Origin of the sequence: Brevibacillus nigriterrae (assembly GCF_049846925.1) — a bacterium.
Lineage (GTDB): Bacteria > Bacillota > Bacilli > Brevibacillales > Brevibacillaceae > Brevibacillus_H.
Map to the genome: position 1 here is coordinate 56,871 of NZ_JBNCMT010000019.1, position 48,525 is coordinate 105,395.

At 45.0% G+C, this 48,525-nt stretch carries 49 protein-coding genes and 2 tRNA genes; 49 read left to right on the forward strand and 2 right to left on the reverse strand.

The features are described from left to right. Positions 1–161 precede the first annotated feature (161 nt). From veg to nadA, 33 genes are all read left to right on the forward strand, one after another. On the forward strand, positions 162–434 hold the full coding sequence (gene veg, locus ACPW7N_RS15100; protein WP_425651932.1) for a biofilm formation stimulator Veg: 273 nt from the start codon (positions 162–164) through the stop codon (positions 432–434). Between the two features lie 79 nt (positions 435–513). Continuing rightward, positions 514–705, forward strand: a complete 192-nt coding sequence (locus tag ACPW7N_RS15105; protein ID WP_425651933.1) for a small, acid-soluble spore protein, alpha/beta type — start codon at positions 514–516, stop codon at positions 703–705. A gap of 153 nt (positions 706–858) precedes the next feature. Then, a complete protein-coding gene (locus ACPW7N_RS15110; RefSeq protein WP_425651934.1) occupies positions 859–1,371 on the forward strand; it encodes a hypothetical protein in 513 nt (170 codons plus the stop codon). Positions 1,372–1,573: 202 nt separating this feature from the next. Then, the gene (ispE, locus tag ACPW7N_RS15115) at positions 1,574–2,452 is read left to right on the forward strand and encodes a 4-(cytidine 5'-diphospho)-2-C-methyl-D-erythritol kinase (protein WP_425651935.1); all 879 of its coding nucleotides are present in this window, start codon (positions 1,574–1,576) and stop codon (positions 2,450–2,452) included. Between the two features lie 61 nt (positions 2,453–2,513). Continuing rightward, on the forward strand, positions 2,514–3,335 hold the full coding sequence (gene purR / locus ACPW7N_RS15120) for a pur operon repressor (RefSeq protein ID WP_425651936.1): 822 nt from the start codon (positions 2,514–2,516) through the stop codon (positions 3,333–3,335). Between the two features lie 39 nt (positions 3,336–3,374). Next, complete coding sequence (locus tag ACPW7N_RS15125; RefSeq protein ID WP_425651978.1) at positions 3,375–3,758, forward strand: RidA family protein; 384 nt, start codon at positions 3,375–3,377, stop codon at positions 3,756–3,758. 115 nt (positions 3,759–3,873) lie between these two features. Continuing rightward, a complete protein-coding gene (gene spoVG, locus ACPW7N_RS15130; protein WP_425651979.1) occupies positions 3,874–4,161 on the forward strand; it encodes a septation regulator SpoVG in 288 nt (95 codons plus the stop codon). Between the two features lie 294 nt (positions 4,162–4,455). Further along, positions 4,456–5,841, forward strand: coding sequence for a bifunctional UDP-N-acetylglucosamine diphosphorylase/glucosamine-1-phosphate N-acetyltransferase GlmU (gene glmU, locus ACPW7N_RS15135; protein ID WP_425651937.1), 1,386 nt, complete (start codon positions 4,456–4,458; stop codon positions 5,839–5,841). A gap of 19 nt (positions 5,842–5,860) precedes the next feature. Then, positions 5,861–6,811 carry a ribose-phosphate diphosphokinase gene (locus ACPW7N_RS15140; protein ID WP_425651938.1) on the forward strand — a complete coding sequence of 317 codons (951 nt, stop codon included), beginning with the start codon at positions 5,861–5,863 and terminating at the stop codon, positions 6,809–6,811. A gap of 95 nt (positions 6,812–6,906) precedes the next feature. After that, positions 6,907–7,530 (forward strand): 50S ribosomal protein L25, encoded by a 624-nt coding sequence (locus ACPW7N_RS15145; protein ID WP_425651939.1) that lies wholly within the window; start codon positions 6,907–6,909, stop codon positions 7,528–7,530. Between the two features lie 151 nt (positions 7,531–7,681). Beyond that, a complete protein-coding gene (gene pth / locus ACPW7N_RS15150; RefSeq protein WP_425651940.1) occupies positions 7,682–8,245 on the forward strand; it encodes an aminoacyl-tRNA hydrolase in 564 nt (187 codons plus the stop codon). An 84-nt stretch (positions 8,246–8,329) separates the two neighbouring features. Next, positions 8,330–8,560, forward strand: a complete 231-nt coding sequence (locus tag ACPW7N_RS15155) for an anti-sigma-F factor Fin (RefSeq protein WP_425651941.1) — start codon at positions 8,330–8,332, stop codon at positions 8,558–8,560. Between the two features lie 91 nt (positions 8,561–8,651). Further along, positions 8,652–12,206 (forward strand): transcription-repair coupling factor, encoded by a 3,555-nt coding sequence (gene mfd, locus ACPW7N_RS15160; RefSeq protein ID WP_425651942.1) that lies wholly within the window; start codon positions 8,652–8,654, stop codon positions 12,204–12,206. 40 nt (positions 12,207–12,246) lie between these two features. Beyond that, a complete protein-coding gene (locus ACPW7N_RS15165; protein ID WP_425651943.1) occupies positions 12,247–13,323 on the forward strand; it encodes a peptidylprolyl isomerase in 1,077 nt (358 codons plus the stop codon). A gap of 228 nt (positions 13,324–13,551) precedes the next feature. Then, the gene (spoVT, locus tag ACPW7N_RS15170) at positions 13,552–14,094 is read left to right on the forward strand and encodes a stage V sporulation protein T (protein WP_425651980.1); all 543 of its coding nucleotides are present in this window, start codon (positions 13,552–13,554) and stop codon (positions 14,092–14,094) included. Positions 14,095–14,462: 368 nt separating this feature from the next. Beyond that, complete coding sequence (locus tag ACPW7N_RS15175) at positions 14,463–16,097, forward strand: putative polysaccharide biosynthesis protein (protein WP_425651981.1); 1,635 nt, start codon at positions 14,463–14,465, stop codon at positions 16,095–16,097. A 31-nt stretch (positions 16,098–16,128) separates the two neighbouring features. Next, entirely contained in the window at positions 16,129–17,595 is a 1,467-nt protein-coding gene (gene yabN / locus ACPW7N_RS15180; protein WP_425651944.1) for a bifunctional methyltransferase/pyrophosphohydrolase YabN, read from the forward strand. 37 nt (positions 17,596–17,632) lie between these two features. After that, on the forward strand, positions 17,633–17,923 hold the full coding sequence (locus ACPW7N_RS15185) for an RNA-binding S4 domain-containing protein (RefSeq protein ID WP_425651945.1): 291 nt from the start codon (positions 17,633–17,635) through the stop codon (positions 17,921–17,923). A 94-nt stretch (positions 17,924–18,017) separates the two neighbouring features. Further along, complete coding sequence (yabP, locus tag ACPW7N_RS15190) at positions 18,018–18,302, forward strand: sporulation protein YabP (RefSeq protein ID WP_425651946.1); 285 nt, start codon at positions 18,018–18,020, stop codon at positions 18,300–18,302. Further along, positions 18,299–18,886 (forward strand): spore cortex biosynthesis protein YabQ, encoded by a 588-nt coding sequence (yabQ, locus tag ACPW7N_RS15195; RefSeq protein ID WP_425651947.1) that lies wholly within the window; start codon positions 18,299–18,301, stop codon positions 18,884–18,886. The genes yabP and yabQ overlap by 4 nt, the downstream gene beginning before the upstream one ends. Positions 18,887–18,926: 40 nt before the next feature. Next, positions 18,927–19,235 (forward strand): FtsB family cell division protein, encoded by a 309-nt coding sequence (locus ACPW7N_RS15200; RefSeq protein WP_425651948.1) that lies wholly within the window; start codon positions 18,927–18,929, stop codon positions 19,233–19,235. Positions 19,236–19,327: 92 nt separating this feature from the next. Next, positions 19,328–19,404 (forward strand) — tRNA-Met (locus ACPW7N_RS15205). Between the two features lie 20 nt (positions 19,405–19,424). Then, a tRNA-Glu gene (locus ACPW7N_RS15210) sits at positions 19,425–19,501 on the forward strand. Between the two features lie 369 nt (positions 19,502–19,870). Next, entirely contained in the window at positions 19,871–22,348 is a 2,478-nt protein-coding gene (gene spoIIE / locus ACPW7N_RS15215; RefSeq protein WP_425651949.1) for a stage II sporulation protein E, read from the forward strand. Positions 22,349–22,579: 231 nt separating this feature from the next. Beyond that, positions 22,580–23,347 (forward strand): VWA domain-containing protein, encoded by a 768-nt coding sequence (locus ACPW7N_RS15220; RefSeq protein ID WP_425651950.1) that lies wholly within the window; start codon positions 22,580–22,582, stop codon positions 23,345–23,347. Then, positions 23,337–24,254: a serine/threonine protein kinase gene (locus tag ACPW7N_RS15225; RefSeq protein ID WP_425651951.1), complete on the forward strand. Its 918-nt coding sequence runs from the start codon at positions 23,337–23,339 to the stop codon at positions 24,252–24,254. Before ACPW7N_RS15220 ends, ACPW7N_RS15225 begins: the two co-directional genes overlap by 11 nt. A 9-nt stretch (positions 24,255–24,263) precedes the next feature. Beyond that, a complete protein-coding gene (locus ACPW7N_RS15230) occupies positions 24,264–25,019 on the forward strand; it encodes a threonine/serine exporter family protein (protein WP_425651952.1) in 756 nt (251 codons plus the stop codon). Between the two features lie 6 nt (positions 25,020–25,025). Beyond that, positions 25,026–25,490: a threonine/serine exporter family protein gene (locus tag ACPW7N_RS15235; protein WP_425651953.1), complete on the forward strand. Its 465-nt coding sequence runs from the start codon at positions 25,026–25,028 to the stop codon at positions 25,488–25,490. Further along, positions 25,459–26,892, forward strand: a complete 1,434-nt coding sequence (gene tilS, locus ACPW7N_RS15240; protein WP_425651954.1) for a tRNA lysidine(34) synthetase TilS — start codon at positions 25,459–25,461, stop codon at positions 26,890–26,892. Before ACPW7N_RS15235 ends, tilS begins: the two co-directional genes overlap by 32 nt. Then, on the forward strand, positions 26,885–27,424 hold the full coding sequence (gene hpt, locus ACPW7N_RS15245) for a hypoxanthine phosphoribosyltransferase (protein ID WP_425651955.1): 540 nt from the start codon (positions 26,885–26,887) through the stop codon (positions 27,422–27,424). The genes tilS and hpt overlap by 8 nt, the downstream gene beginning before the upstream one ends. A 69-nt stretch (positions 27,425–27,493) precedes the next feature. After that, positions 27,494–29,425, forward strand: a complete 1,932-nt coding sequence (gene ftsH, locus ACPW7N_RS15250) for an ATP-dependent zinc metalloprotease FtsH (protein ID WP_425651956.1) — start codon at positions 27,494–27,496, stop codon at positions 29,423–29,425. 84 nt (positions 29,426–29,509) lie between these two features. Further along, complete coding sequence (locus ACPW7N_RS15255; RefSeq protein ID WP_425651957.1) at positions 29,510–30,376, forward strand: HAD family hydrolase; 867 nt, start codon at positions 29,510–29,512, stop codon at positions 30,374–30,376. Between the two features lie 104 nt (positions 30,377–30,480). Next, complete coding sequence (gene nadA, locus ACPW7N_RS15260; protein ID WP_425651958.1) at positions 30,481–31,425, forward strand: quinolinate synthase NadA; 945 nt, start codon at positions 30,481–30,483, stop codon at positions 31,423–31,425. A gap of 88 nt (positions 31,426–31,513) precedes the next feature. Here the strand turns inward: nadA and ACPW7N_RS15265 are convergent, their stop codons facing one another. Further along, complete coding sequence (locus tag ACPW7N_RS15265; RefSeq protein ID WP_425651959.1) at positions 31,514–32,035, reverse strand: PCYCGC motif-containing (lipo)protein; 522 nt, start codon at positions 32,033–32,035, stop codon at positions 31,514–31,516. A gap of 226 nt (positions 32,036–32,261) precedes the next feature. Here ACPW7N_RS15265 and ACPW7N_RS15270 point away from each other — a divergent pair, with 226 nt between their 5' ends. The 15 genes from ACPW7N_RS15270 (at position 32,262) to ACPW7N_RS15340 (ending at position 46,974) form a co-directional block, all read left to right on the forward strand. Further along, a complete protein-coding gene (locus ACPW7N_RS15270) occupies positions 32,262–33,266 on the forward strand; it encodes a metal ABC transporter substrate-binding protein (RefSeq protein WP_425651960.1) in 1,005 nt (334 codons plus the stop codon). 30 nt (positions 33,267–33,296) lie between these two features. Next, positions 33,297–34,067, forward strand: a complete 771-nt coding sequence (locus ACPW7N_RS15275; RefSeq protein ID WP_425651961.1) for a metal ABC transporter ATP-binding protein — start codon at positions 33,297–33,299, stop codon at positions 34,065–34,067. Positions 34,068–34,107: 40 nt separating this feature from the next. After that, positions 34,108–34,947 carry a metal ABC transporter permease gene (locus ACPW7N_RS15280; RefSeq protein WP_425651962.1) on the forward strand — a complete coding sequence of 280 codons (840 nt, stop codon included), beginning with the start codon at positions 34,108–34,110 and terminating at the stop codon, positions 34,945–34,947. A gap of 24 nt (positions 34,948–34,971) precedes the next feature. Beyond that, the gene (locus ACPW7N_RS15285; RefSeq protein WP_425651963.1) at positions 34,972–35,379 is read left to right on the forward strand and encodes a Fur family transcriptional regulator; all 408 of its coding nucleotides are present in this window, start codon (positions 34,972–34,974) and stop codon (positions 35,377–35,379) included. Between the two features lie 218 nt (positions 35,380–35,597). Beyond that, complete coding sequence (glcT, locus tag ACPW7N_RS15290) at positions 35,598–36,458, forward strand: glucose PTS transporter transcription antiterminator GlcT (protein ID WP_425651964.1); 861 nt, start codon at positions 35,598–35,600, stop codon at positions 36,456–36,458. Positions 36,459–36,624: 166 nt separating this feature from the next. After that, entirely contained in the window at positions 36,625–37,122 is a 498-nt protein-coding gene (locus ACPW7N_RS15295; protein ID WP_425651965.1) for a PTS sugar transporter subunit IIA, read from the forward strand. A 9-nt stretch (positions 37,123–37,131) separates the two neighbouring features. After that, the gene (nagA, locus tag ACPW7N_RS15300) at positions 37,132–38,304 is read left to right on the forward strand and encodes an N-acetylglucosamine-6-phosphate deacetylase (RefSeq protein WP_425651966.1); all 1,173 of its coding nucleotides are present in this window, start codon (positions 37,132–37,134) and stop codon (positions 38,302–38,304) included. Then, positions 38,301–39,050 (forward strand): glucosamine-6-phosphate deaminase, encoded by a 750-nt coding sequence (nagB, locus tag ACPW7N_RS15305; protein ID WP_425651967.1) that lies wholly within the window; start codon positions 38,301–38,303, stop codon positions 39,048–39,050. Before nagA ends, nagB begins: the two co-directional genes overlap by 4 nt. 20 nt (positions 39,051–39,070) lie before the next feature. Then, a complete protein-coding gene (locus tag ACPW7N_RS15310; protein WP_425651968.1) occupies positions 39,071–39,331 on the forward strand; it encodes an HPr family phosphocarrier protein in 261 nt (86 codons plus the stop codon). A gap of 16 nt (positions 39,332–39,347) precedes the next feature. Continuing rightward, positions 39,348–41,072, forward strand: a complete 1,725-nt coding sequence (ptsP, locus tag ACPW7N_RS15315) for a phosphoenolpyruvate--protein phosphotransferase (protein ID WP_425651969.1) — start codon at positions 39,348–39,350, stop codon at positions 41,070–41,072. Between the two features lie 62 nt (positions 41,073–41,134). After that, positions 41,135–42,583 carry an N-acetylglucosamine-specific PTS transporter subunit IIBC gene (gene nagE, locus ACPW7N_RS15320; protein WP_425651970.1) on the forward strand — a complete coding sequence of 483 codons (1,449 nt, stop codon included), beginning with the start codon at positions 41,135–41,137 and terminating at the stop codon, positions 42,581–42,583. 103 nt (positions 42,584–42,686) lie between these two features. Next, on the forward strand, positions 42,687–43,601 hold the full coding sequence (locus tag ACPW7N_RS15325; RefSeq protein WP_425651982.1) for a DUF7916 family protein: 915 nt from the start codon (positions 42,687–42,689) through the stop codon (positions 43,599–43,601). A gap of 138 nt (positions 43,602–43,739) precedes the next feature. After that, positions 43,740–45,359 (forward strand): L-aspartate oxidase, encoded by a 1,620-nt coding sequence (gene nadB / locus ACPW7N_RS15330; protein WP_425651971.1) that lies wholly within the window; start codon positions 43,740–43,742, stop codon positions 45,357–45,359. After that, positions 45,349–46,194: a carboxylating nicotinate-nucleotide diphosphorylase gene (gene nadC, locus ACPW7N_RS15335; RefSeq protein WP_425651972.1), complete on the forward strand. Its 846-nt coding sequence runs from the start codon at positions 45,349–45,351 to the stop codon at positions 46,192–46,194. Before nadB ends, nadC begins: the two co-directional genes overlap by 11 nt. Positions 46,195–46,209: 15 nt before the next feature. Then, complete coding sequence (locus tag ACPW7N_RS15340; protein WP_425651973.1) at positions 46,210–46,974, forward strand: type III pantothenate kinase; 765 nt, start codon at positions 46,210–46,212, stop codon at positions 46,972–46,974. A gap of 52 nt (positions 46,975–47,026) precedes the next feature. Here ACPW7N_RS15340 and ACPW7N_RS15345 read toward each other — a convergent pair whose 3' ends face one another. Further along, positions 47,027–47,581: a superoxide dismutase family protein gene (locus tag ACPW7N_RS15345; protein ID WP_425651974.1), complete on the reverse strand. Its 555-nt coding sequence runs from the start codon at positions 47,579–47,581 to the stop codon at positions 47,027–47,029. Positions 47,582–47,845: 264 nt separating this feature from the next. Between ACPW7N_RS15345 and ACPW7N_RS15350 the strand changes: the two genes are divergently transcribed. Continuing rightward, the gene (locus ACPW7N_RS15350) at positions 47,846–48,094 is read left to right on the forward strand and encodes a hypothetical protein (protein WP_425651975.1); all 249 of its coding nucleotides are present in this window, start codon (positions 47,846–47,848) and stop codon (positions 48,092–48,094) included. Positions 48,095–48,525: the final 431 nt, after the last annotated feature.

A 48,525-nucleotide genomic window follows, 5' to 3' on the forward strand; every position in this document is an offset into this window, starting at 1 on the left:
AAAGAAAGGTGTGTTTTTGCCTTATTATAGGCATATTTCAACAAAATCACTGAAAAAATAGTCGTTGACAAAAAGTGAATTTGGTTGCTATAATTTTAAATTTATTTGACACACTAACAGTAGACTGTTATAATAGAAACAAGCGAGGTGGATAATACAAGATGGCCAGAAACGCGTTACTAGATATTAAACGCAGTTTAGACCTTCACATTGGTGAACGCATCCTGTTGAAAGCCAATGGTGGTCGCCGTAAGACCGTCGAGCGGACGGGCATCCTCGAAGAAACTTACCCTTCTGTATTTGTTGTCAAGCTTGATGACGATCAACTGTTTGAGCGTGTCTCTTATAGCTATGCTGATATTTTGACGGAGACAGTAGAGTTGACAGTTTGTCGTGACGAAGAACACATCAGGATTACCTTCATTCAACAGTAGAGCCAATTGGCTCTACTGTTTTTGTTTTGCCAAGTTGGCGCATACTATTCTTGTCAACGAGGAAGGGGGCTGTGAAGCAATGGGTCGCAGACGCGGTATTATGTCGGATCAGTTCAAAATGGAGCTCGCCAAGGATCTAGGAATTTACGAGACGGTCAAACAGGACGGGTGGGGAGGTATCACCACTCGTGATGCAGGTAATCTCGTGAAAAGGGCAATCCAGATAGCCGAAGAAGCGTTAGCCAAGCAAAACACCAATGGAACTCGTTGACAGACAAGGAAGCCGGGGAAAAGTCTCCCTGGCTTTTTTATTTTCTGCTGTATCCGTCTTAAGCAGGAGGCGTTCTCCTTCTTCGGGACAATTGAGGTGCGATGATACATGAAGTACGATGAAATAATAAGATGGTGCATACAGGAGGTTATCATGGACAGGAATGTTGTTGGGGGATTTTTGCTTATTTTGCTGGGAGCATTTCTTTTAACAAGCAAAAGCGATTTCATCGACCCGGGAGTTGTATTTACTTATTTTTGGCCAACACTGTTTATGATACCACTCGGCCTTTTATTTCATTGGTTGTACTTTGTTGTCACCAAGCGAAAGAGTGCAGGGTTGTTAATTCCAGGGGGGATATTGCTTGTAGCGGGGGTTGTATGCCAATTTTCCATGCTGTTTGACCTTTGGGCGTACTTGTGGCCAGGCTTTCCTTTGGCAGTAGCTTTTGGATTGCTTGAATTCTATTGGTTTGGCGGACGCAACAAGTGGTTGCTTATTCCAGTATTCATCCTCGGCAGTTCATCGTTACTTTTCTTTGCCATATTTACTCTGGAGTCTATCCTCCGATTTAATTTTTTGGGACAATCTACTATTGCCATCATTCTCATTGCAGCCGGTTATCTGTACATTAGTAGTAAGAAAAGCAGGGACTTTCACGTTTGATCGGACAGTTACGCATTACGATCCTGAAAAGGGTCGTTTTTTGCATTTATAGCGGGGAAAACCACGGTGAGAATTTCCAGATTGTCTGGGTAAATGATCTCGTAATTTCCTTAACGAAATGTGGTTGATGTAATAACTGGCATGGATGATTCTGCCTATGATAGAATAGGGAATTAGAATTGTTAAGACAGAGGTGAAGACGGTGCGGATCTCAGTCAAAGCGCCAGCCAAAATTAACTTAACGTTGGACGTACTCTCCAAGCGGCCCGACGGTTATCATGAGGTGGAGATGATCATGACTACTGTTGATCTAGCTGATCGGGTGGATCTAACATTGCTTGAACATGATGAGATCACACTTGATTGCTCTGCCAGTTTTGTGCCGGACGACATTCGTAACCATGCATACAAAGCCGCCAAGCTTCTCAAAGAGCTGTATAACGTTCAAAAGGGTGTGCGGATTCATATCGATAAACAAATCCCTGTAGCGGCAGGTTTGGCAGGAGGAAGCAGCGATGCAGCTGCGACGTTGCGAGGATTAAATAAATTGTGGGACCTTAATCTGTCATTGGATGAATTGGCAGAGATAGGCGCTCAGATCGGTTCAGATGTTCCGTTTTGTGTGTACGGCGGAACAGCTTTAGCCAAAGGGAGGGGAGAGCTAATTACGCATTTATCATCTCCTGCACCTTGCTGGGTTGTTTTAGCCAAACCGCCTATCGGAGTGTCAACAGTAGATGTGTACGGCAATCTTCGCGTTCAGGAAATAACAAATCATCCCAATACGAAAGCGATGCTACGTGCGATTGAAGAACAAAATTTCTGGGCAATGGCTTATTCATTAGGAAATGTATTGGAGAATGTCACACTGCAAAAGTATCCGCAAGTGAGGCAGATCAAGCAATTGATGCTGGAATCAGGTGCGGATGGAGTATTGATGTCCGGAAGTGGCCCAACCGTTTATGCCCTGGTTCAAAAAGAGGCAAAAGTTCACCGGATTTATAATGCCTTGCGTGGTTTTGTAAAAGATGTATACGTTGTGCGAATGTTAGGCATGGCAGAAGCAGAAATACTTGCGTAAATCCGTACATAAATGATAAATTAACAACATAATATTCGGATTTTGTTTGGAGGATTCTAGGATGAAGAAAATGCGCAGAAGCGCACGTTTGGTGGATATGACGCAGTACCTGCTTGCACACCCTCATACCTTAATCCCGCTTACGATGTTTTCGGAAGAGTACGGTTCAGCGAAGTCATCCATCAGTGAAGACTTGTCGATCATCAAAGAGGCATTTGAAAGCGAAGGCGTAGGGATTTTGAAGACGGTGGCAGGCGCTGCCGGCGGGGTGAAGTTTATCCCTCGAACAAGTGCAGAGCAGGCAAGCCAATTTATGAAAGAGTTGATTACCCAACTCGAGAAACCAGAGCGATTGTTACCAGGAGGATATCTGTATATGTCAGACATTCTCGGTAATCCAAAGACGCTCGGAAAGATCGGGAAGTTGTTTGCATCGGCATTTGCTGACAAGGATGTCGAAGTCGTCATGACTGTGGAAACAAAAGGTATTCCACTTGCTTATGCAACTGCTACGTACCTTAATGTACCTGTCGTCATTGTTCGTCGGGACAACAAGGTCACAGAAGGATCGGTCGTTAGTATTAACTATGTCTCTGGCTCAAGTAAGCGCATTCAAACGATGTCGCTTGCCAGACGTGCGCTCGCCGAACAATCTCGTGTATTGATTGTGGACGACTTCATGAAAGCGGGCGGAACTATCCGTGGCATGATCGACTTGTTGCAGGAGTTCCAGGCAACAGTGGTTGGCTGCGGAGTGCTGGTTGAGACAGCAGATGTATCGGATCGCCTTGTAGAGGAATATATTTCCTTGGCTAGGCTGCAAGACGTTGATGTGAAAGAAAAGCAAATTGAAATTGAGCTTGGCAGCTATTTCAATCGCTAACAGCATCTATTTCTTAAACGGAAGGGAAGTTCGATCATGATGAGTCAAATTTCTTATGTTTCTACTGATAAAGCTCCTGCGGCAATTGGCCCTTATTCACAAGCAACCAAGGTTGGACCATTTTTGTATACATCTGGACAAATCCCGCTCAAATCAGATGGAAGCCTGGTTACGGGTGATATCGTAGAGCAAACTCATCAAGTATTTGCCAACTTGCAGTCGATCTTAGAAGAAGCGGGTGCTTCCCTGCAACACGTTGTGAAAGCAACTGTGTTTATTAAAGATATGAATGAATTTGCTCGTTTGAACGAGGTGTATGCTCACTATTTTGGTGACCATCGCCCGGCTCGTTCCACTGTTGAAGTAGCGCGTCTTCCAAGAGATGTTCAGGTGGAAATCGAAGTAATTGCATATATCGGTTAGGAATTAAATAAAAATATCCAATTGTTTTACAAATTTTCACATATTCAGAAGGATTAATTAACCATCATGTGGAAATAGGTAGATAAGCCTTATATAGATAAAGGGAGTGAACATGATGGAAGTAACAGACGTAAGACTCCGCCGAGTAAACACGGATGGAAGAATGAAAGCAATTGCATCAATTACGATTGACCATGAATTTGTTGTTCATGACATTCGCGTGATTGATGGCAACAATGGCATGTTTGTAGCTATGCCAAGCAAACGTACACCTGATGGCGAATTCCGTGATATCGCTCATCCAATTTCTTCCACAACTCGTGAAAAAATCCAGCAAGCGGTACTGGCCGAATACGATCGAGTGGGGTTGGAAGAAGAAGCACAAGTTGAAGCTGGTGCTTAATTCTATAACCGCAGAACACTAGGATAAAAATTGTCCTAGTGTTTTTTTATTTAACAAAACGGTTACAACCGTGGTGAAAAACGTCTCGACGTTTTTCATAAAAGTAGATTTGACCGCTTGCGGTCAACAAAACGGTTACAACCGTTTTGTTCCGATTCGGTTGTTATCAGCATAAATATGGAATGAAGGCAAAAAAACACATCAATTTTGTCCATGAAAATCACTCGCCTTCTCTTGAAATCACCATACGATTAAGATATAGTCATGATGGAACTTATATGCTGGAGGTTAATCATGTCTACAATACATGCCGTCGTTCTCGCTGCCGGACAGGGCACGCGAATGAGGTCGAAGCTGTATAAAGTTCTTCATCCTGTATGCGGAAAACCAATGGTACAACATGTGGTAGATACGCTGGAGAACATGCAGGTACAAGACATTGTCGTTGTTGTTGGCCACGGGGCGGAGGCAGTGAAAGAGACGATAGGCGACAGGGTCTCTTATGCACTTCAAGCCCAACAGTTAGGTACTGCACATGCGGTATTGCAAGCGGTTCCGTTCCTGGAAGAAAAGCAAGGGACGACTCTTATTCTTTACGGGGATGTACCACTTTTATCCCAAGAGACTTTGACGGAGCTTTTGCGATTCCATGAGCAACAAGATTCTGCTGCAACCGTTTTGACTGCTACTTTAAGCGACCCTTCCGGATATGGACGAATGGTCCGAAATGAAGTCGGGGAAGTATTGCGAATCGTTGAACACAAGGATGCTACACAAGAAGAAAGAGCCATTACGGAAATCAACACAGGTATCTACTGTTTTGACAACCAAAAACTCTTGCACGCACTATCCCAGGTTCAGAACAACAATGTTCAAGGGGAGTATTACGTAACGGATTGTGTTGGTATACTGCGTGAAGCAGGCGAAAAAGTAACTGCATTTGTTTCCAAAGACCCGGACGAGACGATGGGTGTTAATGATCGTGTGCAGCTTTCCCAAGCGGAAGCTTACATGCGCAAGAGAATTAATGAGAACCATATGCGCAACGGAGTTACGATTATTGATCCGGCCTCAACATATATTGAATCAGGGGTAATCATCGGTTCTGACACGCTTCTTTACCCAGGAACCATTCTTCGTGGAAATACGGAGATTGGCGCTAACTGTGTTATTGGCCCGCAAACTGATTTGAGTAATGTAGTAGTGAAAGATGACGTATCGATTACTTACTCAGTTTTAGTAGAATCCATTGTTGAAGAAAAAGCTACAGTCGGCCCTTACGCTTATGTAAGACCGGGAAGCCACATTGGTCCTCAAGTGAAGGTTGGCGATTTTGTCGAGTTGAAAAACGCCAAGCTGGGTAAAGGAACCAAAGTACCTCATTTGAGCTATGTTGGCGATGCGGAAATTGGCGAAGGTGTAAACATTGGCTGTGGAACGATAACTGTAAATTATGACGGTGCGGTAAAGCACAAAACCATTGTCGGTGACCATTCTTTTGTCGGTTGCAACACGAATTTGGTTGCTCCGGTTCAGGTTGGTAAAGGAGCATACATTGCTGCCGGCTCAACAATCAATCAAGATGTCCCAGATGATGCACTTGCTATAGCTAGGGAACGCCAAGTCAATAAACCAGGCTACGCGGCAAAAATGCCTCGTAAGCACAACAAGGATAAATAACGGGAGGTCTCTTAAGATAATGGCTAATTACCGCGATCCAAAACTGAAGGTATTTACTTGTAATGCGAATCCAGAACTTTCTCGCGAGATCGCTGAGCACATCGGATTGCCGCTCGGAAACGCTTCAGCAGTACGCTTCAGTGATGGTGAATGCCAAATCAAATTGAATGAAAGTGTCCGTGGATGTGACGTGTTCGTTATCCAACCAACTAGTGCTCCAGTTAATGAAAACCTGATGGAACTCCTTGTCATGGTTGATGCGTTGAAGCGTGCTTCTGCCAAGAGTATTAATGTGGTTATCCCTTACTATGGGTATGCTCGTCAAGATCGCAAAGCACGTGCTCGTGATCCGATCACAGCTAAACTGGTAGCAAATCTGATCGAGACTGCAGGCGCTCATCGCCTGATCACGATGGATTTACACGCTACTCAAATCCAGGGCTTCTTCGATATCCCGGTCGATCATTTGCTTGGGGTGCCAATCCTGGCTAATTACTTTAGTGAAAAAGGCTTGAAAGATATCGTTGTCGTTTCACCTGATCATGGCGGTGTAACCCGTGCACGTAAATTGGCTGAGCGTCTGGAAGCTCCGATTGCCATTATCGACAAACGCCGTCCAGAGCCAAACGTTGCCGAAGTAATGAACATTGTTGGTAATATCGAAGGTAAAACAGCTATTATTATTGACGACATTATTGATACGGCAGGAACTATTTCATTGGCAGCAAGTGCATTGGTAGAAGCAGGTGCACGTGATGTTTATGCATGCTGCACACACCCGGTATTGTCCGGTCCTGCTATTGAGCGTATTGCTAACTCCAAAATCCGTGAGTTGGTTGTTACAAACTCAATCCCAATGACTGAAGATAAATTAATCGACAAAATCAAGGTTCTTTCTGTAGCACCAATCATTGGTGAAGCCATTATTCGTGTACATGAAGAACTGTCTGTAAGTAAATTATTCGACTAATATCACCGGAATGTAGTGATCGTTGGTTCAAAACCCCCTCATATGGACAAGCTAGAAAAGAAGGAATTTCTAGTATGTCGAGGGGGTTTTTTGTTGTGCGTACGATTCAAGCGTATACTCGTGAATCTGGAGAAGGCAACGTGAATAAACAGCTCCGACGCAATGGGTGGATTCCTGCTGTTATTTACGGAACGGAAGTATCGAATCTCCCGCTGAAAATAAAGGCGAAAGATTTAGATCAAGCTTTGCGACATCAATCGACGAATCTTCCGTTCATTTTGAGTGTGAATGGAAAAGAACATAATGTGATGGTGTATGAATTGCAACGCCATCCGGTTCAGGGAAATCTTCAGCATGCAGACTTCAAACAAATTAATATGAATGAAAAGGTACATACGTCCGTTCCCATTCATCTGATTGGTGACCCGGAGTACGGAATTGCTTCACTTGTTCGGCATAGTATCGAGATTTCGTGCTTGCCAATGGAAATACCGGAATCCTTCACAGTCGATGTCGAAGGGTTGCAAATTGGTGATGTTGTTCTTGTGAAGGATCTGTCAATTGGCCCGAACATCGATGTAGGCTTGGATGAATTAGAGGTAATCGTTAGTGTATTAGTTCCGAAAGTGAAAACAGGGGAAGCTGAAAATGCGGAAGGTGCTGCTGAAGCCGTCGCAGAAACTGCTGATTCTCCAGTGGAGCAAGCCAAAACCGTATAGCTTCCGTTATGTAAGTGCACCAGAGGAAAAAGGGTGCACTTTTTTTATTTTCACTCAGACCACATACAGGGCGAGCATTTTACGCATCGTATTTGTTCATGTAGAATGAAAGGAAAGGGGTTTAGTGACAAACGGTTTGGAGGAGTTTTTCGTGAAAGTGATTATTGGACTGGGGAATCCCGGCAAAAAATATGAAGATACAAGACATAATGTCGGGTTTATGACCATAGATAAAATTAGTGAAAAATGGAACATCCCTGTGGGACAACAGAAGTTTCGGGCAATTGTCGGGGAAGGCAGGATTAACATGCAAAAAGTCCTCCTTGTAAAGCCGCAAACCTACATGAACTTGTCAGGAGAATCTGTCGCAGAAATTTTAAAGTTCTACAAGTTGAGCCATGAGGATATCCTAGTGATATTCGATGATTTGGATTTACCTGTCGGAAAGCTGCGCCTTCGAGCAAAAGGCAGCGCAGGAGGACACAACGGGATTAAATCGTTGATTGCCCACCTGGGAACGCAAGAATTTAAGAGAATCAAGATCGGCATTGATCGACCGGAATCAGGCAGAAGTGTGAGTGATTACGTGCTAGGTGGATTTTCGAAGGCAGATCAAGGAGAAATCAATCAGGCGATTGAAGTTGCAACAGATGCTGCTTCTGCGTGGATGACGGAAAGTTTTATCAATGTCATGAACAAATATAATCCTGCATAAGTACTGTGAACAGGCACCATTAGTATTTTCCCCCAGAAATTCGTACATACTAGTCATGTAAAGAATGGATGGGGGTGGCTAACAATGAGTTATCGCTATGAATGCCGTTGTTGTGGGATGACAATTGGTGAGATTACTCGCTCTGATGTCTCAGAAGACCAATTAGGACTCAATTCCTTGACCCCAGAAGAACGTCAACATATAATATCCAAAGAACAAGGCGGGGACACGGTAATCCGGATTTTATGTGACTATTGTCTGGATGCATTGGATCAGCATCCGGAATTATCGTTAGTCGGCAACCCGCTCCAATAAGAACGAAGGCTTGCAACGAATTTGGCCTTGGCTTACTGGTAAGCTAAGGCTTATTTTCGCATGAGAGAAAGGCCGGAGAGGAGACTATTGAATGCAAGTCATCATCAATCCCTTGAGAGAAGACTCCAATTTTGGGACAATTGCTGCCGGCTTGTCACGGGGATTACATGAACAATTAATTGCTGGTCTCGCGGGTTCTTCGCGCCAGGTGCTAATGGCTGCATTGTATCAGGAAGTGAAGCGGCCGATTTGTATTGTGACGCATAACATGTACCAGGCACAAAAGGTATATGAGGATCTAACCGAATTGGTAGCAAGCGACCAACTGCTGTTATTCCCTGCCAATGAGTTGATCGGTTCGGAGATGGCGATTGCCAGTCCGGAGATGCTAGCCCAGCGGATACAAGTTTTTAACCGTTTAGCCCATGGCTTTACGGGTATTTTAGTTGTGCCATTTGCGGGTATCAGACGCTACATCGTCCCTTCCGACGTATGGAGAAGCTCCCAGATTGAGCTGCAAGTAGGCGATCAACTAGATTTGGATCAGTTTCTTGCTAGGTTGATAGAGCTTGGCTATGAACGGGTTGACCTAGTGGAACGAAAAGGGGAGATCAGTGTTCGTGGCGGCATTATCGACCTGTATCCGATTGATTCCGAGTGGCCGTTGCGTATTGAATTGTTCGATGTGGAGATTGACTCCATTCGTACGTTTGACATGGCAACCCAACGCTCCAAGGAAACGGTTCAGAAGTATTCTGTAGGGCCTGTCAAAGAGATGATCGTAACAGAACAGGCGTTGAAAGAAGCTGCTGTCCGTCTTGAGAAAAAGCTGGGAGAAACAATCGCCAAAGTCAAAGACACCGTGACCAAAGAGCGCTTGATGAAGAAAATCGGTGGGGATGTCGAGCTGCTGCAGCAAGGGCATCGATTTGCGCATCTTTACAGCTATATCTCAGCCATTTACCCGATGAATGAGACTATTCTTAACTATTTGCCGAGTGACACAGTTTTGCTTTTCGATGAACCTTCTCGCGTATTAGAAACTGCTGGGCAGTTACATAAAGAAGAGACGGAGTGGCTTACAGCTAGAAGTAATGATGGCGAGTTCATGTTCAACCTGGAGCTCTCCACCAGCTATGATGAGATAGTCCATGAATCAAAAAAACGACAGCTATTATATTTATCGCTGTTTCTGCGTCAAATCCCAAAAACACAGCCACAAAATATCGTCAACTTCAACTGTAGAACCATGCAAAATTTCCACGGTCAAATGAACGTGCTCAAGAACGAACTGAACCGATGGAAAAAGGGACAGAATCAAATCCTCTTCATTGCAGCAGATGCAGAACGGGCAAAGAGACTGGAACGTGTGCTTCATGATTATGAGATGGAAGCGGATTTGTTGTTGGAACCGGTTACAGCCGTGCCACCAGGGAGACCTGCCATCATTATTGGGAATCTGCAATCGGGCTTTGAGTTGCCATTGAACCGTTTAGTTGTGGTGACGGAAGGGGAAGTTTTTACCGCCAAGCAGCGTAAAGCTCGCAAGGTACAGCAGAACATGAGCAATGCCGAACGCATCAAGAATTACCTTGAACTGAAGCCCGGAGATTACGTCGTACACATCAATCACGGGATCGGCAAGTACCTTGGCATTGAAACGAAAGAGATTCTCGGGATACACAAAGATTACTTGCACATTCGTTATGCAGGCGGAGATAGCTTGTTCGTCCCGATTGAACAGATTGATCACGTTCAGAAGTATGTTGCAAGTGAAGAGAATGAACCGAAAGTATACAGTTTGGGAGGCAGTGAGTGGAAGCGGGTTAAGAACAAGGTGAAATCTTCTGTGAAGGATATTGCAGAAGATTTGATCAAGCTTTACGCTGCTCGTGAATCTGCCGTAGGATATGCGTTTAGTCAGGATACGACAGAGCAACGTGAATTCGAAGCCATGTTCCCGTATCAAGAGACAAATGATCAGATTCGCGCAATCGCTGAGGTCAAAACAGACATGGAACGAAAGCGTCCAATGGATCGTCTAGTATGTGGGGACGTAGGTTACGGCAAGACGGAAGTAGCGATTCGAGCCGCTTTCAAATCGGCCATGGAAGGCAAGCAGGTTGCTGTCCTCGTGCCTACAACCATTCTGGCGCAACAGCATTTTCAGACGTTCTCCGAGCGTTTTGCGGACTATCCGATTCGTGTCGAAGTGTTAAGTCGATTCCGCACTCGCAAAGACCAGACAGCCACGATGAAGGGGCTGAAAGAAGGAACAGTCGATGTAGTCATCGGTACGCATCGATTGCTTTCCAAGGATATCAAGTTCCGTGATCTAGGACTGCTTATTGTCGACGAGGAGCAACGATTCGGGGTAAGTCACAAGGAAAAGTTAAAACAATTCAAGACAAATGTAGACGTTATTACATTAACTGCGACTCCGATACCGCGTACCCTCCATATGTCCATGTTGGGTGTACGTGATTTGTCTGTCATCGAGACACCTCCAGAGAATCGTTTTCCTGTGCAGACCTACGTACTTGAGTACAATCCGACACTCGTCCGAGAAGCAATCGAGCGTGAGTTGGCAAGGGAAGGGCAAGTATTCTTCCTGTACAATCAGGTCCAAGGGATTGAACAGATGGCCGAACATATCTCCATGCTTGTCCCAGAAGCCCGTGTTGCCGTCGCTCACGGACAGATGAACGAAGGGGAGCTGGAGAGTGTCATTCTTGATTTCCTTGATGGTCAATACGATGTGTTAGTCAGCACAACCATCATCGAGACAGGTGTTGACATCCCGAATGTAAATACGTTGATTATTTACAATGCTGATAAAATGGGACTTTCCCAGTTGTATCAGTTGCGTGGGCGTGTCGGTCGATCGAACCGAATTGCCTTTGCTTATTTCACGTATCAAAAAGACAAAGTCCTTACAGAAGTGGCGGAGAAGAGGCTGCAAGCAATTAAAGAATTCACTGAGCTTGGCTCCGGATTTAAAATTGCGATGCGAGACTTGGCTATTCGTGGTGCCGGTAACTTGCTTGGAGCCGAACAACATGGCTTTATTAATACAGTTGGTTTTGATTTATACACCCAAATGTTGAAAGAAGCCATTGATGAACTCAGAGGTGAAACCAAACAGGAAGCTGTCTCTCCTGTGGAAATCAACATTCAATTGGATGCCTACATTCCTTCCCTGTACATTACTGATTCTCGACAGAAGATCGAGATGTACAAGAAGTTCGTAGCTGCCTCTTCGTTGGAAGAAGTGGATGATCTGGCAGAAGAGTTAATTGACCGTTTTGGCGATATTCCAAAACCGGTAGAGAACTTGCTGATGATTGCCAGACTGCGAGTGTTTGCCATCCGCCATCATATTGTCGAAATTAGCCAGAAAGACCCTGACGTCATCAAAATTCACCTGCATCCTAGTCAAAACACCAACATTGACGGTGGCGCATTGTTCACGCTGACGAACAAGTGGGATCGTCGTGTGGGTCTCTCAGGTGGACAACAAATCATCATTACTGTTAAAGTAAAAGGGTTGAGCGCAGAAGACAGCGTCAAGATGGTCGAAAAGCTGCTCAGCGAATTCCACCAGGTTCGGAAAGATACTGCGGCAGACGCTTCCTTTGCGACGTAAAGGCATAGGTACTGAAGCAGAACAGAAGGGAGTTTTCTCAATGACAAAAGGCAAGAAAACGACTGCCAAGCGTTTCTTGATGGTATTGTCGACAACGACATTAGCGATTGCACTTTTGGCTGGCTGTGGAAAAAGTGATAACCAAGCGCAGCAACCAGCTCAACCTGGTCAGTCACAACCTGCTCCGGGAGCAGACCAAAATAATAATGCAGCCACTGACCCACTTGCTCAATTCCCGCCGTTGAAAGTTCCATTCACGATTGGTGCAGAAGATGCAGTAGTGGAGTACAAAGATGGAAAGCTGACAGGGAAGCAGTTCGAGACGTTCCTCAGAACGATTTCCTTCTTTAACCCGCAACAACGGGAAATGATTGAAGCTGCCGACAAGACAGCTCTACAAAACTACGTGCGTGAGTACACAGGTACGATCATTTTAGCTTCTCGTGCGGACGCAAAGGCGAAGGATGCGGCAAGCAAGCAATCAGAAGCAACCTACGCTGGCCTCAAAGGGCAGTACGTGCAAATGCTAAACAATGATGAAGCTAATTACAAAAAGCTTCTCGAAACGCATGGACTGACAGAAGAAGAGCTGAAAAATCAGATGACGTTGATCAACAGTTCGATTGAGGTATTGAAGAGCAGTGTAACCGAAGCAGAGCTGAACAAAGAGTACGAAGCGAATAAAGATGCCTATACCAAGGCTTCTGTTCGCCATATTCTCATTGGAACCGAAAAGCGTAAACCGGAAGAAGCTTTGAAGCTCGCTAATGATCTGGTTACTCGCTTGAAAAAAGGTGAAGACTTCGCAAAACTTGCGAAAGAATTTACTGACGATCCAGGCAGCAAGGAAACAGGCGGACTTTATGAGAATGCTGATGTGAACGACTGGGTACCAGAGTTCAAAAAGGCTGCTCTGACACAACCATTGAATGAAATCGGTGCACCTGTAAAAACGGATTACGGTTACCACATTATCCGTGTTGAAGCTCGTTCCAAAAATGAAGAAAAACTTCGCGCACAAGCACTGCAAGTTGGCTATGACAAATTCCTCAAAGAAGAGCTGGACAAGCTTGTAACCAAATGGAATATTCCTGAACCAACGCCAGCTAAAAAATAGCAGAAAAACAGGGGATCGATGCGATTCCCTGTTTTTTCGTTTTGTTGAATAATCTTGAAGGCTAAGTGAATACTAAAGTCACTCGCTACCACCCGGGGGAGAGTACAACCAACATAGGTAATCATTGGAAGAGCCAAGACATAGTAAAAATACGTATTTTCGGAAATGATACAGCTAACCTCAGAAGTTTCACTACCCAACTTCTCAAGAAAGCGAGGCAACATGACTATGAAAGCAACAGGTATTGTTCGTCGAATTGACGACCTCGGACGGGTCGTGATCCCAAAGGAAATCCGTCGTACGCTGCGCATTCGTGAAGGTGACCCTCTTGAGATTTTTGTTGATCGTGATGGCGAAGTTATTCTGAAGAAATATTCGCCAATTGGTGAATTGGGCGATTTTGCTAAAGAATATGCTGACTCCCTATTCGAAAGCTTAAATCACATCGTTTTGATTTCAGACCGTGATACAGTTATTGCTGTCTCCGGAACCTCGAAAAAGGAATACATGGAGAAACCAGTTGGAAATATCGTGGAAAAGGCTTTGGAAGACCGCAAAAGCCGCTTGGAGAAGAACCCGGGGCAGTATGAAATTTGTCGTGACATGAATGAACAGTACTCATCCTTCGTAGTGTCACCAATTGTAGCGGGAGGCGACCCGATTGGAGCAGTCATTTTGATCAGCAAAAATGATACTGCGAAAATGGGCGATCTAGAAGTGAAAATGGCAGAAACAGCAGCAGGCTTCCTTGCGAAACAGATGGAGCAATAAAACGGCTAATCGCCGTTTTATTGCTGCCCGCAAGCGGGCACATTTAAGTTTTATGAAAAACGTCGAGACGTTTTTCACTTAAGCATGGCCAACAGCCGTTTTATTGCTGCCCGCCTGCGGGCACATTTAAGTTTTATGAAAAACGTCGAGACGTTTTTTACTAAGCATGGCTAACAGCCGTTTTATTGCTACCATTCCGGCAGAGCAATCCCAATTATATGGGGTTGCTTTTTTTATTGTTTCCGCCGAGTTGGTGTGGAATTTGGGGCACCGCCCAACGGTAGCATTTGCTTCCGTCGAGTGGGTGTCGTTACGGTGGGTTATGGTATAATAGACAAAGTTTGTTGGTTGAGAGGGGAACACACATGATGTCAGCAAGAAAAGGCGCCAACCATTTTGTGAAAGGGGCTGCCATTTTAGGTATTGCAGGCTTGATCTCAAAACTGTTGGGTGCAGTTTATCGAATACCTTACCAGAATATTGCAGGTGATATCGGCCTTTATGTATACATGCAGGTCTATCCACTCTATACAACACTGTTAATCCTTGCAACAGCAGGGTTTCCAATCGCAATCTCCAAAATTGTTTCAGAACGGGTAGCCATCGGGGATTATCGAGGGGCGAGTAAATCATTCCGTATTGCCAGCATTGTACTAGGCATACTTGGTGTTTTCTTTTTTCTCTTGTTGTATTTTGGCGCTCCGTTAATCGCCAAATTAATGGGGGACGAGCAATTGACCTTGCCGCTGCGTGCGGTTGCCTGGTCGCTGCCACTTGTACCTGCTGTGGCCATTATGAGAGGGTATTTCCAAGGTCATCAAAACATGGTGCCAACAGGTGTGTCGCAAGTTATTGAACAGTTGATTCGTGTGATTTTTATTTTGGTAGCAGCGTACTGGATGATGGCATCCTATCAGGACGCATATTTGGCAGGGGCAGGTGCAGTTTTTGCAGCCTTCCCGGGAGCATTGGGTGCTATTCTGGTATTGTTCTACTACTGGAGAAAGCTTAGCAGAAGCAATGCGTGGAATAACAGTCCTACACAGAAGCAACGGGTTCCAGCGTTAAAAAACAAAGCCATTATTCGAAGCCTGCTTTATTACGCTCTCCCCATTTGTCTTGGTGCACTGGTACTACCGCTTGTTCCATTGGTCGACTCGGTAACCGTGGTAAATATGATGTTGTGGAGCGGAGTGGAAGAAGAAGCAGCCAAATTGCTCAAGGGAGCGTTTGATCGAGGACAACCTCTGATTCAATTTGGTACTTTTTTTGCAACCTCGCTTTCATTGGCATTGGTTCCTGCGATCAGTGAAGCAGTCGCACAAAAACAGCATCAAATGATTGCCAACCGCACCGATGTAGCAATCCGGTTGACACTTTTGCTTGGTCTTCCTGCAACTTTCGGCCTCACGTTACTTGCCGAGCCAATCAACATCATGTTGTACGGTGATTCAAGTGGTACACAAGCATTGGCAATACAGGCGTTTACGATTGTCTTTGCTACGTTGGGTATTGCAACATCAGGAATTTTGCAAGGGCTCGGTTTGGTCATGCTTCCTGCCCGGCATTTATCGTATGGTGTGTTGGTTAAACTAATCCTGAACATCGCACTGATTCCAATGATGGGAATATCCGGTGCGGCAATAGCAACCGTGTGTGCGTATATCGTAGCAATGGTGTTCAACATGTTTTCTATTGTAAAGCATACCAGTGTTGTCATTAGTATCCGTAAAATGGTGATAAAACCGCTTTTTGCTGTCGCAATCATGTCTGTGATTGTCCTTCTGGTTGAATGGGTGACTGCAGCTGTGATAGGCTCTTCTGGGCTGTCTACACGTCTAGCCAACACCATTATCGGAATTATTGCAGTGGCTGCAGGCGGCCTCACCTATGGAATTGCCCTTCTTCAGGTTGGTGGAGTCACGAGTGCTGACCTGCGTTTTTTACCAAAAGGACAACGGATTACGGCTATTCTACAAAAAGCAAAATTACTGCGTTATTAATAACACGCATTTACGAAGGAGGTAGGAAACAATGGCTTCCACCATACATGTCATTGGTTTAGGTGCCGGAGATATAGACCAACTGCCGTTAGGAACCTATCGATTGTTACAACAGGCAAAAACACTATACCTGAGAACCTCGGAACATCCCGTAGTTACTCACCTGCGAGAAGAGGGTATCGAGTTCCAGTCATTTGATGCTGTCTACGAGCAGCATGGCACATTTGATGCTGTCTACTCCACAATTGCTGCTGAACTGTTATACGAAGCAAACAAGCATGGGGAAATTGTCTATGCCGTCCCTGGTCATCCGCTTGTGGCAGAACGAACTGTCCAACTGCTGCTGGAGGAAGGTCCTAAACAGGAGGTGACCATTCTTGTGAAGGGTGGTCAAAGCTTCCTTGATCCACTTTTTGCCCGATTGCAAGTAGATCCCATCGAGGGATTTAGTTTGCTGGATGCGACAAGCATGCGAGTAGAGCAGGTGAATCCACTTTTACATACCGTGATTGCGCAAGTATATGATCGAATTGTTGCTTCCGATGTGAAACTGACCTTGATGGAGGTATTTCCAGACGAGTATCCGGTGACAGTGGTTACCGCTGTGGGTGTACAAGCGATGGAAAAGGTCGAAACAGTCCCTCTGTATGAACTCGACCATGTTGATCATCTGGGCAATTTGAGCCTTGTGTATGTTGGGCCAACAGAGGATGAGAGCGTGACAAACCGTCAATTCTCTACACTCAAAGAAATTGTATCCATTTTGCGAAGCCCTGAGGGTTGCCCGTGGGATCGTGAACAGACACATCAAAGCATCCGCAAAAATCTGATTGAAGAAGCATACGAGGTTGTTGAAACCATCGATGATGATGATCCGGAAGCCATGTGTGAAGAACTCGGCGATTTGATGTTGCAAATCATGCTTCACTCTCAAATGGCTTCTGAGGATGGAGATTTTACGGTAGAGGATGTCATTGCTGCCATTAATGAAAAGCTGATTCGGCGCCACCCGCATGTATTTGGAGAGCGTGCAGCCAGCAACTCGGACGAAGCTTTCGCCAACTGGGAAGAGATTAAGGCACAGGAGAAAGCAGCCAAGGGGCATGATCCGGTAACGATTTCAAAATTGGCTGGAATTCCGAGAGATTTGCCTAGTCTCATGTTTGCGTACAAATTACAGAAAAAGGCCGCCGCTGTAGGCTTTGACTGGGATGATGTGGCTGATGTTCACCGCAAAATTGAGGAAGAGTATCAGGAATTGAAACAGGCGGATAAGGATGAGCAAGCGGGCGAACTGGGTGACCTGCTGTTTGCTGTTGTCAATCTGGCTCGTTTCCTCAAAATTGATCCGGAAGAAGCGCTATCCATGACAAACCGCAAATTCCAAAATCGTTTTGCTTACATCGAGCAGAAACTTAGGGAAGCGAACCGTTCCTTTGAGGAAACGGATTTGGCGGAGATGGATGCGTGGTGGGAAGAAGCAAAACAATTCTCATAAAAATAGATTTTTGATAAAGGGAAGGGGTCAACGATCGATGCGATTAGATAAATTTCTCAAAGTATCTCGACTGATTAAACGACGCACGTTAGCGAAAGATGTTTGCGACCAGGGAAGAATCGAAATTAATGATCGACCTGCGAAAGCTTCCAGCAATGTGAAGATTGGCGACAAGCTGGCGATCCGTTTTGGGCAAAAGGTAGTCGTGGTTGCAGTAGACGATATTAAAGAAAATCCTCGAAAAGAAGAGGCAGCTTCTCTTTATCATGTGATTGGTGAAATTCCAGTTCCTCGTGATGAAAAGGAAGAGGAAGAATACATGCGTTAATCAGGTTCTAAATACGAATCCCTCCCCATAACAATAGTACAAGTACGACTTGTCTGTTACCGAAAGGTCTTGTCAAAATGGAGGAGGGTTTTCCATGATTGAACCAAATAAAAGGGCTCGCCATGAAGTCGTAATGATTAATCGACGCAGCCTTGCCATCTCGGGAGTGAAAAATGTAGAAAGCTTTGACAGTGAGGAATTCCTGCTTGAAACAGAAGGCGGTTTCCTGACGATTCGCGGGCAAAATCTGCATATGAAGAACTTGAGCTTAGAAACAGGCGAGGTTGCCATTGAAGGACTCGTACACGAAATGGGTTATCTCGAACAGGGGCAGGCCGGGGATCGGTCAAAAGGATTCTTCGGTAAGTTGTTCAAGTGAGTATCTCCGTTCAGCTTCAGACAGTCGTGTCCATGGCGCTATGTGGTTGTCTGATGGGAGTGGGTTTTGATACCTATCAGTATTTTCGGGATAAAGCTCGTTTTCCCGTCTGGCTTACCTTTATCCTGGATCTGTTTTTTTGGATGGCGAGTATCGGTGTTATATTTTACGTGCTTGTGGAAGTCAATCAGGGGATTGTTCGTTTTCCTATTTTCATAAGTGTTTTAGTAGGCGCATGGTTGTACTTTCTCCTAGGAAGTAAGACATATATTCAATTTCTTATAGCCGTGATAAAATTTTGTAGATGGTTATATTCTACCATACTGCTAATTATTGACATACTGCTTGTTCGTCCGTTCATGTTTATTTATCGACTTATTTATATGATCGTTGCTTTTATCCTTTCTGTTATGCTGACAATAGGTGGTTATTTGTGGCGAGTGATCCTGTGGATTTCTTCACCGTTCGCCACCTGGGGTCAAAGACTGGGGAAAAGTATCTCTTCTCAAATAAAAGGATTTTGGAAGCAAACCAAGAATTGGATTAGCAACAAATGGATAAAAAGGAAAAAACCAGAGGAGTAGTCTCTGATGAAAGTTATCTTGGAGGAGGTGGAGATCAAGTATGAAGAACGGAACTACGCAAGCTAACAGGAACAAGCAACGACGCAGAATTCGCCTTGTTCTGTTCATTATGCTTGGCTTCTCAGCCTGGACATGCTATACATTGTATACGCAAAGCGGGGATCTTGCCCAAAAGCAAATGGAACTGGAAGAGCTGAATAAAGAGGCTCTGGCAGTGAAAGAAACACAAAGTGAACTGAATTATAAAGTAAGTCGTCTGAATGACAAAGAATATATTGCGGAACTGGCAAGAAAAGACTATTTCTTGGCTAAGCCGGGTGAAGTAATCTATGTATTGCCGAACAAATAGAGGGTAGCGGATCGCTGCACTCTTTTTTTTATTTTTTTTCGTTGACAAGAATAGATTGTTTATACTAAAATACTTTTTGTGTCATTAAACATGGCGGTGTAGCTCAGCTGGCTAGAGCGCTCGGTTCATACCCGAAAGGTCGGGGGTTCGACTCCCTCCGCCGCTACCATTTTTGACCTAAAACTTCATGGCCCGTTGGTGAAGCGGTTTAACACAGCAGCCTTTCACGCTGTCATTCAGGGGTTCGAATCCCCTACGGGTCACCATTCTATTACAAGCTAAGCACTCTATTAGACAGGGTGTTTTTTTATTTTTCTACAATCAACATTGTCGAGCTTCCTGGGACAAAAAAACGTGGCTGCAAAAAATATTTTTTTCTCCAGAAAAATAAGAAGGGCATTTAGAGAATATGGCGAATTAGTAAACACATAAGCCCGATTTCGCAAAGTGCGGATTCACCTGGAACCGACGTTAAACGCCAAACGTCGGTTTTTTTTTGTCTTTTTTCGCTTTTAAATCCGTTAGATAATTTGTCGGACGATTTTAGGAATAACTTTCAACCTTTTGACAAAATTTACCTTAGCCACTCCGTATAATAAATCACACAAATGATGAGAACGGGTGGTGCGTCTGATATGATAAACAAAAACTACATCATCTCTGATACTGGGGGTTCCTGGGCATATCGATTAACCAGTCAATGGACTATGCGGCTGGGAGCGTGGGGCGAACGAATATCTGCTTTTGCCCAGAAGTGGAACCTGCTGCCCTTCATAATGGGATTATTATTAGGACGAGCTATGATCCTTGAAGAGCTATCTGTTTTCGTCGTTCCGTACTTTCTTGTGATGTATTACATCAAGCGAGACAGTGTGTTTACAGTCGCCATTGCATTACTAGCAGGGGCCATGACACAAACGGTTCCCAATGGCCTGCAAGCGCTGATCAGCATACTTATCGGGTTCGTTGTTGTACGAGCAGCGGATCGTATGAAATACAAGGACTTCTCCAAAACCCCTCTGCTTGTTTTGGGAACAGTATTCATTAGTCATTTACTATTCGATGTGATCATGAATCAAGTGACGACTTATTCGATTGTGATGGTTGCAGTGGAAGCGATTCTGGGGTTAGTGCTCACACTGATCTTCATTCAATCATTATCTCTGATTCATTCAGCCAAGCCCTATGAGCCGTTAAAAAATGAGGAAATCGTCTGCCTGGTGATCCTGCTCGCTTCCCTGATGACGGGAACAGTGGGTTGGGTCATCCAGGATGTATCGATGGAGCATGTGTTGTCACGTTACCTGTTGTTGCTGTTTGCCTTTACGGGTGGTGGGACAATCGGTGCTGCAGTTGGTGTGGTTACCGGGCTGATCTTGAGCCTCGCTGATATGTCAGCACTCCAGCAAATCAGCCTGCTTGCCTTCTCAGGACTATTGGCAGGTCTGTTAAAAGAAGGCGGCAAAATTGGCGTATCAGCAGGTGTGCTAATCGGAACTTCGATTTTGGCGATCTATGGTGGAGCCAGTGAAACGTTGTACCTCTCTCTGGTGGAGACATCGTTGGGGATTATCCTGTTCTTGCTCACTCCGGCAAGCATTTGGAAAAAAATATCCAGGTTTATTCCCGGGACACCAGAAAACTTACAATCGCATCAGGAGTATATGCGACATGTCCGTGACTTGACCGCAGGGAAAATTCAGCAATTCTCTGAGCTGTTTACTCAACTGTCGAGAAGTTTCGCCCAAACTGCCGAGCCGGAAGAGCAGGAGGAGGAGAATGATCTTTTCTTGAGCAGAGTCACAGCGACAACCTGCCAGAAGTGCTTCAAGAAGGAACAGTGTTGGGAAAGAGAAACTGAGAATACCTATGACGCCCTCCAGACAATGATCAAAACGATCCATCAGCAAGGAACATTAATGGGGTATTCGATCCCTCGGGAGTTCGAACGCAAGTGTGTAAAGGTTGAGCGAATTGTAACGGAGATGGAGCAAGAGTACAATCGGTATCTGACATTCCATCAGCTCAAAAAGCAGGTTACAGAGAGTCGCAAGCTCGTCGCTGATCAACTCTCAGGTGTTTCCCGTGTGATGAGCGACTTTGCCCGGGAAATTCAGCGGGAAGGAATCGAGTTGAGCATTCAGGAAAAGCAGGTTTCGGCTGCATTGGAAGGCTTGGGTCTGTTGGTTCGTCGTGTTGATATACACAGTTTGGAAGAAGGCAAGGTCGATATCGAGATTAGTTCACCCACCTGCTATGGTCGAGATGAGTGTGCTAAAATTGTGGCGCCCATGTTATCCGAGATTCTCGGTGAAAATATCGTTGTCAAAGAACGGCACTGTGAAGCGTATAAAGATGGTCACTGCAAAATGTGTCTCGCATCAGCAAGGACCTTCGAAATTGATATCGGAGTAGCAGGTGCAGCCAAGGACGGCAAGCTGCTTTCGGGTGACAGCTTCAAAACGATGGATTTAGGCAATGGAAAAATAGCGTTGGCCATCAGCGACGGCATGGGAAATGGCGAGCGGGCCTTTATTGAGAGCCAGTCCACATTGGAGATGCTGCAGCAACTCTTGAAATCAGGTCTGGATGAAAAACTGGCAATCAAGACAGTCAACTCCGTGCTTGCCCTTCGTTCAACAGAAGAAATGTTTGCCACCGTTGATCTAGCGTTGATTGATCTGCAAACGGCCCATACAAGGTTCGTCAAAATTGGCTCAACACCGAGCTTTATCAAGAGAGGTTCAGAGGTAATCTGTGTTACTGCAAGCAACCTCCCCGTCGGAATTTTGGATGAAATTGAAGTGGATGTGGTGACTCGCTCCTTGAAGCCGGGAGATTTGTTAATTATGATGACCGATGGCATTTATGATGCTCCCCGGCATATTGAGAATCGCCAAATCTGGATGAAACGACTGATCTCTGAGCTTGAAACCGATGACCCTCAGGAAGTAGCGGATTTGTTGCTAGAGAAGGTGATTCGTCACCACTATGGACAAATCGTTGATGATATGACTGTTTTGGTTGCCCGCATTGATCGCTATGTACCACAGTGGTCAGCTATTCAGGTGCAAGGGGTTAGCAAAATGGAGCGACCACGAGTAGTAAGTTAAGAGAGGAAGTTCAAAAAGTCCGGGAAACATAGCGTTCGAATTTCTGCGTTGCCTTGCCCCTCCGCTGCTCACGTAGACTCACCTACGTTCCGCTGCTCGGGTCTTCGGCGCCTTGAACTTCGAGGCTCTGTTTGTCCTCCTTTTTGAACAGGACTAAGTTAAATAGCGTATGTTTTCCCGTCTCCCCGTCGATACTGGTAAAAAAAGCCTGTAGAATGGGGAGATTTTTGTATGTCTAAAATAGCGACTTTGCGACAAATTCTCGTCGTAACAGATGGTTGCTCCAATGTGGGGATCAGTCCGGTAGCAGCGGCTACACTTGCCAGAGAACAAGGGATCACCGTGAATGTAATCGGAATCGTCGAAAGAGATGAATTAGGAGAACAAGGCGAAAAAGAAATTAAAGAAATGGCTTCGGCGGGTGCAGGATTAAGCGATATTGTCTATCCTACACAGCTTGCTCAAACCGTTCAAATGTTAACTCGAAAAGCAATGACTCGCACCATTCATCACGTCGTCAATAAAGAGTTGAAAGAAATTCTGGGAACGGCTGCTGTAGAAGAATTGTCACCAGAAAAGCGAATGCAGGTGGCGGGCATGGTCGATGATTTGGGCGAGCGGAGTGACCTGGAGGTGGTTATGCTGGTGGATACCTCCAGCAGTATGAAGTCCAAGCTGCATGCAGTGCAACAGGCCATCCATGATTTTAGCATCAGTTTGCAGTCGAGAAGCGGCGGAAGCAAAATGATGGTATGTACATTTCCTGGGAAACATAAGCACATTGATGTACGCATTCCATGGACACAGCAAGTAGAAAAAGCTCATCAATTGACTGCTGGATTAGCCATGAGTGGTATTACCCCGACAGGTCCTGCCATTGTTGAAGCTATCGCACTTTTCAATCATGTTGAACTTCCGGAGTCCCTGAATGAACGATACCGGCTAGAAAACAGAGCCAATGATGATGACAAAGGATTCTTGCAGGATCATGTATTCTAAGCAAGCTTCTCCATCACTTCCGAAGTATTTTGCGGGCAAATGGCATGGAAAGTCCTATACGATTCTGCGGGAGTTGGGAAAAGGTGCAAATGGAACCGTATATCTCGCTTCGACATCACAAGGCAAGCAGGTTGCCGTAAAAGTTGGGATAGATGCGCTGGATTTGTTCATGGAAGTGAACATGCTGCGAGAAATCAAGCCAGCATACGGATTACAGGTAGGGCCGTTTGTGGTAGATGTGGATGATTTGAATTTGCGTGGTGCTTCCTATACGTACTATGCAATGGAGTTTGTAGACGGGGATCAGTTGGACCACTATGTAAAACGGGTTGGAGTGGAGTGGGTTCCTGTGCTGATGATTCAGCTTCTGACTCGTTTGCAAATCTTTCATAGCCAGGGTTGGATTTTCGGTGATTTGAAGCCAGAGAACATCCTTGTCGTCAATACAGACAAGCAGCTGCGTTTGATTGATTTTGGTGGAGTCACCCGGATCGGAAATGCCGTCCGACAGTTCACAGAGGAATACGATCGTGCTGCGTGGCATTCTGGGGATCGGAAGGCTTCTGTCTCATACGATTTATTCTCGCTTGCCGTCATGATGACAAGGCTCGCAACAGGGGAAGAGGGTTGGAAAAAGATTCGACTCTCTCTTCGCACCCCACAAGTACTTTGTGATATAATACGGGACAATAATGATCTGTATCCGTATCGGAAAGTACTGGCGAAAGCGTTGGAAGGCAAATATCAAACGGCAATTCAGATGAGACAAGATATGGTGGGGGCCGTTTCCACCAAAACACACCCGCCTGTCACTCCAGATGCGGATCGGGTAGGAAAGTGGATTGGGGGACTGTTTGCAGCCTCCCTGTTGTTACTTGCCGGATCATTGTATTACTTATGGATGTGAGGGATTTGGATGCTTTTATCCCAAGATCTGGTGATGGAAACCTGTCTCCTGGCTGGTGAAATCATGCTTCGCAGCGGTGCTGAAACCTATCGAGTGGAAGACACAATGGCATTGATTGCGAAAGCAGCAAATATGGACGGCGTACATAGTTCTTGCACCCCGACAAGTATCATTTTTTCTTTTTGCGCAGGAAACAGTGACCGCACACGTATGATTCGTGTTAAAGATAGAACGTTTGACTTGAACAAGGTTACGATGGTCAATGAAGTGTCCCGTCGTTTTGTATCGGGCAGCATTACCCTTCATGATGCCTATCAGCGCCTGCAAGCCATTAATCAAATGAAGTCCCTGTACCCAGCATGGTTACAACACATGGCTGCCGGCTTAGCCAGCGGCTCTTTTACTGTGCTTATTGGCGGAACTGTGTTGGATTTTTTTCCGACAATACTGGCTGCTATTCTGGTGAATCTGGGGGTTTTCTACTTTCAACAAGTGCTTCAGGTTAAGTTTTTTGCAGAATTTATGGCCGGGCTATTCGGTGGATTTATTACCTTGCTTTCTTTTCGAATGATACCTGGATTACATCTCGATCTCATGCTAATTGGCACGATGATTCCCCTGTTCCCGGGAATTATCATTACGAATTCACTGCGAGATCTGATGGCTGGCGATTATGTCGCTGGTGTAACAAGGGGAGCGGAAGCAATTCTTACCGCCTTGTCAGTTGCTTTGGCAGCAGCGATCGTACTATCTTTTGCGAGGTGATGAGGAATGTGGTGGTTGAAAGGGTTAACTTTAAGTTTTGTTTCCTGTATTGCTTACGGCATGTTGTTTAACGTTCCCATTCGTACCTTGTGGGCTGGTGGTTTGGTCGGGATGCTCTGTTGGCTGGTCTTTAAACTGATGCCGATGATCGGTGTTCAGGCAGCCTTTGCGACTTTTATCGCAGCGATGTTTGTCTCCCTCTTTAGTCAAATGCTTTCCATAAGGTTGAGAGTTCCTTCTACGAATTTTAGTATCGCCGGAATCATTCCACTGGTACCAGGATCTACTGCATATAAATCGATGTTCGCTTTCGTGAATGGTGATAACATCGGTGGTATTACACTCGCCGTCAAAACCTCCATGGAAGCGGGAGCAATTGCCTCAGGTCTGATTCTTGGTCTCTCCATTTTTACGGTATGGAAAGGATTTGCGTCCCGATATGCTACTTCAAAACGTCCGAAAACAAATTGATGCCAAACGCTTGCTTGAGCCGAAAGAGACAATCCTTGTTGCTGTTTCGGGCGGGATTGATTCCATTGTCCTGTTACATATCTTGTGGAGATTGAACCAACAATATGCTTACCAATGGAAGCTGCATGTATTTCATTTGAACCACGGTTTTCGAGGCGAGGAATCAAGACAAGATGCTGTTTTTGTCGGGGGATTCTGTGAACAGCTCGGTATCGATTATGATTTGATTGAACGGGATGTATCTATCTATATGAAAGAGCAGAAGCTAGGTACACAAGAGGCTGCAAGAGAGGTAAGGTATCAGTTGCTTGAGGAACTCGCAACCAGAATCAAGGCAAACAAGGTTGCCATTGCTCATCATGCTGACGATCAGGTGGAGACAATCCTGTTTCGACTTCTCCGTGGTACGAATGCCGGTGGATTAGCCGGAATGCCAGAACGACGTTGGTTGATTCCGGAGCAGACGGAAATCGTTCGTCCCCTTCTGTCTACGTATCGCAAGGAGCTGGAGGAGTATTGCAAAGAGAATCAAATCCGTTTTCGTGAGGATAGCAGCAACCAATCAACAAAATACACTCGAAATCGTCTGAGGCTGGACGTCCTGCCTATGTTGGAAAGCATTAATCCTCGTTATAAAGATCATATTTTGCAATTATCAGAGGGCATTCAATTAGACGATCGCTATCTTCATCAACTCTCGAAAGATCAGCTCGAACATGTAATAGTAAGCAAGGAATTGAATAAACTAGTCATTAGTCGTGAGAAGTTGCTAAAGTGTGACCTTGCTTTACAAAGGAGAATGATTACACTAATATTAAGTTATCTGTCAAACGAATCAGAATGGTCTTCGCAACATGTGGAGGCCGTTTTCCGTATCTTACATAATGATTCACCGTCTGGTATTGTTCATCTGCCAAAGCAATTGGTTGTACAGCGCAATTATGAGTACATATTTTTCGGAAAAAAAGAGTTAGGGATATCAACACAAGATTATTCCTACGAACTGGCAATTCCAGGGACAACCTGGATTCCAGAAACCGGGGTGGCATTACACGTATCATGGCTGACAAGTGGTGTTGAATGGGCTGCTCTACCAGCCAATTGTGCTGTATTTGATGGTGACTTGCTCTCTGAAAAGCTTGTTGTCAGGAATCGCAGAGCAGGAGACCGGATGTCATTATTGGGCGCTTCGGTTCATAAGAAAGTGAAGGACATCTTTATTGATGCCAAAGTTCCAAAGGACATGCGGGAACGGATGCCCGTAGTGGTTGCAGGAACTGAAATTATTTGGATACCTACTGTAAAAAGATCATCAGTCGCCTCGGTGACAGAACTGACAAGTAGGTTCATTCATATGGAAGTGGAGTTTGGAGAAGATTGGCGGGAGGTAGCGAATGAATAACGACATCAAGGATATTTTACTAACGGAAGAACAAATTGCAGCAAAAGTAAAGGAACTCGGAACCATACTAAGTGAAGAATACAAAGATAAAAACCCTTTGGTCATTTGCGTACTAAAAGGTGCTGTTGTATTTATGGCTGACCTGACTCGCCATATGAATATTCGTCTTGAGATGGATTTTATGGCTGTATCAAGTTATGGGGCAAGTACAGAATCATCGGGAGTTGTTCGTATCCTCAAAGATTTGGATACTCCTGTTCAAAACCGTAACGTATTAATTGTCGAAGATATTATGGACAGCGGTTTGACTTTGAGTCGTTTGGTAGATTTGTTGAAACATCGTGAAGCCGCATCCGTAAAAGTAGTTACACTGTTAAATAAACCGGAAAGACGCAAAGTAGACATTTCACCAGACTACAGCGGTTTTACCATTCCAGACGAGTTTGTCGTCGGATATGGCCTGGATTATATCGAAAACTATCGTAATTTGCCATACATTGGCATATTAAAACCAGAGGTATATACCAAGTAGTTTGGTTGAGTTTTTCACTATCTATGTGATAAAATGTGGAAAGTGTTTTTTCGCGAGAGGAGGTAAGAAATGAATCGTTTTTTTCGCAATACAGGGTTCTATCTACTCATTTTCCTTGTCACGGTAGGGATCGTAAATTTCGTCCTCTCCGGGACTGATAAAACAGAGCCATTGAATTACCAGCAGTTCCGCAATGAATTAAAGAACGACAATGTCGTTGAAGCGACTCTTCGTCCTGAAGGACTTACATACTCAGTTCAGGGTAAACTGGCAAAACCAGTGAATGGTCAGCAGTTATTTACAACCAATGTTCCGTTGTATGACACGGATGTTGTTACAATCATTAACGACAAAATTGACAAAGGTAAATTTACCAAAGTCGAGTTTAAACCGCAGGAAGGGAACAGCATCTGGCTGACGTTCCTTACCTCCATTATTCCATTTGTGATCATCTTTATCTTGTTTTTCTTCTTATTAAATCAGGCACAGGGTGGCGGCAGCCGAGTGATGAACTTCGGTAAAAGCAAAGCCAAACTGTACAACGATGAGAAGAAGCGTGTTACGTTCGATGACGTAGCAGGTGCAGATGAAGAAAAAACAGAGCTTGTCGAAGTGGTCGAGTTCCTCAAAGACCCACGCAAGTTTGCTGCTGTAGGTGCTCGTATTCCAAAAGGGGTACTGTTGGTAGGACCTCCAGGTACAGGTAAAACATTGCTTGCTCGTGCGGTCGCCGGCGAAGCGGGAGTGCCATTCTTTAGTATTTCCGGTTCTGACTTCGTTGAAATGTTCGTCGGTGTGGGTGCTTCCCGTGTTCGTGACTTGTTCGAGAATGCGAAGAAGAATGCACCGTGCATTATCTTCATTGACGAGATCGACGCCGTTGGTCGTCAACGTGGAGCAGGTCTTGGCGGTGGACACGATGAGCGTGAACAAACACTGAACCAATTACTCGTTGAGATGGATGGTTTCGGAGCAAACGAAGGTATCATCATGATTGCTGCGACAAACCGCCCAGATATTCTTGACCCGGCATTGCTTCGTCCAGGTCGTTTTGACCGTCAAATTACCGTTGACCGTCCTGACGTGAAAGGTCGTGAAGCTGTACTGAAAGTACATGCTCGCAACAAGCCGCTTGGCGATGACCTGAATCTGGATGTAATTGCCCGCCGTACACCAGGCTTTACTGGGGCTGATCTGGAGAACTTGCTGAATGAAGCAGCTCTTCTTACTGCTCGTAAAAACAAGAAGCAAATCAACATGCTCGAGATTGACGAAGCAATTGACCGTGTGATTGCTGGTCCTGCCAAGAAGTCTCGTGTTATCAGCGAAGATGAGAAAAAACTGGTTGCTTTCCATGAAGCGGGCCATACGATTGTAGGATACTTCCTTAAAAATGCAGACATGGTTCACAAGGTAACGATTATCCCTCGTGGGCAAGCAGGCGGATATACGGTTATGTTACCGAAAGAAGACCGTTACTTCGCTACAAAAGGCGACTTGCTTGACAAGATCGTTGGTTTGCTCGGTGGTCGTGTTGCTGAGGAATTGGTTCTTGGCGATATTAGTACAGGTGCTCACAACGACTTCCAGCGTGCAACAGGTATCGCTAGAAGCATGATTACCGAATATGGGATGAGCCGTCTGGGCCCAATGCAATTTGGAGTCAGACAAGGTCAAGTCTTCCTCGGTAGAGATATTGGGCATGAGCGCAACTACTCAGAGCAAATTGCTTATGAGATCGACCAAGAGATGCAACGAATCATCAATGAACAATATGATCGTTGTAAAGATCTTTTGACCAAGCACCGTGAACAGTTGGATTTAATTGCAAACACGTTGATGCGTGTTGAGACATTAGATGCAGAGCAAATCAGACAATTGATCGAAAATGGCAAATTAGACAAGGAACCTGGTGAAAAGAGCGATGTCATCGTTCACATCCAGCCGAAGTCTGAAACGCCAGCCGAAGCAGAAACCAAACAAGAGAACAAAGACGAATAGAGGGGCGCCACAGGTGCTCCTTTTTCTTTAATAATTTTCATGGAAAATTTCACCACATTCTGTACATTTGGAGGGGAAGAGTGTATGAGTCTCGGAAATGTGAAGATTGTAGCCTTTGATATGGACGGTACCTTATTAAATGGTGAATCCCGGATGGCTGAAGAAACCAAGCATGCCTGCCATTTGTTGCAACAGCAAGGATGTAAGCTTGTCATTGCAACTGGACGAAACTATTATTCAGCAAAGCTTCCTGTCGATGAATTTCCTTTCGATGGGTATGTTTGCAGTAATGGAGCGGCAGTTTATGAACAAGATGGAACATTGGTTCAAAGCACACTACTTTCCCGAGAAGCAGTTCTTGATACGATCTCTAAGCTGCGGGGCAAACAATTATATTACGAAGTTCATGATGCAGCAAACAATCGCTGGATGGTACAGGAAGACAGGGAGCAAATTGAAACCTTGTTGGATGAAGCGCCAAGTGATGAAGGAGTGTCTTGGCGAAAATTTTCTTTTCATCATTTATCGAGGGCAGTTCCCGAAAAGGAATTGGTCGAGCGCATTCAAACAGGGGAATCCGAAATTGTTAAAATTTTTGTGTGGCATACAAATCCAGACGAACTGATTGAAGTCAGAGAGCAACTCACGATGTGGGAAGAGCAAGTCACGATTACTTCATCAGGAAACAATAATTTTGAGATGATTGCCAAGGGTGTCAGCAAAGCATCCGGGCTCCAGTATTTCCTCGATAAGTGGGAAATCAAACCGGAAGAGAGCGCTGCTTTCGGAGATGCAGATAATGACTTGGAGATATTTTCACTCGTAGGGAATCCGATTGCTATGGAGAATGGAACTGATCAGTTAAAACAATTGGCCAAATTCATCGCACCGGATCATCAAGAAAATGGAGTAGCTACGTTTATCATGCAAAGGTTGATTCAACCTTCCTGATTCTAACAGGGAGGGTAAACTTCTGTCATTGACTTTTGGCAGAATGAGAGCGTACAATGACCGTACAAACCGACATGTGGGAGCATTTTGAGGAGGTTAGCAATATGGAAGCCTTAGCGTTGGAGAAAAAGGCCCAACGAAATGCTGAGTTGAAGGAACGACTCTTACAGTTGAAAAAAGAGCGCAATGCTATTATTCTTGCTCACTTTTATCAAAGACCTGAAATACAAGAAGTTGCAGACTTTATCGGTGATTCGTTTGGCTTGGCCCAAAAAGCGAAGGAAACGGATGCCGATGTCATCTTGTTTTGCGGTGTTCACTTCATGGGAGAAAGTGCAAAAATTCTCAATCCAAATAAAAAGGTAATTATTCCGGATGAACGTGCTGGCTGTCCAATGGCTGACATGGTGAACGTAGAAGGATTGCGTAAGATGAAAGCACAACACCCGAATGCAAAAGTAGTTGCCTATATAAATACATCCGCAGAAGTGAAAGCGGAAACATATATTTGCTGTACATCGTCCAATGCCAAAAAAGTGATTGAATCCATCGATGCGGAAGAGATCATTTGGGTACCGGACAAAAACCTGGGACACTACGTATCGCAATTTACAGATAAAAAGATGATCATTTGGGAGGGCTACTGCAATACGCATGACCAGCTCTCCGTTGAAGATATTGTTACATTGAAGCACCAGCATCCTGATGCGGTTGTAGTAGTTCATCCAGAATGTCGACCAGAAGTAGTGGCACTTGCAGACTATGTTGGTTCAACTACAGGAATCTTAAAATTCTGTCGTGAGTCTTCTCATAAGAAATTTATTATTGGGACAGAAGATGGAGTAAGGTACATGCTGGAGAAAGACAGCCCGGATAAAACCTTCATTTTCGCATCCAAATATTTGGTATGCCCGAATATGAAAGTAAACAACCTCAAAAAGTGTGTAGAAGCACTTGAAAACATGAAGCCGGAAATTTATGTTCCTGAACATGTGGCAGACGCTGCCCGTGCTTCACTTGAGCGTATGTTGGCTGTTGCACCTGCGTAAGTTTTTCTGTTGGAAATAAGCAAAAGAGCAGTTTGTCACCAGATGAGGTGGCAAGCTGCTCTTGTTTCGTTTGGTTATTGCATTTGCATTATGATTGCGGCATTGGTGTTGGTGTCGGCTTGGAATAGCCCTCTTTGTACGTATCATCGATGTATGTACGAATTTCTTTGAGCGACTTTCCTTCCTGTTTCATTTGGGCAGAGATTGCTGCGATTTCCATGCATGTTCCACAACGAGTTCCATGGTCATCCCAGATAACGGAGCCATCAGCCTTGACTTCCTTTACAAAACAATTGCCATTATGTTTATGGTCAGAGCTGTCTGCACAACCACAATAACAAGGCATCCATTCCAGCACATCCAGATTGTCTCCGGCTACACGATACATATCTTTAATGCGAGGATCAACCTTGTCCAAAAAAGTCGGAAGCTGGTTGATCGAGGCAGTTGTTTCCCACAGGTCAAACCCGTTAGCAGCTTGTGACTGATGTTCGGAATGTTCCTGATTGTTCTGTGGTGCTTGCCCAGCTTGGTTGGACTGTCCACCACAACCAGCAAGGATTAGTAGAAGAGAAGCAAGTAATACATATAGCAAACGAGACGACTTCATCTGTTATACCTCCTTTAAGTAGATTCATTATAACACAAAAAAATTCAATCCAATTTGAGTTCAGCAAGCTGTCACATCTGGCTGCGAGTAAGAAATAATGTAAATCGTAATCAGTCTTATTTACTTTGTGGGCGAATATAGATATAATAAGAAACGTAAAACGGAATGATTCCAGTTAAAGCTAGATAGAAAGAATAGAAAAGCAACACCTGAAAGGATGAATGGAATGATGAAACGATATTCAAAAATGCTGCCTGTGCTGTTGGCTGGGGTACTGGCTTTTTCGTTAGCAGCTTGTGGGAATTCCACAGCTACTAATTCGAATCAGACACAAGATCAACCGACAGCGGCTCAAGAGAACCAGAAGCTTCTCGTATATACTTCATTTTACCCATTGTACTGGGTTACATCACAAATTGGTGGAGAGCATGTAGATGTGAAGAATGTGGTACCTGCGGGTGTGGAACCGCATGATTATGAGCCGACTACCAAGGATATTGTTGACATGTCAAAGGCATCGGTGTTTGTTTATAGTGGTACATCTTTTGAAGCCTGGGTGGAGAAAGCAGTAAGTAACTTTGACAAGAGCAAGATGGCAGTGGTGAATGTTACAGAGGGAATCCAACTGCTGGAGGCAACGGAAGGACTCAACCATGAGGGAGAGGAAAGTTCAGCAGAGGGAGAAGCGCATGAACATGAGCATGGCGGACTCGATCCACATGTTTGGCTGGACCCAACCTTGTTGAAAGAGGAAGCAAGCAAGGTAAAGGATGCACTCATTAAAGCGGATCAGGCAAACCAGACTGTTTATCAGCAAAACTTTGACAAATTGGTTCAGGAATTGGATAAACTGGATAAAGAGTTTCAGGAGATGGCATCTAAAGCTGCTCGCAAGGAATTTATGGTTTCTCACTCCGCATTCGGTTATTTAGCGCACAAATACGGATTGAAGCAGGTAGCCATTTCAGGATTGTCACCATCTGATGAACCATCTACTTCTGAATTGAGAGAGTTAATTGAACACGTAAAAGAGCACAACATCAAGACAATTTTCTTCGAGACACTGGCTTCTCCCAAAGTTGCGGAAGTGATTGCGAGAGAAACAGGGGCGAAAACAGCAACACTGAACCCGCTCGAAGGTTTGACGGAAGAAGAAGTGAAGCAAGGCAAAGACTACCTCTCCGTGATGCGAGATAACTTGGAAGCGCTGCGCTCTGCTTTACAAGAATAGCGGAAACCAAAAAGCAAGGAAGTTGATGGTATGAGCGAAAGTCATGAAAACGATATTGTTCGTTTGTCTAACGTGACATTTCAGTATGAGAACGGGAAAAAGGTTTTGGAAGATATTCAATTTTCTTTAGAAAAAGGCGATTTTCTCGGAATTGTCGGGCCAAACGGATCAGGAAAATCTACGTTGATGAAGCTGATTCTTGGGCTACTACAACCGACACAGGGCAGAATCGAGTTGTTTGGACAGCCGATGGATAAATTCCGAGACTGGGTTAAAATCGGTTATGTTGCCCAGCAGGTGGCACATGGCGCTGGAGGATTTCCGGCAACAGTTGAAGAAGTAGTCGCTTCCGGCCTGGTCGGTCGGGTAGGACTCTTCCGCAGACTGAAAGCCAGCCACTATCAAAAAGTCCGTGACGTTGTAGAACGAGTAGGCTTGCTGCCAAAATTGTATGAACGAATCGGGAACCTGTCTGGAGGTCAGTTGCAGCGTGTATTTATTGCTCGTGCACTCGTTTCTGATCCGGAACTGTTAATTCTCGATGAACCGACTGTAGGGGTCGATCAGGAATCCATTGAGCAATTTTATGAATTGCTGCGAACGCTCAAAGAAGATACGAGAATGACCATGATGATCGTGAGTCATGATGTCAGCGTAATGACGCAATGGGTCAACAAGGTTGCCTGCTTGCAGAGACGAATTCACTTCCACGGTCCAACCGTTGAGTTTGAACACAAACAGGAGCAAATTTTCCAAAGCATGTATGGCGAATCGGTTCGTCTGCTTGCGCACAATCATTAAATTTTGTTGGTCCTCGTTTCAGTGTGAGGAAGGAGAGCGTATGTTAGCAGATTGGTGGAATTATGAATTTTTACGGTATGCCTTGTTTTCGGGAATCCTGATTGGTTTGATTTGTCCGGTATTAGGCACGTTTCTTGTCGTGAGACGCTTGTCGATGATGGCGGATGGACTATCTCACGTTACACTTTCAGGGGTGGCGACGGGTTTGCTGATTTCCAAAAAGGTGGCCCTTTTCAGTGCAGTAAATCCCCTCTTCTTCGGTATGTTATTTTCTGTGATTGGCTCGTTATTTATCGAGCGGTTGCGTAAAGTATTCAAGGCGTATCAGGATTTGGCCATTCCTATTATCCTGTCGACTGGTCTCGGTCTATTTACGGTTTTGATTAGTATCGCACAAGGCTTCAATGCTGATCTGTATTCTTATCTGTTCGGCAAAATCGTTACAGTGACGATTGATGATTTGCTGGCATTGGCAGGGGTAGCGGTAGTTGTTCTTGCTACTGTTTTCCTCCTGTATAAAGAACTGTTTGCGGTATCCTTTGATGAAGAATTCGCTAGAGTGTCCGGCGTCGCCCGTCGAGCAATCAATCTCTGGTTTATGATTCTGGTTGCTTTAACGATTGCAGCTTCTATGCGAATTGTTGGCGTACTGCTTATTTCAGCACTCATCACATTACCTGTTGCAGCCAGTTTGCAGATTGCAGGAAGTTTCCGTCAGGCCATTTTTTATGCAATATTGTTTGCAGAGACAGCCGTTTTGGGCGGTTTGTATTTTGCTTATTTGTGGGATTGGGCATCAGGAGGAACCATTGTATTGATGGCTGTATTCATCCTCGTGTCAGTTCTTGCAGGCAAACGAGTACGATCCATGCTGATGTAGTCTTGTTGGGAAGGGGGGACGTTTATGAATCTGGATGAAGCACTGCAAATCTTGAAAGAGCGTGGTTTCAAATACACAGGCAAACGGGAAGAGATCATCCGCATCTGTGCCCAAGAGAAACGATATTTGTCTGCAAGGGAAATTATGGAGCAGATGAAAGAGAATTATCCTACGCTCAGCTTTGATACAGTCTACCGCAATCTCTCCACTTTTGTGGAGTTGGGCATTTTGGAAGAGACAGAGTTGGAGGGAGAAGGGAAATTCCGCCTGGCTTGTTCCCACGGTCATCACCACCACTTGATATGTACAGAATGTGGAAAAACGAAGGCCGTTGCTGCGTGCCCCATGAATCTCGTACCTGAACTGCCACAAGACTTTCAGGTCACTGGACATAAATTCGAAATCTACGGCAAATGCAACAGTTGTGTCTGAGAAAATAAAAATTGAATTGCCTGCTTGACAACCAAAATCTTTCGCTCTATGATTACCTGTAACAGAAGGTGTGAAAACGCTTTACATCATGGCGTGTTACTGGTAAATCCGGGCATGAGCCAAGAAAAATCTTTTCGTGAAAAAGATTATTTCTTGGCTTTTTTACGTATGATGGACATATCCTTTACTAACAAACTCTCTTGGGCGGTGAGATTCGGATGACAGCAGGCAACAGGTATACAATTGAACGTGCTTTTAACAATAATGTTGTCTTGGTCAAAGAATCGCTAACCGATGCGGAGATTATCCTGCTGGGCAAAGGAATCGGTTTTTCCAAGAAACCAGGGGATCAACTGGAAACGTCAGATACCCGAATCGAAAAAAAGTTCAGGTTGGAAGATCAAAATCATATTAAGCAGTACCGTTCCCTGTTAAATCAGGTGGATGAGTCAGTCATTGGTCTCTCAGAAGAGATTATTGCCATCGTAGCAAAGGAACTGAATTCACCATTGAACGAGCACGTCCATGTTGCATTGCCGGACCACATCCAATTTGCTATTCATCGCTTGCGGAATGGGCTTGAGATCGTGAATCCATTTTTGTTTGAGATTCAAACGCTGTATCCCAAAGAATTTGCTTTGGCAAAACGGGCTTCGCAAATGATTGAGGAACGCTTCGCCATCCAGATTCCCGAGAGCGAGACAGGATTTCTCACCCTGCACATCCATTCAGCAGCAAATGCTTCACCCGTATCGAGTACTGTTCGCTTTACCAACCTGATCAAGGAACTGGTTGAGCAAGTAGAGAACCAGATGAGCGTTCGATTGGAAAAAGACAGTGTCGAATACGCACGGCTGATTACTCACTTGCGGTTTGCGATTGAACGTATCCGCCAAGGCAAGGTGGTTGTGAACCCTCTGCTGGATCGAATAAAGCAAATGTGTGGAGATTCGTATACGCTGGCTGAATCACTTTCCCAACTGATTACAGAGCGTCTGGAAATTGCCGTACCGGAAGATGAAGTTGGATATATTGCCATGCATCTGTATCGTTTGACAGAAGTGAAGGATGATAATTAAATAAGGTGGCGTGTTACTAGTGCGACTAGGCATGAGCCCTTGAAGCAGCAAAGGAAATATTATGTTCTTTTGTTATTCTGGGCTCATGCCTTGTTTGTTTTCGATACATCTTCTGTAAACGTCATCAATCCAATTAGCATAAGAACAAGCTACCAAGGAGGACCATATGTTTGGCAAACTTTTCTCTAAAAAAGCAAATGACAAAGAAGTGATCGTGAAAGCACCGTTAACCGGTGAATTGATACCGCTCGAACAAGTACCAGACCCAGTTTTTGCACAGAAAATCGTAGGCGATGGGGTAGCGATAAAGCCGTCTGAAGGAGTTTTGATTGCGCCAGTAAGAGGAAAAGTGCTTCATCTTGCTTCAACTTTTCACGCTATCGGGATTGTTACAGATGAGGGACTGGAACTCCTTCTTCATATCGGAATCGATACAGTCAAGTTGGATGGGCGTGGGTTCAATGCCTGTGTAAAAGAAGGCGATCAGGTAGAAGTAGGAGATAAACTGATCGAGTTCGATATTGCAACCATTGAGCAAGCAGGCTTCTCGACCATCACTCCGGTTTTGGTGACAAACGGAGACAAGGTGGATTCCCGTAAACAGGAAACAACCGGTCAAGTACAGGCTGGGCTGAATGAAGTTATCGTATTAAGCCTGAAGTAGGTGATGGTGATGACCAGAAAGGTTTATAAGGGACGTGTGGTATTACCCGATCAAATCATAGAAAACGGCGTACTGGTGGTAACAGGTGCGACCATCACGTTTGTCGGAGAAGAAGCCAGCTTCGACGTCAGGGACGAAGATGAGGTTGTCGATTACTCATCCAGCTACATTTGCCCTGGATTTATTGATATTCATGTGCATGGAAATGCCGGTCATGATGTGATGGATGGAACCGAGGAAGCGATCGATGAAATCAGTCACAGCCTTGCCCGTTTTGGCGTAACTGGCTTCCTCCCTACTACGATGACTGCTCCGATGGATGAGATCAGGAAAGTCATCGAAAATATCCATCAGATGAAGGCAAAGCAAACCGGGGGAGCACAAGTGCTGGGCGTCCACTTGGAAGGCCCTTGGATCAGTGAAGTCTATAAAGGGGCACAAAATGGGGCTTATATCAGTAACCCTACTTCTGATGAGGTAGATCAGGTGCTTACGTGGATAGATGATCTTCCCTGCGTAGTCACAATAGCCCCTGAAATCTCTGGTGCGGTGGAAGCGATCAAGTCATTGACATCCCGAGGAATCATTTGTTCGATCGGACACACGAATGCGACACATGAAGAGGTGTCGCGGGCGGTGGAAAACGGAGCTTCTCACTTTACCCATGCATTCAACGCCATGCGAGGACTGCATCATCGGGAACCGGGGGTAGTCGGGGCGCTGATGGGAATGAAACAGATGACCTGCGATGTGATTGCCGATCTTGTTCATACACATGCAAGTATTCTCGATATCCTGTACCAGTTGAAAGGGAGAGAGAAGCTGCTATTGATCAGCGACGGGATGAGAGCAGTCGGTTTGCCAGATGGGGAGTACAGCCTCGGCGGTCAAACGGTAATTGTCCGTCAATGCATCGCACGTCTTGCCGATTCTACACTGGCTGGCAGTACATTGTCGTTGCAAAAAGCAGTGCACAACATGGTAGATGAAATCGGAGTTCCATTGATTGATGCCGTTTATATGGCTGCTACTGCTCCTGCTACCAAGTTAGGAATCAGTCACAGCAAGGGAAGTCTTGCAGTTGGTAAAGATGCCGATATAGCGGTACTGTCAGCCGATTTCAGGGTGGTTGAAACGATAGTCAAAGGTATCCCCGTTTATAAGGAGGAGCTTGAACAGTGATTCGATTGATTGTTGCGGAAGATTACAACGAACTGAGTCAGAAGGCGGCTCAAATGGTTAGCAATCAACTTCATCAAAAACCGGATTCGGTAATTGGGTTTGCCACCGGGAGCACACCGCTCGGATTATATGAGCAACTGGTCAAAATGTATCAAGACCAGCAAGTGAGTTTCGGCCAGGTAACCAGTTTTAATTTGGATGAATACATCGGGCTGTCGAACAATCATCCGCAAAGCTACTACCGTTTTATGTGGGATCATTTATTTTCGCAAGTGGATATGGATGAGAAACGAATCAATTTCCCCTCTGTAATCTTTATGGAGGAGACAGGTTTTTGCCATCGATACGAAGAGCAAATTGCAGAGGCTGGCGGAATTGACCTGCAGATTTTGGGGATAGGTGTGAACGGACATATCGGGTTTAATGAGCCAGGTGACACGTTTACGCTACCTACCCATATCGTCAAGCTGGCAGAGGAAACGATCCATGCCAATGCACGCTTTTTTGAAGATGAACAGGAAGTCCCCCGCAAAGCGATAACAATGGGAATTCGCAGCATAATGCAGGCACGCTCCATTCTGCTCTTGGCCAATGGGGAAAACAAGGCAGAAGCCATTCAGAAGATGTTCAGCGAAAAGGCTGACCCGCATATCCCTGCGTCCATCCTGCAATTACATCCAGACGTTACGCTGATTGTGGATAAAGCGGCTGCAGCAGCGTTATTACACGAGCATGGCTCAATCTAAAGAAGAAAAGAGTGATCACGATGAAATCGATTCAGGTCAAGGTTATGAGTGAGGGAGGATTGCACGCTCGCCCGGCATCTCTTCTCGTAAGCAAAGCGACACAGTTCGAGTCAGAAATCATGCTGCAAAAGGGTGAAAAGAAGGCGAATGCCAAAAGCATTCTGAACATCATGGCACTCAGCATCAAGCAAGGCGATGAGATCCGCATTGAAGCAAGTGGACCAGATGAAGAGGCAGCCATTACAACGCTGACTGAGCTGGTTCAAGAGCAGATTGGATGATTGGGGAGGAATCACCATGCTAGTAGGAATAGCAGCGTCTGCGGGAGTTAGTGTGGGCAAAGCGCATATTTTGCGCCAGGAACCAGTACAGACTACCACCACACGGATTCACGAAGATGAGATTGCCAGAGAGACAGAAAAGCTGGAGCAAAGTGTTGCACATGCTTACACCCAAATCGAGGTGTTGCGTGATGAGATGGAATCTACATTAGGTCCTGAACAGGCTGCGATTTTGTCTGCACACCTTGCCTTTCTGGAGGACCCTGGGTTTGTTGGGGAAATGAAAAAAATGATCGCAACGGATCACATCGATGCGGCCTCGGCCGTTCAGCAGATTGTCTCGCAATTTTCTCAACTGTTTGAGGACATGGATGATGAGTACATGCGGGAGCGGGCTGCAGATATTCGTGATGTGGGTAAGCGAATTATGAACGGGTTATTGGGTAAAGGAAGTTCTTCTGTTCCAGAGATGACTGAACCCGTGATTCTGATTGCTGAAGACCTGACTCCTTCTGATACCGTGCAAATGCCGAAAGGATTGGTCAAAGGGATTGTAGCCGCTACGGGCGGAGCCACATCTCATGCAGCCATTTTGGCGAGAGCGATGGGGATTCCCGCAGTACTTGGTGTCGGTTCCTCGTTACTTGAGAGCGTTGCCGCTGGCGATATGGTCATTGTAGACGGCAATACAGGGCAAATTACCATTAACCCGGATGAGGAAACAATAGAAGCAACGCACCAGCAAATCGATCAGTACCGAGCATCTCTAGAGCAGTTGCAAGAACTGCGGGATGTAGAGGCGATTACGCTTGACGGTCATCGGATACTGACTAAAGGAAATATTGGTTCACCTACCGACCTTGAGTGGGTTTTGGATAAAGGGGCAGACGGTATCGGACTGTTCCGCAGCGAGTTCCTTTATATGCATCGAGACAGCCTTCCAACAGAAGAAGAGCAGTTCCAATCGTATCAGACCGTTGCCGAGCAGATGGAAGGGAAGCCAGTCATCATCCGAACCCTCGATATTGGTGGAGACAAACATTTGCCATATCTGGAGTTACCGAAAGAAATGAATCCGTTCCTGGGTTACCGTGCCATTCGCATTTCACTGGATCGTCTCGATATGTTTAAAACACAGCTTCGAGCGATTTTGCGGGCGAGTGCACACGGGAAAATCTATATTATGTTCCCTATGATCTCGCACGTGGAACAGGTGCGGCAGGCGGAACAAGTCCTCCACGAGGTTCAGGCGGAACTGCGAGATGCCGGAGTACCGTTTGATGAGGAAATACAAGTAGGGATTATGATCGAGATTCCTAGTGCTTGTGTGATTGCTGATGTACTGGCAAGCGAAGTTGATTTCTTCAGCGTAGGGACCAATGATCTGGTTCAGTACACACTTGCTGTTGACCGCATGAATGAACGACTTGGCTCACTTTATGATCATTTCCATCCTGCAATAATTCGTCTGCTGAAAATGGTGACGGATGCTGCTCGTCAAAAAGGCATTTGGGTAGGAGTTTGCGGTGAAATGGCTAGTGATCCACTGGCTACCGAATTGCTAGTCGGGCTAGGCATTGTGGAGCTGAGCACCAGTCCGAACAGCATTCTGGCTATAAAGAAGAATATCCGCAGCATCTCGTATCAGGGAGCACAGCAAACGGCTTTGCATGCGCTTACATTAGCAACTGGTGAAGAAGTTCGAGCGTATTTGCAGGCACAAATTCATGCAGACAAGTAAACCTCCTTTGTGAAAAAGGAGAGTTACTTTCTGATATAAAAACTCTAAAGGGAGGTCTTAGTATGTTGGCTTTTCTTCAAAAGATCGGGAAGTCGCTCATGCTGCCAGTTGCAACATTACCGGCGGCCGCACTGCTCCTGCGTTTCGGTGCAATCAACTATGAGACGGAATTCCATCTTGGTCCGGCAGTTGGCGGATTTCTGAATCAGTATGTTGCTCCGTTCCTGTTAGCTGGTGGTGACGCAATTTTCTCAAATCTTGCACTTATTTTTGCTATTGGCGTCGCAATTGGTTTGGCAGGTGACGCAGTAGCGGCCTTGGCAGCAGTTATCGCATATCAGGTACTTATTGCTGTATTATCCAAAGTTCCTGCAGCCATGCCGTGGATTGCTGACGATGCCAAGCTGAACATGGGGGTATTGGGCGGTATTCTCGCAGGTGGTATTGCTGCCTATATGTACAACAAATACCACGATATCAAGCTTCCTGATTGGTTAGGCTTCTTTGGCGGAAAACGCTTTGTTCCGATTGTCACGTCTTTATCGATGGTTATTATCGGTCTGTTGTTTGGTTTGATTTGGGGACCAATCCAGGTAGGTTTGGACAACTTCGGTAACTGGATTGTAAGTTTGGGCGCTGCTGGTGCGGCATTATTCGGATTCTTTAACCGTTTATTGATTCCATTCGGACTGCATCACGTGCTTAACGCAATCGCTTGGTTCCAAATCGGAAGCTTTACCGATGTGGCTGGTAAAGTAGTACATGGTGACCTGACTCGTTTCTTCGCTGGTGATAAATCAGCAGGTATGTTCATGACAGGGTTCTTCCCAATTATGATGTTTGCTCTTCCAGCGGCGGCATTTGCTATCATCCATTCTGCTAAACCTGAGAAGCGTCAAATGGTATCCTCCGTATTTATTGGTGTAGCTTTGGCTTCCTTCCTGACAGGGATTACTGAGCCGATCGAGTTTGCTTTCATGTTCGCAGCACCGCTCTTGTATCTTGTGCATGCGATTTTAACAGGTATTTCAGCGTATATTGTAACGGTCATGGGAATCAAACTCGGCTTTGGTTTCTCCGCAGGTTTGATTGACTACCTCGTTAACTACAAGCTGTCAACGAACCCGCTCTTGATGATTCCAGTCGGTCTGGCATTTGGTGTCGTGTATTACTTCCTGTTCCGTTTCCTGATTGTGAAATTCGACATTAAGACACCAGGTCGCGAAGATGATGATGATCTGGATGCAGATGGTCAATCAGCAGGTGGCAATACGCCTCTACGTGATAAGGCTGCACAGGTTCTCCAGGCGATTGGCGGGAAGTCCAATGTGAAGGATGTCGATGCTTGCATCACTCGCTTGCGCCTTGTGCTGGCAGACGATAAACAGGTAGATGAAAAAACACTCCGTGCACTCGGGGCAGCAGGTGTTATGAAACTGGGGCAAGGCAGTGTGCAAGTTGTTTTCGGAACACAATCAGAAATGTTAAAAGACGAAATCAAGAAGATGTAATCGAATACGTTAGTAGAAGGAAGCTTATCTTTTAGAAGGCTTCCTTCTGTTACATATCTTATCTGGTACCATTGAGGAATTTTTGAAAGGAATGTGGTCAAAAATGCTGCGGTTGCTTGATTGCAAGGCCTCGAACTTTGCCCAAATGAACGGTCAACAGTTGAAACAATCGATTCGTGCATCAGAAGGAAGAGTATTGCTTGCTGAAGTGATTTGCTCGGTACAGCCCTTGCTTAGTGTATCGAATGCCGAGATGGTATCCGCTTTTGGCGCAGATATGATATTACTAAACTTATTTGACGTATTTGATCCAAAAATTAGTGGTCTGGATGTGGATGATCCGAAAGAAGTGATACGGCAACTGAAACAATACATCGGACGCCCGGTAGGAGTTAATCTGGAGCCTGTCGATCCGCATGCCGAGCAAGCAGAAAAGCTGGATACACTTCCGGTAGGTAGAACCGCAACAGAAGAAACGTTCAGGGAAGCCAAGAATCTGGGCTTTGATTTCATTTGCTTGACGGGAAATCCGAAAACAGGTGTTACCAATCCCGAAATCATCCGTGCGATCTCAGGTGCTCGCAAAGTAATGGGTGAGGATATATTGATTATCGCGGGAAAAATGCACGCAGCAGGTGTTGTGGGTGAGGCGGGTGCAGACATAATTAAGGAACAGGATCTTGTTTCTTTTATTGAAGCGGGTGCAGATGTCATTCTCTTGCCTTCACCAGGTACCGTACCAGGAATTACGCTGGAAAACAGCCAAAGGCTTGTCCAGACCGTACATAAACACGGTGCGTTAACTATCCTGGCTACGGGGACCAGTCAAGAGGGAGCGGACGAAGCGACAATCAGACAAATCGCTCTTTACAGTAAAATGGCTGGAACGGATATGTACCATATTGGTGATGCGGGCTATACAGGAATCGCAATTCCGGAAAATATTATGCAATACTCGATTGTTATTCGGGGCAAGCGGCATACGTATGTGCGCATGGCGTCATCGGTTTTGCGATAAATACGCTTATCCATTTTTTATTGGTACAAAAGAGTGCTCTTAGTAGCACTCTTTTCTTTTATCCTTTTTCCCACATAGTCAATTTGCTATAATAAATTGAATCTCAACCATTATGTCTGATAGAGAGAAGGGAAAAAGATGATCCCTCGTTACATAGTTGATTTTGATTTGGACCAACTGCCTCGTACCAAAACAGATGTCGTTGTTGTCGGTGCGGGTATTGCAGGTTTATATACTGCATTACGGGTCAGTGAATATGCAAATGTGATTCTCATCAGCAAAAAAGGGCTGGATGATAGCAACACACGGTGGGCACAAGGGGGAATTGCCGCCGTAACTGCCAAGTCTGATTCACCTGAACTTCATCGTCAGGATACATTGATTGCGGGAGCCGGATTGTGTTCGAATGACGCTGTAGAAGTTCTTGTGCATGAGGGCCCGGAACGATTAAAAGAACTGATTGCCTATGGTACCCAGTTTGATAAAGATTCACACGGACACTACGAGCTGACCAAAGAAGGGGCTCACAGCCAACGCCGCATCCTCCATGCGCAAGGTGATGCGACAGGAGCAGAGATTGTCCGTGCACTTTCGCAAAGAGTACTTGAAACCGCTAACATTACGGTGTTGGAAAATCATTTCACCGTGGATGTGGTGACGTCCAATGAGGAATGTGTCGGAGTGCTTGTGATTCAACCTGATCAGGAATTGGTATTTATTGAATCCTACGCCACCATCCTGGCAACGGGCGGGGCAGGGCAGCTTTATCGATATACAACGAACCCTGATATTGCCACCGCAGATGGTATCGCCATGGCTTACCGGGCAGGTGCGGAGATCAAGGATGTTGAGTTCATTCAATTTCATCCGACGGCACTTTACTATCCGGGTGCTCCCCGTTTCTTGATTTCGGAAGCGGTGCGAGGCGAAGGCGCCATCCTGCGCAATATCAACGGTGAGCGATTCATGCAAAAATACCATCATCAGAAGGAATTGGCACCTCGAGATATCGTAGCGAGAGCGATCGTGTCTGAGATGGAAGAGACTCATTCTTCCTATGTCTATTTGGACATCACTCATGAAACAGAAGAATTGATCAAACATCGCTTTCCGACAATTTATAATAAGTGCTTGGAATACGGACTAGATATGGTAACCGACTGGATTCCGGTAGCTCCTGCTTGTCATTACATTATGGGTGGAGTAAAAACTGACCTGCATGGTGAAACCAGTACGGCACGTTTGTTTGCCTGTGGAGAAGTTTCATGTACGGGTGTGCATGGGGCGAATCGTCTGGCGAGCAACTCCTTGTCAGAAGCAGTTGTGTTTGGACATCGCATTGCGGAGCGAATCAAGCGTTTGGCACCATTAGCCGACATCGGCCAGGTACAATCCAAACACAGCAAAGACGGCAAGGCCCGTAGTACGAAACAGGAGCGAGTAAAATTACAAAAGCTGATGCTTCGATATGTCAGCTTAAAGCGCCATGAAAAAAGTTTACTCAAAGCTATCAGCGAGCTGGAAAAGATGCAGAAGTTCTTTAACTGCAACTATCGGGATCGAGAAGCATTCGAGTATCTCAATTTGTTGACTGCTGCCATGTTGACTACTCGAGCGGCTTTGCTGCGTGAAGAGAGTCGTGGCGGTCATTATCGTGAAGATTTCCCGAATCGGGATGATCTGGTCTGGCGAAAACACTCATTACAATCAATTCAATTCGGTGTACGAGAGGAAAGTGATCAATCCGATGTGGAGTAAACGGGAGCTTCGACGAAAAATCGAGGAATGGTTAGATGAAGATATCGGTTTTGGCGATATTACAACGACAAGTACAATTCCGGTGGCCGAGCAAGGAGTAGGCATTCTCTATGCAAAAGAAGAGGGTGTAGTTGCTGGATTGCCGATTGCGGAATTAGTTTTCGAGGTCATCGATCCTTCGTTGGGTTTTGTTGCTAAAGTGGAAGAAGGAGCGGTTGTTACAAAAGGGCAAGCCATTGCTGAAGTTACAGGATCGGTTCAATCCATATTAAGCGGCGAACGGTTGGCGCTTAATCTCTTGCAGCGTCTATCAGGAATTGCTACCCGTACAAGTGAATTTGTCAAAGAAATCGAGGGAACCAAGGCTAGGGTAGTAGACACACGTAAAACAACGCCAGGTCTGCGCTTGATCGAGAAATACGCTGTTACTGTTGGTGGCGGACATAATCATCGGTATGCGCTATATGATGCAGTCATGATCAAAGATAATCATATTAAAGGAGCGGGTGGCATCACTCAGGCAGTAGAAGCAGCACGTGCAGCCATTCCTCATACCATGAAAATTGAAGTAGAGACAGAATCGTTGGCTCAGGTAGAAGAAGCAGTGTCTGCAAAAGCGGATATTATTATGCTGGACAACATGTCACCGGATCAAATGAGAGAAGCGGTTCAATTTATCGCTGGCAGAGCAATCGTAGAAGCTTCCGGCGGGGTAAACCTTGAGACCATACGCTCTATCGCAGAGACGGGTGTTGATGTCATTTCCGTTGGAGCACTTACCCATTCTGTTAAAGCGCTTGATATTAGTCTTGATCTCAATCAACGGAAGAGATAAGAAGGGGATAAACCGATGCTATTGGTGATTGATATCGGAAATACCAACATCGTTCTTGGCATGTATGAAGAGGAAGAACTGCGTTTTCATTGGAGAGTGGCAACTGATCGGAACAAGACGGAAGACGAGTACGGTATGTTGATCCGCAGCTTGTTTGAAAGTGTTGGTCTTACGTTCAAACAAGTGGAGGGTGTCATCGTTTCTTCTGTTGTGCCCCCTATTAATTTTGCTATTGAAAGAATGTGCAGCAAGTACTTTCACAAGAAACCGTTGGTCATTGGCCCAGGAATCAAAACCGGACTGAATATCAAGTATGAATATCCTCGTGAAGTCGGTGCAGACCGGATTGTCAATGCGGTAGCTGCGATTCACTATTATGGATCACCCTTGATTATTGTTGATTTCGGTACGGCTACTACTTTTTGTTTTGTCGATGAACAGGCGCAGTATTGGGGCGGTTCGATTGCACCTGGGATCGGAATTTCTACGGAGGCCTTGTATAGTCGGGCAGCCAAGCTCCCTCGTATTGAGATTGCAAAGCCTCCTAGTGTCGTAGGGCGCAACACGGTAGCTGCCATGCAGTCGGGGATATATTATGGGTTTGTTGGACAGGTAGAAGGAATCGTGCGTCGGATCAAGGGAGAGTCCAAGGTCGAACCAATCGTTGTTGCGACGGGGGGTTTAGCTTCTCTGGTCTCAAATGAAACAAACTGTATTGACATTGTAGATCCGAATTTGACGCTAAAAGGTCTCCGACTGATCTATGAACGGAATAAATAGCCGAATGAAAAAAGAGAGCGGAATGGCTCTCTTTTTTTCTGTGCTGCTCTAATTACTCGGGAATGTTCGCACCAGCGACACGATCTCCGGAATTGCCTGCTGGATCCGTTATTTGATCATCTTCTTTTGCGTGGATAATAACGGATTTGCCGAGAAGTGAGTTCTTATCTCCTTTTATTAAATTGGCACCTTCGATTAGTAATTCAGCATTAGCCGTTCCGTCTTGATTAACCTCAAGGTTTGGCATGTCACCGAGGTGAGGCCCTTCTGGATTTTTCAAGCCGTGATTTTTACCATAAGGATTGAAATGTTCACCTGCTGTTGAGAAATCAAAGTCAGTAAATGCTTTTTGATGAATATGTATCCCGTGCTTACCTGGGGACAAATGTGAGGCAGAGACTTGCAGTTTTACACCTGTGTCTGTATTCGATAAAGTAACGGCACCTATATTTTGACCATTGGCATTGTACAATTTTGCAGTAAGAGTACTAATAGGTGCTTTCTCTCCGATTGCAGAAAGATGAGGTGTGGCATAGATAACTCCAGTGCCAACAAGTGAACCAATCATCACTGCCAAAAAGATGTTTTTCCACTCTATGCGTTTCAAATGCTATCGCTCCTTGTGAAAGAAATTTTTACAAACAAATGTAGTATGTCCATTGACTATTAAAGTCTTACCCAATATGTGCTTGGCAAATTCATAGAAAAAGCTCTTTTTTCTCCCGATTGCCATTATTTCATGGAGATAGCAAGAGATTGAAAGGGGTTTTCTTGACATAAGAATTTCACAAAGAGTCGATTTTTAACGATTCATTCTATTGAATAGAGGGTAAAATAGTGGTCGTCGATATAGTTTCATAAAAGGGAACCGATGCAGTTTCATCAATTAGAAAATGATTGGTATCTGGATCAAGTTGATACGATTGGAGAGAGGATTATTATTGGGAACTTGCCACTAATGGTTTTGATTATCGCCGTTGTAGCAGCGATAGCCATAGCCATTTTATACGTTATGATCAGGAAAATTATCTATCCTCTGAAAGATTTACAAAACACTGCTGAGCAAATTGCTGCTGGCGAACTTATTGAGGACATGATTCAAGATTCAAGAAAACCATAATAGATAAAGATGAAATTGAAAGTAATCTATTCGTATTAGCGTATTTGAGTGACCCGCTATGTAACTGCGGGTCTATTTTTGATAGTTTTCCAATAGCTGCATTTGAGAGTGGATTACATTTATGATAAATTAATATTCTGCTTGTCAGATGTTGTTTAGTAGATATGTAAAATTTCCAAATGTTGTGGGTTGAATTACGTGGATTCGATGTGATATATTAGTGTTCCGGCCGTTGAATAACTTACTTTAACGCTCGGTCAACTTTCCAAAAAATGCGGGTTGCATTAATAGATTTAACATGATATATTATAAACCTGCCTCTCAAGCGAGAAGGTTGATGAATAAACTAAATGCTCTTTGAAAACTGAACAATAAAGCGTTTTATAGTGAATCAAAACACTAGCCAAGTGAATTGTTTTGCAGTTTAGAAT

Excerpts from the sequence above, each read along its gene's own strand:
- ACPW7N_RS15140 (WP_425651938.1), top strand. The coding sequence starts at position 5,861 with ATGGCTAATTACCGCGATCCAAAACTGAAGGTATTTACTTGTAATGCG.
- purR (WP_425651936.1), top strand. The coding sequence starts at position 2,514 with ATGAAGAAAATGCGCAGAAGCGCACGTTTGGTGGATATGACGCAGTAC.
- veg (WP_425651932.1), top strand. The coding sequence starts at position 162 with ATGGCCAGAAACGCGTTACTAGATATTAAACGCAGTTTAGACCTTCAC.
- ACPW7N_RS15220 (WP_425651950.1), top strand. The coding sequence starts at position 22,580 with ATGTCTAAAATAGCGACTTTGCGACAAATTCTCGTCGTAACAGATGGT.
- spoVG (WP_425651979.1), top strand. The coding sequence starts at position 3,874 with ATGGAAGTAACAGACGTAAGACTCCGCCGAGTAAACACGGATGGAAGA.
- ACPW7N_RS15185 (WP_425651945.1), top strand. The coding sequence starts at position 17,633 with ATGCGATTAGATAAATTTCTCAAAGTATCTCGACTGATTAAACGACGC.
- ACPW7N_RS15230 (WP_425651952.1), top strand. The coding sequence starts at position 24,264 with ATGCTTTTATCCCAAGATCTGGTGATGGAAACCTGTCTCCTGGCTGGT.
- ACPW7N_RS15225 (WP_425651951.1), top strand. The coding sequence starts at position 23,337 with ATGTATTCTAAGCAAGCTTCTCCATCACTTCCGAAGTATTTTGCGGGC.
- ACPW7N_RS15175 (WP_425651981.1), top strand. The coding sequence starts at position 14,463 with ATGTCAGCAAGAAAAGGCGCCAACCATTTTGTGAAAGGGGCTGCCATT.
- ACPW7N_RS15275 (WP_425651961.1), top strand. The coding sequence starts at position 33,297 with ATGAGCGAAAGTCATGAAAACGATATTGTTCGTTTGTCTAACGTGACA.
- spoVT (WP_425651980.1), top strand. The coding sequence starts at position 13,552 with ATGAAAGCAACAGGTATTGTTCGTCGAATTGACGACCTCGGACGGGTC.
- ACPW7N_RS15285 (WP_425651963.1), top strand. The coding sequence starts at position 34,972 with ATGAATCTGGATGAAGCACTGCAAATCTTGAAAGAGCGTGGTTTCAAA.
- nadA (WP_425651958.1), top strand. The coding sequence starts at position 30,481 with ATGGAAGCCTTAGCGTTGGAGAAAAAGGCCCAACGAAATGCTGAGTTG.
- ptsP (WP_425651969.1), top strand. The coding sequence starts at position 39,348 with ATGCTAGTAGGAATAGCAGCGTCTGCGGGAGTTAGTGTGGGCAAAGCG.
- ACPW7N_RS15325 (WP_425651982.1), top strand. The coding sequence starts at position 42,687 with ATGCTGCGGTTGCTTGATTGCAAGGCCTCGAACTTTGCCCAAATGAAC.
- ftsH (WP_425651956.1), top strand. The coding sequence starts at position 27,494 with ATGAATCGTTTTTTTCGCAATACAGGGTTCTATCTACTCATTTTCCTT.
- nadB (WP_425651971.1), top strand. The coding sequence starts at position 43,740 with ATGATCCCTCGTTACATAGTTGATTTTGATTTGGACCAACTGCCTCGT.
- ACPW7N_RS15270 (WP_425651960.1), top strand. The coding sequence starts at position 32,262 with ATGATGAAACGATATTCAAAAATGCTGCCTGTGCTGTTGGCTGGGGTA.
- ACPW7N_RS15350 (WP_425651975.1), top strand. The coding sequence starts at position 47,846 with ATGCAGTTTCATCAATTAGAAAATGATTGGTATCTGGATCAAGTTGAT.
- ACPW7N_RS15105 (WP_425651933.1), top strand. The coding sequence starts at position 514 with ATGGGTCGCAGACGCGGTATTATGTCGGATCAGTTCAAAATGGAGCTC.
- hpt (WP_425651955.1), top strand. The coding sequence starts at position 26,885 with ATGAATAACGACATCAAGGATATTTTACTAACGGAAGAACAAATTGCA.
- glmU (WP_425651937.1), top strand. The coding sequence starts at position 4,456 with ATGTCTACAATACATGCCGTCGTTCTCGCTGCCGGACAGGGCACGCGA.
- ACPW7N_RS15280 (WP_425651962.1), top strand. The coding sequence starts at position 34,108 with ATGTTAGCAGATTGGTGGAATTATGAATTTTTACGGTATGCCTTGTTT.
- ACPW7N_RS15110 (WP_425651934.1), top strand. The coding sequence starts at position 859 with ATGGACAGGAATGTTGTTGGGGGATTTTTGCTTATTTTGCTGGGAGCA.
- nagE (WP_425651970.1), top strand. The coding sequence starts at position 41,135 with ATGTTGGCTTTTCTTCAAAAGATCGGGAAGTCGCTCATGCTGCCAGTT.
- tilS (WP_425651954.1), top strand. The coding sequence starts at position 25,459 with ATGCTACTTCAAAACGTCCGAAAACAAATTGATGCCAAACGCTTGCTT.
- spoIIE (WP_425651949.1), top strand. The coding sequence starts at position 19,871 with ATGATAAACAAAAACTACATCATCTCTGATACTGGGGGTTCCTGGGCA.
- mfd (WP_425651942.1), top strand. The coding sequence starts at position 8,652 with ATGCAAGTCATCATCAATCCCTTGAGAGAAGACTCCAATTTTGGGACA.
- ACPW7N_RS15235 (WP_425651953.1), top strand. The coding sequence starts at position 25,026 with ATGTGGTGGTTGAAAGGGTTAACTTTAAGTTTTGTTTCCTGTATTGCT.
- ACPW7N_RS15340 (WP_425651973.1), top strand. The coding sequence starts at position 46,210 with ATGCTATTGGTGATTGATATCGGAAATACCAACATCGTTCTTGGCATG.
- ACPW7N_RS15255 (WP_425651957.1), top strand. The coding sequence starts at position 29,510 with ATGAGTCTCGGAAATGTGAAGATTGTAGCCTTTGATATGGACGGTACC.
- ACPW7N_RS15165 (WP_425651943.1), top strand. The coding sequence starts at position 12,247 with ATGACAAAAGGCAAGAAAACGACTGCCAAGCGTTTCTTGATGGTATTG.
- ACPW7N_RS15155 (WP_425651941.1), top strand. The coding sequence starts at position 8,330 with ATGAGTTATCGCTATGAATGCCGTTGTTGTGGGATGACAATTGGTGAG.
- ACPW7N_RS15265 (WP_425651959.1), bottom strand. The coding sequence starts at position 32,035 with ATGAAGTCGTCTCGTTTGCTATATGTATTACTTGCTTCTCTTCTACTA.
- ACPW7N_RS15295 (WP_425651965.1), top strand. The coding sequence starts at position 36,625 with ATGTTTGGCAAACTTTTCTCTAAAAAAGCAAATGACAAAGAAGTGATC.
- nadC (WP_425651972.1), top strand. The coding sequence starts at position 45,349 with ATGTGGAGTAAACGGGAGCTTCGACGAAAAATCGAGGAATGGTTAGAT.
- ACPW7N_RS15125 (WP_425651978.1), top strand. The coding sequence starts at position 3,375 with ATGAGTCAAATTTCTTATGTTTCTACTGATAAAGCTCCTGCGGCAATT.
- glcT (WP_425651964.1), top strand. The coding sequence starts at position 35,598 with ATGACAGCAGGCAACAGGTATACAATTGAACGTGCTTTTAACAATAAT.
- ACPW7N_RS15200 (WP_425651948.1), top strand. The coding sequence starts at position 18,927 with ATGAAGAACGGAACTACGCAAGCTAACAGGAACAAGCAACGACGCAGA.
- yabN (WP_425651944.1), top strand. The coding sequence starts at position 16,129 with ATGGCTTCCACCATACATGTCATTGGTTTAGGTGCCGGAGATATAGAC.
- yabP (WP_425651946.1), top strand. The coding sequence starts at position 18,018 with ATGATTGAACCAAATAAAAGGGCTCGCCATGAAGTCGTAATGATTAAT.
- nagA (WP_425651966.1), top strand. The coding sequence starts at position 37,132 with ATGACCAGAAAGGTTTATAAGGGACGTGTGGTATTACCCGATCAAATC.
- ACPW7N_RS15310 (WP_425651968.1), top strand. The coding sequence starts at position 39,071 with ATGAAATCGATTCAGGTCAAGGTTATGAGTGAGGGAGGATTGCACGCT.